General features: G+C 64.7%; 52 protein-coding genes (2 of these 52 cut by a window edge). 36 read left to right on the forward strand and 16 right to left on the reverse strand.

Annotated elements, in window-relative coordinates; genetic code table 11:
- The 6 genes from LB553_RS17030 to LB553_RS17055 form a co-directional block, all read left to right on the forward strand.
- On the forward strand, positions 1–562 hold the 3' portion of the coding sequence (locus tag LB553_RS17030) for a glutathione S-transferase family protein (RefSeq protein ID WP_224515030.1). Its footprint begins 44 nt before the window's first position; the window shows 562 of its 606 coding nt (coding positions 45–606); the start codon falls outside the window, past its left edge; the stop codon is at positions 560–562.
- Positions 559–1140, forward strand: a complete 582-nt coding sequence (ureE, locus tag LB553_RS17035) for an urease accessory protein UreE (RefSeq protein WP_224515032.1) — start codon at positions 559–561, stop codon at positions 1138–1140. The genes LB553_RS17030 and ureE overlap by 4 nt, the downstream gene beginning before the upstream one ends.
- Positions 1097–1804 (forward strand): urease accessory protein UreF, encoded by a 708-nt coding sequence (locus LB553_RS17040; protein WP_224515121.1) that lies wholly within the window; start codon positions 1097–1099, stop codon positions 1802–1804. The genes ureE and LB553_RS17040 overlap by 44 nt, the downstream gene beginning before the upstream one ends.
- Positions 1801–2241, forward strand: a complete 441-nt coding sequence (locus tag LB553_RS17045; RefSeq protein ID WP_224515034.1) for a DUF3995 domain-containing protein — start codon at positions 1801–1803, stop codon at positions 2239–2241. Before LB553_RS17040 ends, LB553_RS17045 begins: the two co-directional genes overlap by 4 nt.
- Complete coding sequence (ureG, locus tag LB553_RS17050; protein ID WP_224515035.1) at positions 2238–2870, forward strand: urease accessory protein UreG; 633 nt, start codon at positions 2238–2240, stop codon at positions 2868–2870. The genes LB553_RS17045 and ureG overlap by 4 nt, the downstream gene beginning before the upstream one ends.
- A gap of 80 nt (positions 2871–2950) precedes the next feature.
- The gene (locus tag LB553_RS17055; protein WP_224515036.1) at positions 2951–3718 is read left to right on the forward strand and encodes a class II aldolase and adducin N-terminal domain-containing protein; all 768 of its coding nucleotides are present in this window, start codon (positions 2951–2953) and stop codon (positions 3716–3718) included.
- A gap of 68 nt (positions 3719–3786) precedes the next feature.
- On the opposite strand, the gene LB553_RS17060 is transcribed toward LB553_RS17055, so the two are convergent.
- Positions 3787–4419 (reverse strand): HAD family hydrolase, encoded by a 633-nt coding sequence (locus LB553_RS17060; RefSeq protein WP_224515037.1) that lies wholly within the window; start codon positions 4417–4419, stop codon positions 3787–3789.
- Positions 4420–4628: 209 nt separating this feature from the next.
- Here LB553_RS17060 and LB553_RS17065 point away from each other — a divergent pair, with 209 nt between their 5' ends.
- A complete protein-coding gene (locus LB553_RS17065; RefSeq protein ID WP_224515038.1) occupies positions 4629–5585 on the forward strand; it encodes a sugar-binding transcriptional regulator in 957 nt (318 codons plus the stop codon).
- A 23-nt stretch (positions 5586–5608) separates the two neighbouring features.
- Here LB553_RS17065 and LB553_RS17070 read toward each other — a convergent pair whose 3' ends face one another.
- Positions 5609–5845 carry a hypothetical protein gene (locus tag LB553_RS17070; RefSeq protein WP_318011506.1) on the reverse strand — a complete coding sequence of 79 codons (237 nt, stop codon included), beginning with the start codon at positions 5843–5845 and terminating at the stop codon, positions 5609–5611.
- Between the two features lie 62 nt (positions 5846–5907).
- Between LB553_RS17070 and gcvA (LB553_RS17075) the strand changes: the two genes are divergently transcribed.
- The 9 genes from gcvA (LB553_RS17075) (at position 5908) to LB553_RS17115 (ending at position 15901) form a co-directional block, all read left to right on the forward strand.
- Positions 5908–6816, forward strand: a complete 909-nt coding sequence (gcvA, locus tag LB553_RS17075) for a transcriptional regulator GcvA (protein WP_224515039.1) — start codon at positions 5908–5910, stop codon at positions 6814–6816.
- A 173-nt stretch (positions 6817–6989) separates the two neighbouring features.
- Positions 6990–8300 (forward strand): ABC transporter substrate-binding protein, encoded by a 1311-nt coding sequence (locus LB553_RS17080; protein WP_224515040.1) that lies wholly within the window; start codon positions 6990–6992, stop codon positions 8298–8300.
- A 143-nt stretch (positions 8301–8443) separates the two neighbouring features.
- Positions 8444–9316 carry a carbohydrate ABC transporter permease gene (locus tag LB553_RS17085; RefSeq protein WP_224515041.1) on the forward strand — a complete coding sequence of 291 codons (873 nt, stop codon included), beginning with the start codon at positions 8444–8446 and terminating at the stop codon, positions 9314–9316.
- Positions 9317–9327: 11 nt separating this feature from the next.
- Positions 9328–10152 carry a carbohydrate ABC transporter permease gene (locus tag LB553_RS17090; RefSeq protein ID WP_140846390.1) on the forward strand — a complete coding sequence of 275 codons (825 nt, stop codon included), beginning with the start codon at positions 9328–9330 and terminating at the stop codon, positions 10150–10152.
- Between the two features lie 46 nt (positions 10153–10198).
- Positions 10199–11203, forward strand: a complete 1005-nt coding sequence (locus tag LB553_RS17095; protein ID WP_224515042.1) for an ABC transporter ATP-binding protein — start codon at positions 10199–10201, stop codon at positions 11201–11203.
- Entirely contained in the window at positions 11200–11970 is a 771-nt protein-coding gene (locus tag LB553_RS17100; protein WP_224515044.1) for an L-iditol 2-dehydrogenase, read from the forward strand. Before LB553_RS17095 ends, LB553_RS17100 begins: the two co-directional genes overlap by 4 nt.
- A 165-nt stretch (positions 11971–12135) precedes the next feature.
- Entirely contained in the window at positions 12136–13614 is a 1479-nt protein-coding gene (locus LB553_RS17105; RefSeq protein ID WP_224515046.1) for a mannitol dehydrogenase family protein, read from the forward strand.
- A gap of 20 nt (positions 13615–13634) precedes the next feature.
- Entirely contained in the window at positions 13635–14318 is a 684-nt protein-coding gene (locus LB553_RS17110; protein ID WP_224515047.1) for an HAD family hydrolase, read from the forward strand.
- Complete coding sequence (locus LB553_RS17115; protein WP_224515050.1) at positions 14315–15901, forward strand: FGGY-family carbohydrate kinase; 1587 nt, start codon at positions 14315–14317, stop codon at positions 15899–15901. The genes LB553_RS17110 and LB553_RS17115 overlap by 4 nt, the downstream gene beginning before the upstream one ends.
- 63 nt (positions 15902–15964) lie before the next feature.
- On the opposite strand, the gene LB553_RS17120 is transcribed toward LB553_RS17115, so the two are convergent.
- The 6 genes from LB553_RS17120 to LB553_RS17145 form a co-directional block, all read right to left on the reverse strand.
- Positions 15965–17050, reverse strand: a complete 1086-nt coding sequence (locus LB553_RS17120) for an ABC transporter ATP-binding protein (RefSeq protein WP_224515052.1) — start codon at positions 17048–17050, stop codon at positions 15965–15967.
- A gap of 2 nt (positions 17051–17052) precedes the next feature.
- Complete coding sequence (locus tag LB553_RS17125; RefSeq protein WP_224515054.1) at positions 17053–18099, reverse strand: NAD(P)-dependent alcohol dehydrogenase; 1047 nt, start codon at positions 18097–18099, stop codon at positions 17053–17055.
- Positions 18100–18113: 14 nt separating this feature from the next.
- Entirely contained in the window at positions 18114–18941 is an 828-nt protein-coding gene (locus tag LB553_RS17130; protein WP_224515056.1) for a carbohydrate ABC transporter permease, read from the reverse strand.
- Positions 18938–19804: a carbohydrate ABC transporter permease gene (locus tag LB553_RS17135; RefSeq protein WP_224515058.1), complete on the reverse strand. Its 867-nt coding sequence runs from the start codon at positions 19802–19804 to the stop codon at positions 18938–18940. Before LB553_RS17135 ends, LB553_RS17130 begins: the two co-directional genes overlap by 4 nt.
- 99 nt (positions 19805–19903) lie before the next feature.
- Positions 19904–21178: an ABC transporter substrate-binding protein gene (locus tag LB553_RS17140; protein ID WP_224515059.1), complete on the reverse strand. Its 1275-nt coding sequence runs from the start codon at positions 21176–21178 to the stop codon at positions 19904–19906.
- Between the two features lie 237 nt (positions 21179–21415).
- A complete protein-coding gene (locus tag LB553_RS17145; RefSeq protein WP_224515061.1) occupies positions 21416–22333 on the reverse strand; it encodes an AraC family transcriptional regulator in 918 nt (305 codons plus the stop codon).
- Between the two features lie 244 nt (positions 22334–22577).
- Between LB553_RS17145 and LB553_RS17150 the strand changes: the two genes are divergently transcribed.
- A complete protein-coding gene (locus LB553_RS17150; protein ID WP_224515063.1) occupies positions 22578–23981 on the forward strand; it encodes an MATE family efflux transporter in 1404 nt (467 codons plus the stop codon).
- Between the two features lie 41 nt (positions 23982–24022).
- On the opposite strand, the gene LB553_RS17155 is transcribed toward LB553_RS17150, so the two are convergent.
- The 4 genes from LB553_RS17155 to speB all read right to left on the reverse strand — a co-directional run bounded on the left by LB553_RS17155 (position 24023) and on the right by speB (position 27411).
- Entirely contained in the window at positions 24023–24670 is a 648-nt protein-coding gene (locus LB553_RS17155; protein ID WP_224515064.1) for an amino acid ABC transporter permease, read from the reverse strand.
- Positions 24667–25335, reverse strand: coding sequence for an amino acid ABC transporter permease (locus LB553_RS17160; protein WP_224515066.1), 669 nt, complete (start codon positions 25333–25335; stop codon positions 24667–24669). The genes LB553_RS17155 and LB553_RS17160 overlap by 4 nt, the downstream gene beginning before the upstream one ends.
- Before the next feature lie 76 nt (positions 25336–25411).
- Positions 25412–26215: a transporter substrate-binding domain-containing protein gene (locus LB553_RS17165; protein WP_224515067.1), complete on the reverse strand. Its 804-nt coding sequence runs from the start codon at positions 26213–26215 to the stop codon at positions 25412–25414.
- Positions 26216–26355: 140 nt separating this feature from the next.
- On the reverse strand, positions 26356–27411 hold the full coding sequence (speB, locus tag LB553_RS17170; RefSeq protein ID WP_224515069.1) for an agmatinase: 1056 nt from the start codon (positions 27409–27411) through the stop codon (positions 26356–26358).
- A gap of 217 nt (positions 27412–27628) precedes the next feature.
- Here speB and gcvA (LB553_RS17175) point away from each other — a divergent pair, with 217 nt between their 5' ends.
- The 8 genes from gcvA (LB553_RS17175) to LB553_RS17210 all read left to right on the forward strand — a co-directional run bounded on the left by gcvA (LB553_RS17175) (position 27629) and on the right by LB553_RS17210 (position 36488).
- Positions 27629–28603, forward strand: coding sequence for a transcriptional regulator GcvA (gene gcvA, locus LB553_RS17175; RefSeq protein ID WP_224515071.1), 975 nt, complete (start codon positions 27629–27631; stop codon positions 28601–28603).
- Between the two features lie 190 nt (positions 28604–28793).
- Positions 28794–30098: a nicotinate phosphoribosyltransferase gene (pncB, locus tag LB553_RS17180; protein ID WP_224515073.1), complete on the forward strand. Its 1305-nt coding sequence runs from the start codon at positions 28794–28796 to the stop codon at positions 30096–30098.
- A gap of 183 nt (positions 30099–30281) precedes the next feature.
- Positions 30282–31724: a hypothetical protein gene (locus LB553_RS17185; RefSeq protein ID WP_224515076.1), complete on the forward strand. Its 1443-nt coding sequence runs from the start codon at positions 30282–30284 to the stop codon at positions 31722–31724.
- A gap of 156 nt (positions 31725–31880) precedes the next feature.
- Complete coding sequence (locus LB553_RS17190; protein WP_224515078.1) at positions 31881–33185, forward strand: ABC transporter substrate-binding protein; 1305 nt, start codon at positions 31881–31883, stop codon at positions 33183–33185.
- A gap of 16 nt (positions 33186–33201) precedes the next feature.
- Entirely contained in the window at positions 33202–34083 is an 882-nt protein-coding gene (locus LB553_RS17195) for a branched-chain amino acid ABC transporter permease (protein WP_224515080.1), read from the forward strand.
- The gene (locus LB553_RS17200; protein WP_224515083.1) at positions 34080–35042 is read left to right on the forward strand and encodes a branched-chain amino acid ABC transporter permease; all 963 of its coding nucleotides are present in this window, start codon (positions 34080–34082) and stop codon (positions 35040–35042) included. The genes LB553_RS17195 and LB553_RS17200 overlap by 4 nt, the downstream gene beginning before the upstream one ends.
- Positions 35039–35767: an ABC transporter ATP-binding protein gene (locus LB553_RS17205; protein ID WP_224515085.1), complete on the forward strand. Its 729-nt coding sequence runs from the start codon at positions 35039–35041 to the stop codon at positions 35765–35767. Before LB553_RS17200 ends, LB553_RS17205 begins: the two co-directional genes overlap by 4 nt.
- A complete protein-coding gene (locus LB553_RS17210) occupies positions 35760–36488 on the forward strand; it encodes an ABC transporter ATP-binding protein (RefSeq protein ID WP_224515087.1) in 729 nt (242 codons plus the stop codon). The genes LB553_RS17205 and LB553_RS17210 overlap by 8 nt, the downstream gene beginning before the upstream one ends.
- A 109-nt stretch (positions 36489–36597) precedes the next feature.
- On the opposite strand, the gene LB553_RS17215 is transcribed toward LB553_RS17210, so the two are convergent.
- Together LB553_RS17215 and pncA are read right to left on the reverse strand one after the other, a co-directional pair.
- Positions 36598–38019 carry a sodium:proton antiporter gene (locus LB553_RS17215; RefSeq protein ID WP_224515088.1) on the reverse strand — a complete coding sequence of 474 codons (1422 nt, stop codon included), beginning with the start codon at positions 38017–38019 and terminating at the stop codon, positions 36598–36600.
- A 249-nt stretch (positions 38020–38268) separates the two neighbouring features.
- On the reverse strand, positions 38269–38883 hold the full coding sequence (gene pncA / locus LB553_RS17220) for a bifunctional nicotinamidase/pyrazinamidase (protein ID WP_224515090.1): 615 nt from the start codon (positions 38881–38883) through the stop codon (positions 38269–38271).
- 284 nt (positions 38884–39167) lie between these two features.
- Between pncA and LB553_RS17225 the strand changes: the two genes are divergently transcribed.
- From LB553_RS17225 to LB553_RS17250, 6 genes are read left to right on the forward strand one after another with little or no spacing between them, the layout of a single operon-like run.
- The gene (locus LB553_RS17225; protein WP_224515092.1) at positions 39168–40025 is read left to right on the forward strand and encodes an FAD binding domain-containing protein; all 858 of its coding nucleotides are present in this window, start codon (positions 39168–39170) and stop codon (positions 40023–40025) included.
- Between the two features lie 47 nt (positions 40026–40072).
- Complete coding sequence (locus LB553_RS17230; protein WP_412033351.1) at positions 40073–42820, forward strand: molybdopterin-dependent oxidoreductase; 2748 nt, start codon at positions 40073–40075, stop codon at positions 42818–42820.
- The gene (locus LB553_RS17235) at positions 42817–44358 is read left to right on the forward strand and encodes a 6-hydroxynicotinate reductase (protein ID WP_224515096.1); all 1542 of its coding nucleotides are present in this window, start codon (positions 42817–42819) and stop codon (positions 44356–44358) included. The genes LB553_RS17230 and LB553_RS17235 overlap by 4 nt, the downstream gene beginning before the upstream one ends.
- On the forward strand, positions 44358–45242 hold the full coding sequence (locus LB553_RS17240) for a UPF0280 family protein (protein ID WP_224515098.1): 885 nt from the start codon (positions 44358–44360) through the stop codon (positions 45240–45242). The genes LB553_RS17235 and LB553_RS17240 overlap by 1 nt, the downstream gene beginning before the upstream one ends.
- Entirely contained in the window at positions 45235–45819 is a 585-nt protein-coding gene (locus tag LB553_RS17245; RefSeq protein WP_224515100.1) for an amino acid synthesis family protein, read from the forward strand. Before LB553_RS17240 ends, LB553_RS17245 begins: the two co-directional genes overlap by 8 nt.
- A complete protein-coding gene (locus LB553_RS17250; RefSeq protein WP_224515124.1) occupies positions 45816–46277 on the forward strand; it encodes a MarR family winged helix-turn-helix transcriptional regulator in 462 nt (153 codons plus the stop codon). The genes LB553_RS17245 and LB553_RS17250 overlap by 4 nt, the downstream gene beginning before the upstream one ends.
- 231 nt (positions 46278–46508) lie before the next feature.
- On the opposite strand, the gene LB553_RS17255 is transcribed toward LB553_RS17250, so the two are convergent.
- Positions 46509–48197, reverse strand: coding sequence for a hydantoinase B/oxoprolinase family protein (locus LB553_RS17255; RefSeq protein WP_224515102.1), 1689 nt, complete (start codon positions 48195–48197; stop codon positions 46509–46511).
- Between the two features lies 1 nt (position 48198).
- The gene (locus tag LB553_RS17260; protein ID WP_224515104.1) at positions 48199–50271 is read right to left on the reverse strand and encodes a hydantoinase/oxoprolinase family protein; all 2073 of its coding nucleotides are present in this window, start codon (positions 50269–50271) and stop codon (positions 48199–48201) included.
- A gap of 222 nt (positions 50272–50493) precedes the next feature.
- Between LB553_RS17260 and LB553_RS17265 the strand changes: the two genes are divergently transcribed.
- The 5 genes from LB553_RS17265 to LB553_RS17285 form a co-directional block, all read left to right on the forward strand.
- The gene (locus LB553_RS17265) at positions 50494–51321 is read left to right on the forward strand and encodes a ferredoxin--NADP reductase (RefSeq protein ID WP_224515107.1); all 828 of its coding nucleotides are present in this window, start codon (positions 50494–50496) and stop codon (positions 51319–51321) included.
- A 349-nt stretch (positions 51322–51670) separates the two neighbouring features.
- The gene (gene deoC / locus LB553_RS17270) at positions 51671–52723 is read left to right on the forward strand and encodes a deoxyribose-phosphate aldolase (RefSeq protein WP_224515109.1); all 1053 of its coding nucleotides are present in this window, start codon (positions 51671–51673) and stop codon (positions 52721–52723) included.
- Between the two features lie 165 nt (positions 52724–52888).
- Positions 52889–55264, forward strand: coding sequence for an aldehyde dehydrogenase family protein (locus LB553_RS17275; protein ID WP_224515110.1), 2376 nt, complete (start codon positions 52889–52891; stop codon positions 55262–55264).
- A 241-nt stretch (positions 55265–55505) separates the two neighbouring features.
- A complete protein-coding gene (locus LB553_RS17280) occupies positions 55506–56237 on the forward strand; it encodes an SDR family oxidoreductase (RefSeq protein WP_224515111.1) in 732 nt (243 codons plus the stop codon).
- Between the two features lie 196 nt (positions 56238–56433).
- A protein-coding gene (locus LB553_RS17285) for a fumarylacetoacetate hydrolase family protein (RefSeq protein ID WP_224515112.1) crosses the window boundary here: on the forward strand, positions 56434–56533 show its start. 746 nt of this gene lie beyond the right edge of the window; the window shows 100 of its 846 coding nt (coding positions 1–100); the start codon lies at positions 56434–56436; its stop codon lies beyond the right edge, outside the window.

Here is a 56533-nt window from a genome sequence, read left to right on the forward strand (position 1 = left end):
GCTCTGGATGCTCGAGGAACTCGGGCAGCCCTACGAATTCGTCGAGGTGAAGCTACGCTCGCCGGAGGCCTATGCGCTCAACCCCTCCGGCAAGGTGCCGATCCTGATCGACGGCGAGCTCAAGGTCACGGATTCAGCGGCGATCTGCGTCTATCTGGCCGACAAACATTCTGACAAGGGCATGGGCGCCAATCCCGGTCTCGCCGGCCGCGCCGAGATGGATTCCTGGATGCATTTTGCCCAGAGCGAGCTGGAAGCGCCGCTCTGGAACAAGCTGCGCCACCGCTTCCTGCTGCCCAAGGATGTTCGGGTCGATGTCGGCCCAGCCGCGGCCTATGATTTCGCATCCGAAATAAAGGCGCTGGATCGCCGGCTTGGCGATCAGCCCTTTGCGCTGGGCGACCGGTTCTCCGCCGTCGACGTGCTGCTCGGCGATATCGGCGGCTGGGCCCGCGCCGGGCGTTTCCCGATCGATTCCGAGCGCGTCAACGCCTATTTCGACCGTGTCCTTCAGCGCCCCGCTCGTGCAAGGGCGCAAGCCAATGGCGGAGCCATGAAATGAAGCTCAACATTAACACCGATTTCACAAAATTCCCGCGTGCCGTTTCGGTGCTCGCCGCCGGCGATCCGGCTTTGACCGAACCCTACGACAAAGCCGTGCTGCCGCATGACGAGCGGCACCTGCGTCGCCGCGCCATCGAGACGGCCGGTGGCGAAAAGGTGCTGGTCGACCTGCCCGAGCCGGTGGCGCTGAACAATGGCGACCGGCTGGTGCTGGAAGACGGCCGCCAGCTCGAAATCGTCGCAGCACCCGAGGAGGTCTACGACATCCGCGCCCGCGACGCGGTTCATCTCACCGAACTCGCCTGGCACATCGGCAACCGTCACCTTGCCGCGGCGATCGAGGCGGACCGCATCCTTATCCTGCGCGATCATGTCATCAAGGCGATGCTCGAAGGCCTCGGCGCCACGGTGAACGAGGTTTCGCAACCCTTCAGCCCAGTGCGTGGCGCCTATTCCGGGCATAGCCGCGACCACGGCCATTCGCATGGTCACGATCATGACCACCACGGCCATGATGACGATCACCACGATCATGCGCACGACCACGACCACCACCACCACCACCACCATGACTGAGGAGCTTTCCAGCGTCGCGCTGCTGCGGCTGATGGCCTGGCTGTCGCCGTCCTTTCCGGTCGGCGGCTTCTCTTACAGCCACGGCCTCGAACGCGCCGTGCAGGACGGGCTGATCGCCGACCGGGAAGATCTCGCCGGCTGGCTGGAGACGCTGGTCGAGATCGGCTCGGGCTGGAACGATGCCGTGCTCTTCGCCGAAAGCTGGCGCCGCGGACGGGACGGCGGCGATCTCAGCGAGGTTGCCGCGCTGGCCGAGGCGCTTGCCGGATCGCAGGAGCGCCATCTCGAAACCATGCTGCAGGGCACGGCCTTCCTCCAGGCGGCGTCGGCCTGGTCGTCTCCGGTGCTGGAGCGTTTGCCGGCCGATTGCCCCTATTGTGTTGCGGTCGGCGCCGTTGCGGGCAGCGGCGCCATCGTCCTTTCGGATGCGCTTTCCGCCTTCCTGCAGGCTTTCTTCTCCAATCTCGTGCAGGCGGCAATCAGGTTGGGTGTTGTCGGCCAGGTCGACGCCGTCGCATTGTTAGCCGGCTTCGAATCGCTGGCGCTGGCGACTGCGTCGCGTGCCGCCGCTTCCAGCCTGGACGATCTGGGCGGCGCGGCCTTCATGTCCGACATCATGGCGATGCAGCACGAGACGCAATACTCCAGGCTGTTCCGCTCATGATCGTGCTTGCCGTCATCCTTTCCTTCGTCCTGCTCCTGATCACCACGCTGCATGTCTATTGGGGCATAGGCGGCATCTGGCCGGGCATGGACCGCGCGTCTTGCGCCCGCGCCGTCGTCGGCTTCCGCGGCGTCGATGAGATGCCGTCGTCATTCGCGAGTTTTGCTGTCGCCGCTTGCCTCGCGCTCGCGACGCTCTGGCCGCTGGCGCTCGCGGGTATCTTTGCGACGCCCTTTCCAAGAGAAGGCCTGGCTGCCACGGCGATGATGATCGGCCTCGTCTTCCTCGGCCGCGGCATTGCCGGCTTCACGCCCTGGTGGCGCCGGCTTGCGCCCGAACAGCCTTTCGCGTGGCTTGACCAAAGCCTTTATTCGCCGCTTTGCCTCTTGATCGGGGCAGGCTTCGCAATCCTTGCCATCACGGAGTTTCCGGCATGACGTCGAAAAACGGTCCTCTTCGCATCGGCATCGGCGGCCCGGTCGGCTCCGGCAAGACGACGCTTACCGAACAGCTCTGCAAGGCGCTGCGCGACGATTTCTCGATCGCCGTCGTCACCAACGACATCTACACCAAGGAGGACGCGATGATGCTCGCGCGGCTGCAGGCGCTGCCGGAAGAGCGTATCGTCGGTGTCGAGACCGGCGGTTGCCCGCACACGGCCATCCGCGAGGATGCCTCGATCAATCTGCGGGCCATTGCCGAGCTGAACAAGAAATTCCCTGATCTCGACATCATCTTCATCGAATCTGGTGGCGACAACCTCGCCGCCACCTTCTCGCCGGACCTTGCCGACTTGACCCTCTATGTCATCTCGGTCTGCCAGGGCGAGGAGATCCCGCGCAAGGGCGGCCCGGCCATCACCCGCTCGGATTTCCTGATCATCAACAAGAGCGACCTGGCGCCCTATGTGAACGTCAACCTCGAGGTCATGGAGAGCGACGCCCGCCGCATGCGCGGCAAAAGGCCGTTCGGCTTCACCGACCTGTCGCGCGGCAAGGGCTTGCAGGAAGTGATCGAGTTCATCGTCGAGCAGGGCGGGCTGCAGTCGGCGCGCCCGGCGGCTTGACCCGCTGAGCCAGCGTTTATCGGTTGCTGGCAGCCGCCATGCGCGGCATTCTCGGAACACAACCCAAGCGGAGGATTTCGATGAGCCTTGCCCGTCTGCACAAGGAACCGCTGAGCAACCTGCCTTACTATGAGGAGCGGGTCGATCTTGCCGCCGCCTTCCGCTGGACGGCGCGGCTCAACATGCATGAGGCGGTGGCAAACCACTTCTCGCTGTCCGTCAGCGAGGAGGGCACGAAGTTCCTGATGAACCCCAACCAGGTGCATTTCTCGCGCATCAAGGCGAGCGACCTGCTCCTGATCGACGCCAACGATCCCGACACGCTGTCCGGCCCCAACGCCCCCGACCCGACCGCCTGGGGGCTGCATGGCGCCATCCACCGCAACGTCCCGCATGCGCGCTGCGTCATGCATGTCCATTCGATCCACGCCACCGTGCTTGCCTCGCTGGCCGATTCGACGCTGCCGCCGGTCGACCAGAACTCGGCCATGTTCTTCAACCGCCATGTCGTCGACGCCAATTATGGCGGGCTGGCCTTCGAAGAGGAGGGCGAGCGCTGCTCGCAGCTTCTGACCGACCCCAAGGTCAAGGTGATGGTCATGGGCAATCACGGTGTGATGGTCATCGGCGACACTGTCGCCGACACCTTCAACCGCATGTTCTACTTCGAGCGCGCCGCCGAGACCTACATCAAGGCGCTGTGGACCGGACGTCCGCTGCGCACGCTCTCCGACGAGATCGCCGAGAAGACCGCGCGCGAGATGGACGACTACCCGGGCCAGGCCGAGCGCCATCTGGCCGAGCTGAAGGCGATCCTCGACGAGGAAGAGCCGGTCTACCGGAATTGATCTTCCTTCTCCCCGGTCACGGGGAGAAGGTGCCGGCAGGCGGATGAGGGCAGCGCTGACGCCGGGGCTCAGAGCCCCAGTTGCGCCCGCAACTCCTCGGCGCTGTTGATGACGATGGCGCCGGGCGGACCTTCCATCGGCGCTTCCGGCCAGAAGATCGTCTTCATCCCGGCCGCCAGTCCGGCCATGGCGCCCGTGAGGCTGTCGTCGACGGCGAATGCGTCTGCCGGCTCGACCCCGGCCAGATAGGCGGCGCGCAGGAAGGGCTCGGGCAGCGGCTTGCCGTCGATCACATCGTTGCGGCTGACCGTCAGCATACCGGGATAGACAAGGCCGACGGCGCGCAGATTGGCATCGACGATCAGCCGGTCGGAGTTGGATACCACCGCCTGCTCGACGCCGAGCGCGCGCAATTCGTTGAACACTTCGATCGCGCCGGGACGCGGCTTCAGCGTTGCTGCCAACGGCAGATAGTGATCGTATTTGCGCACGATCCAGTCATCGAAGGGCAGGGCGAGGCCGAACTCGTCGCGCAGCATCTCGTAGACCGGCCATGCCGCGATGCCCAGCACCCGCTCATGCAGGTCGGGCGGCGGGGCGATGCCGACGCTGCGCAGGGCGGCCGCGAGTGCCGCCTCGTGCAGCGGCTCGCTATCGACCAGCGTTCCGTCCATATCCCAGAAAACGGCTTTCGGCGTCATGCGCGGCTCCTCTCGCCGATCCCCTTAATCGGTTTCCCGGCGGAGATAAACCGTCCCACAGGCAAATGGTCGGAAGCGCGACGAATTCATCGTTCGGCAGCCTACGAGGCGTCCAAGCAATTGCTCTTTCGATAGACAATTGCGCGCCGAAATATTCGCGGTAAGCTATGGCGCCCGTTTCAGCATTCTTGCGGGCGGGGAGGCGAGACGTGAATTCGCGACAGGAAACCGGCAGCACCAGGTTGGACGACGCCGCGCGCGCCGGCTGGCTCTATTATGTTGCCGGCAACACGCAGGACCAGATCGCCGCCAAGCTCGGCATCTCCAGGCAAACGGCGCAGCGGCTGGTATCGCTCGCCATGTCGGAGGGCCTGATCAAGGTGCGGGTCGACCATCCGATCGCCAACTGCCTGGACCTTGCCGCGCGGTTGAAGTCGCGCTTCGCGCTCGACCTTGTCGAGGTGGTGCCGAGCGACCCGACCTCGAGCTCGACGACGATCGGCATCGCCGAGGCGGCCGCGGCCGAGATCGAACGCCGGCTGCGCTCTGAGGCTCCCATTGTCATGGCGATCGGCACCGGGCGCACGCTGAAGGCGGCGATCGAGCAGCTGCCGCCGATGGACTGCCCGCAGCACAAGGTCGTGTCCTTGACCGGCAACATCTCGCCCGACGGCTCGGCCGCCTTCTACAACGTCATCTTCACCATGGCCGACCGCGTCAAGGCACGGTCCTTCCCGATGCCGCTGCCGGTCATCGCCTCCTCGCCGGAAGAGCGCGAGATGCTGCTCAACCAACCGATGATCCAGCCGACCCTGGCGCTGGCGGCGGAAGCCGACGTCACCTTCGTCGGCATCGGCGATCTCGGGCCCAAGGCCCCGCTCTACGAGGACGGCTTCATTTCCGAAAGCGAGCTGAAGGCGCTGCAGAAGGCCGGCGGCATAGCCGAGATCGTCGGCTGGGTCTTCGACCGCGAAGGCCGCATGATCGAGGGCATCACCAACGACCGCGTGTCCTCCGCCGCGCTGCCGTCGCGGGAGAAGTCCCTGGTCATCGCCTTGGCCATGGGCGAGCGCAAGCTGCCTGGCATCCTCGCCGCCGTCAACCGCCGGCTGGTCAATGGCCTCATCACCGATGAACGGACGGCCGAAGCCCTGCTTGCCGGCTGACTGCCCATAAAAAGAGCCGCCTACTATTGCGAACGGCCTCGCGGGTCGTTGCCGTCGAGAAACCCCATGTCCCGCTGCAGATGCTCGGAAAATTCCCGGACATCGAGATAGCCGCGCCTGCGGCCGGCAAACCTTGCAAATCCCCGCACCAGCGCGAAAAACAAGCTCCGTGCCGGGGTTGAAGAAACGAGTTTTTCCTGAACCGTGACCATGATCGTCAGCCTTCGCAATGCTTGAACTGGATTGACCGTCGACCCCAAATATCGGTCTGGCCGGTTCGTGCTTCCAATCAAACCTCGATCGTGACCCATAAGGAGGCCTTATGCCCGATCTGAACTCTCCGCAGCTTGCGCCGCTGCCGCCGCTGCAGGCGATCCGGGTGTTCGAAGCGGTGGCAAGGCACCTGTCCTTCACCAAGGCGGCGCAGGAGCTGGGCATGACCCAGGCGGCTGCGAGCTACCAGATCAAGCTGCTGGAGGAACGCATCGGCGCGCCGCTGTTTCTGCGCCGTCCACGGCAGATCGAGTTGACCGAGCCCGGCCAGCGCCTGGCGCCCGCCGTCAGCGAGGCTTTTTCCATCCTGGGCCAGGCCTATGCCGCGGCGCGCGGCGGCGCCGACGGCCTGCTTTGCGTCACCACCGTGCTGACCTTCGCCTCGAACTGGCTGGCGCAGCATCTGGGCTCGTTCCAGCTTGCCCATCCCGCAATTGCCGTGCGGCTCGACACGTCCAGCCGCCTGACCGATTTCGCGCGCGAGGATGTCGATCTCGCCATCCGCTCCGGCGGCGGCAAATGGCCGGGCCTCGAGGCTCACAAGCTGCTCGACGCCGATTTCACGCCGATGCTGAGCCCCAAGCTCGCGGCGAGCATAGGCGGCGTCAAGGAGCCGGCTGACCTGCTGCGCCTGCCGATCCTCGACCCCGGCGACATCTGGTGGTCGCAATGGTTCGAGGCCGCCGGCGTGACCGGGCATGATCTCGCCAAGCGGCCGGGCTCCAGCATGGGCGCGCAGGCCTATGAGGCGAACGCGGCGATGGCCGGCCATGGCGTGGCCATCCTGACCAGAGCCCTGTTCAAGAACGAGCTCGCCGACGGCCGCCTGATCCAGCCCTTCGACCTCGTTGGAGATGACGGCCATGCCTATTGGCTGGTCTATCCGACGGCGCGCCGCAACGTGCCGAAGATCCGCGCCTTCCGCGACTGGATCCTGGCCGAGATCGCCTGCCCGTAAGCCGACCGCCGTAGCATCCTTCGCGAAGGGGACCGGCTTGTCGCCGGATCGGGTCACGTTGCGTCACTTCTGCTGCGCTGCAGCATAGATTCCCGCTTGACATAAATCACGGCAAGTGAGTAATTGCTCATAACCAAGGCAAATGCTCATCTTGGTTTATGGGAGGAATTTTGATGAAACTTCGCACGCTCACCCTGGGCCTGTTGTCGGCCAGCGCCCTCGCTTTCGCCGCGCATGCCGAATCCATCACCATCGCCACTGTCAACAATGGCGACATGGTCCGCATGCAGAAGCTGACGGACGACTTCACCAAGGCCAACCCGGACATCCAGCTCAACTGGGTTACCCTTGAAGAGAACGTGCTGCGCGAGCGCGTCACCACCGACATCGCCACCAAGGGCGGCCAGTACGACGTCATGACCATCGGCACCTATGAGGTTCCGATCTGGGCGAAGCAGAACTGGCTCCTGCCGCTCGACAAGCTCGGCGACGACTACGACGTCAAGGACATCATTCCGGCCATCGCCGGCGGCCTTTCCGTTGACGGCAAGCTCTATGCCGCGCCCTTCTACGGCGAGAGCTCCTTCGTCATGTACCGCAAGGACCTGATGGAGAAGGCTGGCTTGAAGATGCCCGACGCGCCGACCTGGGACTTCATCAAGCAGGCCGCCGACAAGATGACCGACCGCGCCAACGGCGTGAATGGCGTGTGCCTGCGCGGCAAGGCCGGCTGGGGCGAGAACATGGCCTTCCTCACCGCCATGTCGAACTCCTTCGGCGCCCGCTGGTTCGACGAGAACTGGAAGCCGCAGTTCGATCAGCCGGAATGGAAGAACACGCTGCAGTTCTATGTCGACCTGATGAAGGCCGACGGTCCGGAAGGCGCTTCCTCCAACGGCTTCAACGAGAACCTGGCCCTCTTCCAGCAGGGCAAGTGCGGCATGTGGATCGACGCCACCGTCGCGGCGTCCTTCGTCTCCGATCCGAAGGCCTCGAAGGTTGCGGACAAGGTCGGCTATGCGCTAGCGCCCGACAACGGGCTCGGCAAGCGCGGCAACTGGCTGTGGGCATGGTCGCTCGCCATTCCCGCCGGCACCCAGAAGGCCGATGCCGCCGAGAAATTCGTCTCATGGGCGACCTCGAAGCACTATCTCGAGCTCGTCGCCTCGAAGGAGGGCTGGGCCAATGTTCCTCCTGGAACGCGCTCCTCGCTCTACGCCAATCCTGAGTACCAGAAGGCGGCGCCCTTCGCGAAGATGACGCTGGACTCCATCAACGCCGCCGATCCGACGCATCCGACCGTCAAGCCGGTGCCCTATGTCGGCGTGCAGTTCGTCGCCATCCCTGAATTCCAGGGCCTCGGCACCACCGTCGGCCAGCTCTTCTCGGCAGCCCTTGCCGGCCAGTCGAGCGTCGACGACGCGCTGAAGCAGGCTCAGGACGCCGCCACCGCGGCGATGACCGAAGGCGGCTACATCAAGTAAGGCTCCTCCCGGTGCCGAACGCCGGTAGCGCATCATGACCGGCAAGGGGCCGCCCGAAACCCAGTTCGGGCGGCCACCCTTCAAAATCGGGAAAATTCTGGCACGACTCTGAAAATCCGGCTGACCTTGGGAGGGTGACCGTCATGGCTACTCAGCAAACCCGTTCGCTTGCCCGTTTCATGATCGCGCCATCGGTGATCCTGCTGTTCGTCTGGATGATCGTGCCGCTGCTGTTCACGCTGTGGTTCTCGTTCCAGCAATACAATCCGCTGAACCCGATCCGTAACGGTTTTGTCGGCTTCTCCAACTACGCGCTGTTCTATTCCAACCCGGCCTTCCTCTCCTCGATCCTCAACACGCTGATCATCGTCGTCAGCGTGCTGGTCATCACGGTCGTCGGGGGCATCCTTTTGGCGTTGTTGCTCGACCAGCCGATCTGGGGCCAGGGCATCGTGCGCATCCTGGTCATCTCGCCGTTCTTCGTCATGCCGCCGGTCGCGGCGCTTGTCTGGAAGAACATGATCATGCATCCGCAATACGGCGTCTTTGCCGATATAGCGCGCTTTTTCGGCGCCGAGCCGATCGACTGGTTCGGCCAGCATCCGCTGACCGCTATCATCCTCATCGTCGCCTGGCAGTGGCTGCCCTTCGCCACGCTGATCCTGCTGACGTCGCTGCAATCGCTCGACGGCGAGCAGAAGGAAGCGGCCGAGATGGACGGCGCCGGCTTCCTCAGCCGGTTCATCTATCTGACGCTGCCGCATATGTCGCGCGCCATCACCGTCGTCATTCTGATCCAGACGATCTTCCTACTGTCGGTCTATGCCGAGATCCTGGTCACCACCAATGGCGGCCCGGGCTACGCCTCCACCAACCTGCCCTTCCTCGTCTACCAGAAGGCGCTCCTGGAATTCAAAATCGGCCAGGCATCCGCCGGCGGCGTGATCGCCGTCATTCTCGCCAACATCGTTGCCTTCTTCGCCATGCGCGCCGTCGGCAAGAACCTGGACAAATAAGGGAGGATAAGATGGCACGCGCAGTCACCACCCAGCACAAGACCATCGCCACGGCCGCGGCCTGGATCGTCGCCCTGCTGATCTTCTTTCCGATCCTCTACACGATCATCACCTCGTTCAAGTCCGAGCAGGAGGCGATACAGGGCTTTGCACTGATCCCGTCCGGCACCATGGAGAGCTATGCCGAGGTGCAGGCGCAGAGCGGCTATTTCAAGTTCTTCCTGAACTCGGTGATCCTGTCGGTCGGCTCGACGCTGCTTGCGATCCTGATCGCGGTTCCGGCAGCCTGGTCGATGGCGTTCTCACCGACCAAGCGCACCAAGGACATCCTGATGTGGATGCTGTCCACCAAGATGATGCCGGCCGTCGCGGTGCTGTTCCCGATCTACCTGATCTTCCGCGACACCGGCCTGCTCGACAGCCGCATCGGCCTTACCGTCATGCTGATGCTGATCAACCTGCCGATCGTGGTCTGGATGCTCTACACCTATTTCCGCGAAATCCCGGGCGAGATCCTGGAAGCGGCGCGCATGGACGGCGCCTCGCTGTGGAACGAGATCATCTATGTGCTGACGCCGATGGCGGTTCCCGGCATCGCCTCGACCATGCTCTTGAACATCATCCTGGCCTGGAACGAGGCGTTCTGGACCATCCGGCTCACCACCACCAATGCTGCGCCGCTGACGGCCTTCATCAGCTCCTTCTCCAGTCCGCAAGGCCTGTTCTGGGCAAAGCTGTCGGCGGCCTCGACGCTGGCGATCGCGCCGATCCTGATCATGGGCTGGTTCAGCCAGAAGCAGCTGGTGCGCGGCCTCACCTTTGGCGCTGTGAAGTAGCAACGCCCAAGCGGCGGACGACGAAGACCATCCCCGGGAGGAAACCATGGGAAACATCGCGCTCAAGAACGTCTCCAAGTCCTTCGGGTCGACAACGATCATTCCGAACATCGATCTCAATATCGAGGACGGCGAGTTCGTGGTGTTCGTCGGCCCCTCGGGTTGCGGCAAGTCCACGCTGCTCAGGCTGATCGCCGGGCTCGAGGACACAAGCGGCGGCATCATCAGCATCGATGGCCGCGACGTCACCCGCGAGGCGCCGGCCAAGCGCAAGCTTGCCATGGTGTTCCAGTCTTACGCGCTCTATCCGCATATGACGGTCGCCAAGAACATCGCTTTCCCGCTGAAGATGGCCGGCGAGGACCAGGCGACCATCGACAAGAAGGTGAAGGACGCCGCGCGCGTCTTGAACCTCACCAACTATCTCGAGCGGCGCCCAGGCCAGCTGTCCGGCGGCCAGCGCCAGCGCGTCGCCATCGGCCGCGCCATCGTGCGCCAGCCCTCGGCCTTCCTGTTCGACGAGCCGCTGTCCAACCTCGACGCCGCGCTTCGCGGCACCATGCGGCTCGAAATCAGCGAGCTGCATCATCAGCTGAAGACGACGATGGTCTACGTCACCCACGACCAGGTCGAAGCCATGACCATGGCCGACAAGATCGTCGTGCTCAATGCCGGCAACATCGAGCAGGTCGGCTCGCCGATGGAGCTCTACAAGACGCCGAAGAACCTCTTCGTCGCCGGCTTCATCGGCTCGCCCAAGATGAACATGCTCGAAGGCGCGCCGGCGCAGAAATACGGCGCCAAGACCATCGGCATCCGGCCCGAGCATCTCAACATCTCGACCTCGGCCGGCGACTGGAAGGCGACAGTGGGCGTCGCCGAGCATCTCGGCTCCGACACCTTCCTCCACGTCCAGGCGGACGGCATCGGCACCATCAATGTCCGCGCCGACGGCGAGGTCGCGGTCAAGCATGGCGACACCGTCTATCTGACGCCCGACAAGACCAAGCTCCATCGCTTCGGCGCCGACGGCAAGGCGCTGGTGCAGTGAGGTTGAAAGGCAAATCGGCGCTGATCACCGGATCGGCGCGCGGCATCGGCAAGGCCTTCGCCGAGGCCTATGCGCGCGAAGGCGCGACGGTGGCGATTGCCGACATCGACGTGGAAGCGGCGGAAGCGACGGCGAAAGCGATCGGTTCTGCGGCTTACGCAGTCCGGCTCGACGTCACGGACCAGTCTTCGATCGAGGCAGCGGTGAAAGCGGTCGAGGCGAAGACCGGCGGGCTCGACGTGCTGATCAACAACGCGGCGGTCTTCGACCTCGCGCCGATCGTCGAGATAACGAGGGCGAGCTACGAAAAACTGTTCTCCGTCAATGTCGCCGGCACGCTGTTCATGCTGCAGGCGGCGGCCCGCTCGATGATCGCGCGTGGCAAGGGCGGCAGGATCATAAACATGGCAAGCCAGGCGGGCCGGCGCGGGGAGCCGCTAGTCGCGGTCTATTGCGCCACCAAGGCCGCCGTCATCTCGCTGACGCAGTCGGCCGGGCTCGACCTCATCAAGCATCGGATCAACGTCAACGGCATCGCGCCGGGCGTTGTCGACAGCGACATGTGGGACCAGGTCGATGCGCTCTTTGCCAAATATGAGAACCGGCCCAAGGGCGAGAAGAAGCGGCTGGTCGGCGAAGGCGTTCCCTACGGCCGCATGGGCAAGCCTGAGGATCTCGCCGGCATGGCCGTTTTCCTCGCTAGCGACGAGGCCGAATACATTGTCGCCCAGACCTACAATGTCGATGGCGGTCAATGGATGAGCTGACGGGATGAGTTGAGGGGGGAAGGCGCTTCTCTCTTTCCTCCGGAGAGGGCGCCGCGGGGCAGGTGAGGGGCAGCATACTGGAACACAGGATGTTGCCCCTCATCCTCGCTCCTCCCGAAGGAGGCGTAATCAGTCGGGCTGCAGATCGGCCAAAGGGTAAATGAGATGACCGTGAAACTCTCTTCCTCGAACCTCGCCAGGCTGCCGGCCAAGGTCGCCGGCCCCAAATATGACCGCTCCGCCTTGAAGGCCGGCATCGTCCATTTCGGCGTCGGCAATTTCCACCGCTCGCACCAGGCGGTCTATCTCGACGATCTGTTCGGCACCGGCGAGGCCCATGACTGGGCGCTGATCGGCGCCGGCGTGTTCGAAGGCGAGAAGATCGGCCGCTCCAAGCTCGAAGAGCAGGATTGGCTGACCACGGTGGTCGAGCAGGATCAGGGCCATATGAGCGCCCGCGTCACCGGCGCGATGATCGATTTCCTGACGCCCGGCGACGCGGCCGCGATCATCGAGCGGCTCGCCGATCCGGCGATCAAGATCGTCTCGCTGACCATCACCGAAGGCGGCTATTTCATCGACCCGGCTTCGGGCAAGTTCAACCCCGCCCATCCCGACATCGTCGCCGATGCGCAGCCGGGTGCTGTGCCCAAGACCGTTTTCGGCATCATCCTGGCCGGCCTGCTGCGCCGGCGCGCCGACCGCATCGTGCCGTTCACCGTCATGTCCTGCGACAACATCCCTCACAACGGCCACGTCACCTCCGACGGCGTCATCGGCCTTGCCCGGTTGATCAACGAGGATCTCGCCAAATGGGTCGGCGATCATGTCGCCTTCCCGAATGGCATGGTCGATCGCATCACCCCGGCCACCACCGACCGCGAGCGCAAGATACTCGCCGACGATTTCGGGCTTGAGGACAACTGGCCGGTGTTCTGTGAGCCGTTCAAGCAATGGGTGCTGGAGGACCATTTCACCGCCGGCCGCCCGGCGTTGGAAAAGGTCGGCGTGCAATTCGTCAAGGACGTCTCGCCTTACGAGCTGATGAAGATACGTATCCTCAATGGCGGCCACGCCACCATCGCTTACCCGGCCGGCCTGATGGACATCCATTTCGTCCATGAAGCAATGCAGGAGCCGTTGGTGCGCGCCTTCCTGTCGAAGCTCGAGCATGACGAGATCATCCCCACCGTGCCGCCGGTGCCGGATACGGATCTGGAGGACTACTACCAGCTCATCGAGCGGCGCTTCTCCAATCCCAAGATCGGCGACACCATCCGCCGGCTTTGCCTCGACGGCTCCAACCGTCAGCCGAAATTCATCATCCCGACGATCGCCGACCGGCTGAAGGCGGGCGAGGGCATCGCTGGTCTCGCGCTGGAATCCGCGCTGTGGTGCCGCTACTGCTTCGGCACCACCGACAGCGGCGCCGTCATCGAGCCGAACGACCCGAGCTGGGACCGCATGCAGGCGACCGCGAAGGCGGCGAAGGACGATCCGCAGGCCTGGCTGGCGATGGAAGACATCTACGGCGATGTCGGCCGCTCGCCCGTCTTCGCCGGGGCCTTCGCCCATGCCTTGAAGGTGCTGTGGGCACACGGCGCGCGCGAAACCCTGACGCGTTATCCCGCCGGCAAGCTCTGAAAGCACCGGAAACCACCAGCATGATGCCCGAGCTGGTCATCTTCGACTGTGACGGCGTGCTGGTCGATAGCGAGGCGCTTTCGGTCTCGGCGCTGCTCGGCATGATTGAGCTCGCCGGCGGCACGATCAGCGAGGACGCCGCCTACGAGCATTTCCTCGGCAAGAGCATGAAAAGCGTGCGCGAGATCCTCGGCCGCGATTTCGGGCTCGACATCAGCGACCGGCATTTGACCGCTATGCGCGTCGACTTGATGCGCAAATTCCGCGAGGAATTGAAGCCTATCCCCGGCATCAAGGAGGTGCTGCCGGAGCTCGGCCGGCCGTGCTGCGTCGCCTCGTCCGGCACGCTGGAGCGCATCCGCTATGCGCTCGACGTCACCGGCCTGCTCCCCTTGCTGGAGCCGCATCTGTTCAGCGCCACCATGGTCAAGCGCGGAAAGCCGGCGCCCGACCTTTTCCTCCACGCCGCCGCCAGCATGCGGGCGCATCCGCGCGAGTGCCTGGTGATCGAGGACAGCCCCGCCGGGGTCGCCGCCGCCCGGGCGGCGGGGATGCGCGTCTTCGCCTTCAACGGCGGCTCCCATGCGTCCAACCCCGCCCTCAAGGCGCGGCTTGCGTCGACGGAACCGGACTTTATATTCGCTGACATGCTGCAATTGCCCGATCTGATTGCAGGCTTGGGAGCGAGAGAAAAAGCATCTTGACGAAGAGTTTCGTTTGCGCGGTCGATGTCGGCACCGGGAGCGCTCGCGCGGGCATTCTCGACGCGCGGGGCAACCTGCTCGGCCGCGCCGACCATCAGATCGCCATGCATCAGCCCAAGCCCGATCACGCCGAGCATGATTCGGAAGACATCTGGTCGGCGGTGTGCCAATCCGTACGGTCCGCGCTCCAAAAATCCGGCGTCGCCGCCGGCGATGTCGCTGGCATCTCCTTCGACGCGACCTGCTCGCTGGTCGCGCGCGACAGGCAGGGCGATCAGATCAGCGTCTCGGTCACCGGCGAGAAACGCTGGGACACGATGGTCTGGCTCGACCATCGCGCCATCACCGAGGCCGATGAATGCACGACGAGCGGCCACGCCGTTCTTGACTACATTGGCGGTGTGATGTCGCCGGAGATGGAAACGCCGAAGCTGATGTGGCTGAAGCGCCATTTGCCGAAGACATGGAACGAAGCCGGCTATCTATTCGACCTCGCCGATTTCCTGACCTGGAAGGCATCGGGCTCGCTCGCCCGCTCGCAATGCACGCTGACGGCAAAATGGACCTATCTCGCGCATGAGGAAAAGAGCTGGCGGCGCGATTTCTTCGAGCTTGTCGGGCTCGGCGACCTGTTCGAGCACGGCAATCTGCCGGAAAAGGCAAGCCCGGTCGGCGCCGATATCGGTCCGCTGACGGTGAAGGCCGCGGCCGAGCTTGGTCTGACCGAGAAATGCCGGGTCGGCGCAGGCGTTATCGATGCCTATGCCGGTGCGCTTGGCGTTCTCGGCGGCTTTGCCGGCGATGAGAAGAACATCAGCCGGCACCTGGCGCTGATTGCCGGCACATCGTCCTGCGTCATGGCGATGTCGCCCGACCCACAGCCCTTTGCCGGCGTCTGGGGTCCGTATTTCGGCGCGGCATTGCCGAAACTCTGGCTGTCGGAAGGCGGCCAGTCGGCCACCGGCGCGCTGCTCGATCACATCATTCGCTGGCATGGCGCCGGCGGCGAGCCGGACGCGGCCATGCATATGAAGATCGCCAGGCGCGTCGCCGAGCTGCGCGCCGAGGATGGCGAGGCGCTGGCGGCAAGGCTGCATGTGCTGCCGGATTTCCACGGCAACCGTTCGCCGCTCGCCGACCCGCATGCGGTCGGCGTCATCAGCGGCCTAACGCTCGATTCCTCCTTCGACAGCCTGTGCAAGCTCTACTGGCGCACCGCCGTCGCCATCGCGCTCGGCGTGCGCCATGTGCTCGAGGCGCTGAACGAGAACGGCTATCTGATCGACACGCTGCATGTCACCGGCGGCCACACCAAGAACCCGCTTTTGATGGAGCTCTACGCCGACGCCACGGGCTGCACGGTGGTCGAGCCGCTGGCCGACGAGGCGGTGCTGCTCGGCACCGGCATGGTGGCGGCGACCGCCGCCGGGATCTACCCTGACCTCAACGCGGCCTGCGTCGCCATGCAGCAGGGCGGCAGGACGCGCGCGCCCAAAAAGGAAGCCGGCGCCCGCTTCGACCGAGACTACCGCATCTTCCTCGAAATGCACCGCCAGCGGCAGGCGCTCGACGCGATCGGATAAAGCAATTCCAGGAAAAGTGCGTAGCGGTTTTCCGTTCGGAATTGCGCAGAAATCCGATCCCTCTTACTGCTTGCGCAGCGACTTGCCGGTCTCGGCGTCGAACAGATGGATGCTCTCTTCGTCGAACGTGTAGCGCACGGCCGCGCGCAACTCGGGGCATTCGCGGGCCGGCACCAGCGCGCTGATCTCCTTGCCGCCCGAGCCGAATGTCACCAGCGCGTCATTGCCGTGGAACTCAATGAGATCGGCGGTGCCTTGCAAAAGGTTGCCCATGCCGGCTTGCGCCGTCTTCAGGTCCGGTGGCCGGATGCCGAGCACCACGCGATCGCCGTGCCGCAGGTCGAAGTCGCCGCCTTGCAGCGACAGCACCGTCCCGGCGCCGGTCAGCGTCCAGCCATCCCCCTTCCGGCCGACCATGGCCTCGATGAAATTCATGTTCGGCGTGCCGATGAAGCCGGCCACGAACAGATTGCCGGGACGCCGATAGATCTCCGCCGGCGAGCCGATCTGCTCGATCACGCCATCCTTCAAGAGCACGATGCGGTCGGCCAGCGTCATGGCCTCCAGCTGGTCATGCGTGACATAGACGGTGGTGGTCTTCAGCGACTGGTGCAGCCTGGCGATCTCGACGCGCATATGCGTGCGCAGCTTGGCGTCGAGATTGGAGAGCGGCTCGTCGAACAGGAACACTTTCGGCGTCTTGATCATGGCGCGTGCGATCGCCACGCGCTGCTGCTGGCCACCGGAAAGCTCGGTCGGCTTGCGGCCGAGATAGGGTTCCAGCCCGAGCGTTCGGGAGACCGCCTCGACCCGCTTCTTGATCTCGGCTGCCGGCACCTTCTGCCGCTTCAGCCCGAAGGCGATGTTGTCGAAGATCGTCATGTGCGGATAGAGCGCATAATTCTGGAACACCATGGCGATGCCGCGATCGCCCGGCTCGAGATCGTTCACCACCATGCCGCCGATCGACACCTCGCCGCCGCTGATATCCTCCAGCCCCGCCAGCATCCTGAGCAAGGTCGACTTGCCGCAGCCGGACGGACCGAGGAACACGACGAACTCATGCTCCTCGATCGAGAGGTTGAGGTCGCGGATGACGGTCGTGGCGCCGTAGGCCTTGTCGACATGGGAGCAAACGATCGCGGACATCTTTATCCCTTCTCGCCGGTCAGCAGGATCTGCAGCTTGACGTCCTGCGGCTTGCCTTGCGCCGCGCGCTCGAACGCCTCGATGCTTTCGGAGAAATCATAGGTGCCGGTGATCAGCGGCTTGAGGTCGACCTTGCCGGAGGCGATGAGCTGCAGGGCGCGGTCGAAGATGTTGGCATAGCGGAACACGGTCTCGATGCGCACTTCCTTGGAAATTGCCGCCGGCACGTTGAGCTCGACCGTCTCCACCGGAAGCCCGACCAGCACCACCGCGCCGCCCGGCCGCACCACGTCGAACAGGTTGGCGAAGGCCTTCGGGCTGCCGCTCGCCTCGAACACGATATCGGCGCCCCAATTGTCGGTCGCCGCCCGCACCGCATCGACCAGCGACTGCTTGCCGATATCGACCGGCACGATGCCGGGATACTGGGCGGCGATCGCAAGCTTCGGCGCTGAGAAGTCCGAGATCAGCACTTTTGCGCAGCCGCCCGCCAGCGCGGCGAGCGCGATCATGATGCCGATCGGGCCGCAGCCGACGACGACGGCGACATCGCCGGGTACGATGCGGGCGCGCGCCGCCGCCTGCATGCCGATGGCGAAGGGCTCGACCATCGCGCCTTCGGCGAAGGAGACATTGTCCGGAAGCTTGTAGGTAAAGGCCGCCGGATGAACGGCGTAGGGCGCGAGCACGCCATGCACCGGCGGCGTTGCCCAGAAGCGGACGTCCGGGTCGACATTGTAGATGCCGAGCTTCGTCGCGCGCGAGGAAAGGTTCGGCACGCCCGGCTCCATGCAGACGCGGTCGCCGACCTTCAGGCGCGTGACATTGGCGCCGATCTCGACGATCGTTCCCGAGGCCTCATGGCCGAGCACCATGGGCTCGCGAACTATGTAGCTGCCGATGGCGCCATGCGTGTAGTAATGCACGTCGCTGCCGCAGACGCCCACCGTGTGGATGGCGATCCTGACATCGTCCGGTCCGACATCGAGCGGCAGCGCGATCTCGCGCAGCGACAATTCGCCTTTTTTCTCAAGCACCAGTGCCCGCATCGGGTATCCTCACATCAACTTTTCTTTTGCCGGAAAACGGAATTCAGGAAGCCGCTGAGCACTCCGAGGAAGAGCAGCGGCGGCAGCGACAAGAGCACGACCGAGGCGTTGAGGATGCCCCACGGCACGTTCATGCCTTGCTGCGAGAGCTCGGAAGCCACGATCGGCAGCGTCTTGGCGTTGGAGCTCGACAGCATCAGCGCGATCAGGAACTCGTTCCAGACCAGCACGAAGCTGAAGGCGATGGCGCCTATGAGCGAGCGCGCCGCCACGGGAAGCGCGATCCGCCAGAAGACGGCATAAGCGCCGTAACCATCGACCAAAGCCGCCTCCTCGATCTCCTTCGGCACCCCCTGGAAGGCAGGGATGGCCAGCCACATGATGACCGAGATGGTCAGCAGCGAATAGGTGACGATCAGCGCCGGCAAAGTGTCGTAGAGCCCGAGCTGCAGCCAGATCACCATCAGCGGGATCGCCACCGCCACCGGCGGCAGGAAGCGCAGCGACAAGACGAAGAACTGGATGTCGCCGGCGAAACGGTTGGGATAGCGCGCCACCGCATAGGCCGCCGGCAGGCCGAGCACGATGCCGATCAGCACCGCCGCGCCGCAGGCGACCGCGGAGTTGTAGAGCCCGGTCAGCACGCTGTCGCGTCCGAGGATGTAGCTGATATTGGCGAGCGTCGGCGTGAATATCACCTTCGGCTCGCGCGTGATGATGTCGACATTGTTCTTCAGTGCGTTGAGCGCCGTCCAGACAAGCGGGAACACGGCCAGGAATCCGGCCAGCGCCAGAATGGCCTTGGCGATCAGGCGGCCCGGTCTTATCGGATATGGCCTCATGCCTGCACCCGCTTCCACAGCATGGTGAAGGTGATGACGGTCGCGATCATCATCAGCACCGCCATGGCCGAGGCGTAGGAGACCTTGCCGGATTCGATGAAGCCTTGCGAGAAGGCGTACATGTCGAGCGTCTCGGTCGCGACGCCGGGCCCGCCGCGCGTCATCACATAGATCAGGTCGAAGGAGCGCAGCGACTCGATCATCTTGACGAACATCAGGCTGATCAGCGGCGCCTTCAGCATCGGCAAGGTGACATAGGCATGGATCTGCCAGCGCTTGGCGTGGTCGAGCCTGGCCGCCTCGATCGGCTGCGGCGGCAAGGTTTCAAGCAGCTTCAGCACGATGACGGCGAAGAACAGCCCCCACTGCCAGACGTCCACCGAAGCGACGGCGAACAACGCAGTGCCGGGCTTGGACAGCGGATCGAAGATCAGCCCGCCGGTGATCAGCCGGTAGGGATAGGTGGCGATGCCGTAGAGCGGGTGATAGGCGAACTTCCAGACGAAGGCGGCGGACACGCGCGGCAAAAGCACCGGGATAATGAACAGGAGGCAATAGAAATTGCGCAGGCGTGGGCCGGCGGCCTCGAATATCAAGACGCCCAGTCCGATCGCCACCACCATCGTCGCGACGACGGTGACGATCTCCCATTTCACCGAAACCCAGACGGCGTTGAGGAAGCGGCGGTCGAGGAAGAGATCGGCGAAGTTCGAGAACCAGACCCAGGAATAGCCGGTCGTGCTCAGCTCGCGATTCTGCAAGGCGATGACGATGGCATAGAGCGTCGGCACCATCGACAGCACCAGAAGGATGGCTAAAGTCGGAACCAGAAATGTGACCGGCAGGGAAGAGCGTCGGCGCATGGCCTCCTCGGATGTTTACTGCTGTCTGGCGAAGGTCCCGCGGCGCACGGTCCCGGCATTCCTTCGAATGCCGTGCACCGCGCGCCGCGGACGGGAGGATTACTTCTTCTTCACCAGCTCATTGGCATAGGCCTCGAGCTCGTTGAGGCCGCCCTTGATATCGGTGCGCGTGCCGGTGACCAGTTCCTCGAGGATGATGCCCCAGCGGTCGCCGAGATCGGGCCAGCGTGGATCCTGCCAGAAGTTCACCGCCGTGACCTTGCCGGTGTCGGCCAGCGCCTTGCCGAGATCGGCGCCGTAGATGTCGGCGAATTCCTTGCTGGAGAGGACGCTGGTGCGGTTCAATTCGCCAAACTGGTGCGCGTCGAGCCGGCGCTTCTCATTCTCCTTCGACGTCGCCCAGGCGATGAACAGGCCGGCGCATTTCTTCGCGGCGTCATCGGCATTGGCCTTGGTGCCGATGGCAAGCCCATGGCCGTAACCGCCGCCCGGCAGCGGCGAGGGCGGCGGCAGGAAGCCGACCTTGCCGACCACCTGCGAGGTCTTCGGGTCCACCGCCATGCCCGACAGCGGCGTCGATTCGACGAGGATGGCGACCTGGCCGGAGAGGAAGGCGCCGGTCGATTCATCCCAGCTGCCGGTCTGCGTGCCCGGGGCCGAATCCTTGAACAGCTTCAAATAGGTCTCCGTCGCCTTCACGGCGGCGTCCGAATTGAAAGCCGGCTTGTCGCCGTCGAACCACTTGCCGCCATAGGCCTTGAAGAACGGCATCCAGCGCCAGACATTGGCGCCCGAGCCGCGCGCGCCGCGCAGCGCGATGCCGTACATGCCCTTGTCGGCATTGGTCAGTTTCGGCACGTCGGCGATCAGCTCGTCCAGCGTCTTCGGCGGCTGAATGCCGGCGGCCTCCAGCACGTCCTTGCGATAGACCATCAGGTCGCCGCCGCCGGTCAGCGGCGCGAACCACACCTTGCCGTCATAAGTAGCGACCTTCTGGCGGCCCGGATCGAAGTCGGCATAGTCATAGTCAGCCGGGTAATAGTCGGTCAGCGGCACGATCCAGCCCGAGGAGGCGAACAGCGCCACATTGGCCTCGTCGACATAATAGACGTTGTAGTTGCCGACGGTCGAAGCGTCGGCGCGCGATTTGGCGCGGCGGTCGTTCTCGTTGAGGTAATCGATCTGGAATGAGGCGCCGGAGAGTTTTTTGAACTCGTCCTTGGAGTCCTCCAGAAGCGTTAGCCCATCGCGCGGCTGCGCCAGCACCTTGACCGGCGCCGAGCAGACCGGCGCCTGGGCAAGCGCCGCGGTTGATACGGAAGCGGTAAGCACGAACGCTGCGCCGAGGCTGGCAGCGAGCCGGTTTGAATTCATTGGTTTTTCTCCTCCAGGAACACTCGCGAAAGCGGCAGGTCCTCGGGCTAAGCGACCCTCACCGTCGCCTTTTGACCTTCCACCCGTCGCCAAAATGAGCAGTTGGAGAGAGCGAGGCTAGAAGCCCCGTTGCAGCAGACCTGTACTTTTATGCATTGTGCGGCGCAAAATATGGCGCAGGCAGAGTCTGCCCGTCACACGAATATCAGTACCATCGAAGTGGGCGTATCGGCTGTCTTACGCTCTCAGCGTCAGCCGCTGCCGAGACAGCTTGCGATAGGATGACGGCGTCATCTTGTGCTTGCGCAGGAAGGCGCGGTTGAAGTTCGAGATGTTCATGTAGCCGACCTGGAAGCAGATGTCGGTGATCGGGATATCAGTGTCGGCGAGCAGCTTGCAGGCCTGCCAGAGTCTGAGCTTGGCGAGGTGGTCGCTGAAGGAATTGCCGGTGTTCTTCTGGAAGAAGCGGGAAAAACTGCTTTCGCTCATGCCGGCCAATGCGGCCACGTCCGGCAGCTTCAAATCCTCGGCGAAATGCTGGAACAGGTAGGTCAGCGAGCGCTGGACGATATCCAGCGACTCCGCGTCCAGAAGCGGGGAGAAGTCCGGCGACGACAGAAGCGCGTATTCGTCGGTGGTGGCCAGAAGGTCGAGCAATTCGAGGAACATGCGGAACCTTGCCAGCCCATGCACCTCACCCATTCGTTCCATCAGCCCGGCGCCGTCGAGCGCGGTCTGGCCATGGAAGACCATGCCGCGCAGCGAGCGTTCCAGGAACGGTTCCAGCTCGCGCAGCTCCGGCAGCAGCCCCGAGGAGCCGCGCAGCCGCTCGGCATCGAATTGCAGCACGATATCGCGGCCTTCGATCAGTTCGCCGGGCTGCACCGCCGTCACCCAATCATGCGGCAGCCCGCCGCCGACGATGGTCAGATAGCCCGGCCCGAATTCGCCGATATGGTCGCCGACCAGCACAACGCCTGACGATTTCCTGAGCAGATGGATTTCGTATTCCGGATGGAAATTCCAGACATTGCGCTCCCATGGATAGTCGTCCAGCCGCCACAGGAAGCTTTCGCTCGCCTCGGTCACGATGTGCTCGAAAGCGGGCGCCGTGCGCGGAATCGCGGCCGTGTTCTTTCTGCGCTTGAACGGCATCCATTCCTCCCGGCATGGCGCGCCGGCTGCACATGCCAAGGCCACCCCTAGCAGCCGACGGCCGGCAAATGAAAGAGGCGTTGCGGAATTCTGGCTCCGCCTGGATCAATCGCTAGCCGGGCCTCCGCCCTTGCCAACATGTCGCGTTTCGTTCACAAGGCGACGCAAATGGCGCCATTTTGCGCCATTGTTGTACGGCTTCCGGCCCTTTGGCCGACGCGCCGTGTTCTGAAAGAGCGGAACAATGTCTGCGATCGAAGCCGGCGCTCGCGCGCCGGAAAACCTTTGGCGTCAGGAAATCAGGGCGACGATCGCGCTCGCCTGGCCGATGGTGCTGACCAATCTCGGCCAGACCGCCATGACCGCGACCGACGTCATGATGATGGGCCGCCTCGGGCCCGATACGCTCGCCGCTGGCGCGCTCGGCTCCAACCTCTATTTCATGCCGCTGATCTTCGGCCTCGGCCTGATGCTGGCGACCTCGCCGATGATGGCGACCGAGCTCGGCCGTCGTCGCCATTCGGTGCGCGATCTTCGCCGCACCGTGCGCCAGGGCCTTTGGCTGGCGATCCTGATCTCGATCCCGATCTGGATGTTTCTCTCGCACGGCGAAGAGGTGCTTCTGGCCATGGGCCAGAAGCCGGAACTCGCGCATGAGGCCGGCATCTATCTGCACTGGCTGCAATGGGCGGTGCTGCCCTTCTATGGCTATATCGTGCTGCGCTCCTTCATCTCGGCGCTGGAGCGGCCGGGCTGGGCGCTGATCATCGTTTTCGTCGCAGTCGCCTGCAATGCTTTCTTCAACTGGGTATTCATGTTCGGCAATCTCGGCGTCAGGTCGATGGGCATTGCCGGCTCCGGGCTCGCCACCACTCTGTCAAGCGCGCTGATGTTCGTCGGCCTGGCGGCGGTGGTGATCAAGGAAAAGAAGTTCCGCCGCTATCGTCTGTTCGGCCGCTTCTGGCGCGCCGACTGGCCGCGTTTCCGTGGCCTGCTCAGGCTCGGCCTGCCGATCGCCGGCATCCTTGCCTTCGAGGTGACGATCTTCAACGCGGCGGCCCTGCTGATGGGCCTGATCGATGCGGATTCGCTGGCCGCGCACGCGATTGCCATCCAGATCGCCTCGATCTCCTTCATGGTGCCGCTCGGCCTCAACCAGGCGGTCACGGTCCGGGTCGGCCTGGCGCATGGCGCCGGCAATCCGGAAGGCGTTTCGCGCGCCGGCTGGACCGCCTTCGTCATCGGCGTCTCCTTCATGGCGCTGATGGGTCTGGTGATGATTCTCTGGCCGCATGCGCTGATCAGCGCCTTCATCGATCTCACCGATCCGGCCAATGCCAGGGTGATCACGCTCGCCGTGTCGTTCCTGGTGTTTGCAGCGCTTTTCCAGATTTTCGATGGCGCCCAGGCGGTCGCCGCCGGCATGCTCCGCGGCTTGCACGACACCAAGGTGCCGATGATCTACGCCGCGATCGGCTATTGGGGCGTCGGCCTGCCGCTCGGCGTGCTGCTTGCCTTCCATTTCGGCCTGAACGGCGTCGGCATCTGGATCGGCCTGGCGTCGGGACTGGCCGTGGTGGCGGCGCTGCTCCTGGCGCGCTGGCTCAGGCGCGACCGCATCGCGCCGCAGCTCGCCTTCGGGCATTGATCGACAGAGGCTGCGGGTCCAGTCGGCAGCCTTTCGTCGGCTCAGCGCGCCCCTGCGCGTTGCTCCAGCCGCCGTGCGTATTGCGTCAGCGGGAAGCACATGACGAAAAAGATCAGCGCCACCAGCCCGTAGACCTTGAACGGCTCGAAGGTCGCGTTGTTGATGGCGTTGGAGGTCCTGACCAGTTCCTCGAAGCCGATGATCGAGGTCAGCGCCGTCGATTTGATGAGCTGCACCAGGAAGCCGACGGTCGGCGCACGGGTGATGGCGAAGGCCTGCGGCAGGATGATCAGCCTGAGCTCCTGCAGATAGTGCAGCCCGAGGCTGGCGCCGGCGTCCCATTGCCCGCGCGGCAGCGCGTCGACGCCGCCGCGCCAGATCTCGGCCAGATAGGCGCTGGCGAAGAAGGTCAGCCCGAGCGCCGCTGCCGTCCATGGTTCTATGCGCAGCCCCAGCATCGGCAGCCCGAAGAACATCAAAAAGAGCTGCATCAAAAGCGGCGTGCCCTGGAAGAGCGCGATATAGCCCGAGGCTATCCGTTTGACCCATTTGTTCTTGGCGATGCGGAAGAACAGCACCACCAGCCCGACCAGCGCGCCGCCGATGAAGGCGGCGAGCGACAACAGCACCGTCCAGCGCGCGGCGAGCAGCAGGTTGCGCACGATGTCCCAGAAGGTGAACTCGATCATGACACGCCCGCCCCCAGAACACGGCGGCCGCCGCCGACCAGCAGCCGGCGCAGCCCCATAGACAGGCCGAGATAGACAATCGTCACCACGAAATAGGTCTCGAAGGCGCGAAAAGTGCGCGCCTGCAGCATGTCGGCCTCATAGGTCAATTCGCGCACCGCGATCTGCGAGACCACGGCCGATTCCAACATCATGATGACGATCTGGCTGGTCAGCGCCGGGTAGATCACCTTCAGCGCCTGCGGCAGCACGATCTTGACGAACACCTGCCGGGGCCTGAGGCCGAGCGCCAGCGCGGCTTCACTCTGGCCGCGCGGCACGGCGTCGAGCCCGGCGCCGACGATCTCGATCGTATAGGCTGCCATGTTGAGCGTCATCGCCAGCATCGCGGCCAGGATCGGGTCGAGCCTGATCCCGAGCGTGGGCAGCCCGAAGAAGATGAAGAACAGCTGCACCAGGAATGGCGTGTTGCGCATCACCTCGACATAGATGCCGATCGCCAGCTGAAGCGGCTTGGGGCCGTTTCTCTTGCCGACGGCGCCGAGGATGCTGAGGAATGTGCCCGCCAGCGTCGTGACGGCGATCAAAAGCAGCGTCATCGCCGCGCCGCGCGCGATCACGCCCGCCGCACCCGCAAGCCAGCCGAAGTCGAGGCTGTAGCCCATGGCGATTGACCTTGTTGGAGGTGCCTGACCGAAGAGGGGGTTCGGCGCCCCTTACGGCGCCGAACCGGTAGGCAGATCAATCCTTGAGGTTGGCGGGATTGAGCGGCGTTTTCAGCCAGGCCTTCGAGCTCTCGTCCAGCTTGCCGTCGGCCAGCATCTTGGCGACCGCGTCGTTCACCGCCTTCTTCAGCCGGTCCTCGTTCTTGTTGAGGCCGATATGCGAGGGCGAGGTCAAAAGCTGGAATTTCTGCTCCGGCTTCAGCGCATCCTGCTTGGCGAGCACCTGGGCGCCGACATCGTTGCCGACGACCATCAGCTGTGTCTGGCCGGAGATGAAGGCCTGGATGACGGAATTGTAGTTGTCGAAGCGGCGGATGTCGGCGGAAGCGGGAGCGGCCCGGGTCAGCGAGGTGTCCTCCAGCGTGCCGCGATTGACGGCGATCGACTTCTCGGCGAGGTCTTCCTTGCCTTTGACGGCAAGCTCGGCCGGGCCGATGACGGCGATGTAGTAGGGTGCGTAGGCGGCGGCGAAATCGATCACCTGCTCGCGCTCCTTGGAGTAGCCGACGCTCATCAAAATATCGACGCGCTTGTCGGTGAGATAAGGAATGCGGTTCTGGCCGGTGACGCTGACCAGGTTGAGCTTCACCTTGAGTGAATCGGCGATCGCCTGCGCGACGTCGATGTCATAGCCCTTGATGCTCATGTCGGCGCTGGCCGAGGAGAAGGGCGGGAAGTCCGAGAAGATGCCGACATTGATGGCGCCGGCCTTGGTGATGTCGTCGACGGCGTCGGCTTTCGCGGCCTGGGTGGAGAGACCGGCGGCGCCGAGCATTACAGCCGCCGTGATGGCGGATTTCAGTGCGTTGCGAAGAGTCATTGTTATTCCCCTGCTGGAAGCTTGTTGTTGAAACCGGCCGCCGGCTCCAGCGCGGCGGCCGTGTTGGCAGAGCAATTCCAGGAGACGCGGTTTAGGCTTGGCGACTTCGCCATAGCTTCCGTCTGGAATTGCGTGAGGCATCAGTCCTTCTTGATCGCCGGGCTGAACACCATCAGGCTCAGAATCTCGAACAGCACCTGGGCGCCGACATGGGCGGTGTTGGTGGTCGCGTCATATTGCGGCGCCACCTCGACCACGTCGCCGCCGACGATGTTGAGGCCCTTCAGCCCGCGCAGCAGCTCGAGCACCTCGCGCGTCGTCAGCCCGCCGACTTCCGGCGTGCCGGTGCCAGGCGCGAAGGCCGGATCGATGCTGTCCACGTCGAAGGAGATGTAGGTCGGGCCGTCGCCGACGATTTTGCGCGCCTTCTCGATGATTGCCGGGATGCCGAGCCCGGTCACCTCCTCGGCATGCACGACGGTCATGCCGGACTCGTAGGTGAATTCCCACAGATATTCGGCCGAGCCGCGGATGCCGATCTGGATCGTGCGCGAGGGATCGAGCACGCCATCCAGCACCGCGTTGCGGAACGGTCCACCATGGTGGAACTTGGTCATGTCGAACAGCCCGCTGGTATCGCAATGGGCGTCGATATGGATCAGGCCGACCGGCGCCTTTTTGCCGACCGCCTTCAGGATCGGATGGCTGATCGAATGATCGCCGCCGACGGAGAGCGGCAGCACGCCGGCGTCGACGATCTGGTTGGTGCGCTTTTCGATGTCCTCATGGCTGATCTCCAGCCTGTAGCGGCTGCGGAACGGCGTGTCGCCGATATCGGCGACGCGCAGCTCATGAGTCGGCGCGCATTCCAGCACATGATTGTAGGGGCCGATGCGCTCGATGGCGCGCAACGCGCGCGGCCCGAAGCGCGAGCCGGGACGGTTGGTGACGCCGAGATCCATCGGCACGCCGATCATCGCCACCTGCAGGTCGCCGAAATCCGGGTTCTCGGCGGCGATTTCGCGGTAGGGCGCGGCGAGGAAAGTCGGGATGCCGGAATAGGGGGCGAGGCGTGTGCCCGACTTGTTGAAGATCTTGTCGGCCACCTTGCGGAATTTCGGGTCGAACATCTCGCCGCCATGGCTCTCGCCATATTTGCGGCGCAACGCTTCGAGCTTGCCGCGATCGTAACCCATGTCCGGTCCTCCTCTTGCCTGCCTGTAGCGCTGCACGCATGGACGAGTTGCCAAGCCAGCCTGCTGTCCGGCTGGATCGTTGCCCGCCGGCTGCGCTGCGGATTCCACGTCTCTTGAAGCTGTTCCGGACAAAAGTGTCGGGCAGCCGCATTGAAAAATCAATTGATATTGTTAGGGTCCTGCCTGTGAGAAAATCTCACAAAGTAGGAGCCCTTCCATGGCCAAGCGCCTGCCGCCGCTGAATCCCCTGCGCGCCTTCGAAGCCGCGGCGCGGCATGCTTCGCTGACCAAGGCCGCGGGTGAGCTCAACGTCACCCATGGCGCCGTCAGCCACCAGATCAGGGCGCTCGAGCAGTCGCTCGGCGTAAAGCTCTTCGAGCGCAGCGGGCAGCGCGTGAAGCTGACGCCGCATGGCGCCGAATTCCTGCCGGCGGTATCGGCCGCCTTCGACGGCATCGCCGCCGCCACCCAGCGCATGACGCGGCCGGCAAGTGCCGGCGCGCTGTCGGTCTCCTGCGTCCCGGCGCTGCTCTTGCTCTGGATGACACCGCGGCTCGGCTCCTTCACGGCGCAATATCCGGACATCCAGCTGACGCTGATCCCGTCCAACGATCCCAAAGACATCCGCGCCGCGGATATCGACGTCTGCGTGCATTATGGCGACGGGAGCTGGACCGATTGCTGGATACGCAAATGGTCCGGGCTGGAGCTCTTCCCGGTGGTCAGCCCGACGCTGATCAACAACCGCCCGATCCGCAGCGTCCGCGACCTCGCCGACCACGTCTTCCTGCATGGCGACGATGGCCGTGAATGGCACACCTGGCTGGCCGCCGCCGACGCGCTCGATCTGGAACGCGGCCGCCGCCATCGTCTGGGCGATGCGCGCATGGCGACGGAGGCCGCCGTTCACGGCCACGGCGTGGCGCTGGGCGATTCCGTCACCGCGCGCGCCTTGCTCGCCAGGGGCATGCTCGTCGCGCCCTTCAGTTTGTCGGTGCCGGCGGTCGATGATTTTTACGTCGTCTGCCGCAACGAGATGCGCTCGGCGCCGATCGTGCAGCTCTTCATCGACTGGCTGTTCGCCGAGAAGGAGCAGGACGAGGCCCGCGCCGACGCGCCGGTGGCCGGCCGTGTGCTCAGCCGCAGGAAACGTCCGTCCCTCAAGGTCATAGGCGCCAGGACCGCGTCCTGATGGCTGGACTTGCATAGCTGCTTTTTGTCGGGCCAGCTTGCAAAGCAGCAAGCGCGTTCGGAAATACGGTGCTAAGAGGCAGTTGGCTAAAGCAATTCCGTGCAACGGGGTTCCGTCCGGAATCGATCGAACAAGGATTTGAAGCGTGACGCCCCCGTTTCCGTGCGTTGTGCTTTATGGATGAGCGAGCATGGCAAAGACCGATATAGCGCGGCGCGTCTACAACCACACCTGGAAGCTCGACCCGATCGTCCGCAGCCTGCTGGATACCGACTTCTACAAGCTTTTGATGCTGCAGATGATCTGGGGCATGTATCCCAAGGTCGATGCCACCTTCACGCTGATCAATCGCACCACTTCGGTGCGGCTGGCCGACGAGATCGACGAGAGCGAGTTGCGTGAGCAGCTCGACCATGCCCGCACCTTGCGCTTTTCTAAGAAGGAGATGATCTGGCTGGGCGGCAACACTTTTTACGGCCGCAAGCAGATCTTCGAGCCGGAATTCCTCGCCTGGCTCGAGGATTTCCGCCTGCCCGAATACGAGTTGTCCAGGCGCGACGGCCAGTTCGAGCTCTCTTTTGCCGGGCCCTGGATGTACACGACGCTCTGGGAAATCCCGGCACTTGCGATTATCAACGAGCTGCGCTCGCGCGCGGCGATGCGCTCTTTCGGCCCGTTCGCGCTCGACGTGCTCTACGCCCGCGCCAAGGCCAAGATGTGGGACAAGACCGAGCGGCTGAAGGCGCTGCCCGGCATCCGCATTTCCGATTTCGGCACGCGCCGCCGCCATTCCTTCCTGTGGCAGCGCTGGTGCGTCGAGGCGCTGAAGGAAGGCATCGGCGATGCCTTCACCGGCACCTCCAACGTGCTTCTGGCCATGGACAACGATCTCGAGGCTTTGGGCACCAACGCGCATGAATTGCCGATGGTCTTCGCCGCACTCGCCAATTCCGAGAAGGAAATCAGAGAGGCGCCTTATAAGGTGCTGCAGGACTGGCAGCGCTACTATGGCGGCAATCTGCTGATCGTGCTGCCCGACGCCTTCGGCACCGATTCCTTCCTGCGCGACGCGCCCGACTGGGTCGCCGACTGGACCGGCTTCCGCCCCGACAGCGCGCCGCCGATCGAAGGCGGCGAGAAGATCATCGACTGGTGGCGCAAGAAGGGCAAGGACCCCAAGCAGAAGCTGCTGATCTTCTCCGACGGCCTGGAGGTCGAGACCATCGAGGAGACCTACAAGCACTTCCGCGGCAAGGTGCGCATGTCCTTCGGCTGGGGCACCAACCTCACCAACGATTTCGAGGGCTGCGCCCCGACCGAAACCGACAGCCTCGATGCGATTTCGCTGGTCTGCAAAGTCACCGAAACCAATGGCAGGCCGGCGGTGAAGCTGTCGGACAACCCCGCCAAGGCGACTGGGGACGAGAAGGAGATCAAGCGGTATCTGAGGATATTTGGCGAGAAGGGACGGGTGGAGCAGCTGGTGAAGGTGTGAGGCTTAAGGCCCGGACGAATGGAATTCCCGGATAAGCCGAGTTCCTTCGCGCCCCCCTCTGTCCTGCCGGACATGTCCCCCTCTAGGGGGGAGATTACGCTATCATCTCCGCTTTCGCCAATCTCCGACGTTGCAGGAGGAGAGCTGGCGCCGAAACTGCTAATCTCCCCCCAAGAGGGGGAGATGCCCGGCAGGGCAGAGGGGGGCGCCGTAGAGCGCCAACGTTGGAGGTTGGCCTTTCTCGCAACTGCCTTGGCGGCCACTCTCCCCACGCCCGCCTTCGCCCATGCCTCCGACCGCGGCCACGTCCTGCTTCTCCCGACCGGTTACTACATCGCAGGTGGCGCGCTGGCGGTGGCCGTCAGCTTCCTCGTGCTGGGGCTGCTGCCGCCTGCTTCCCTCGATCGCTTCTGGCGCCGACGCCTGCCCCTGTTCACCTTCGGCGACGCTCCACGGACCGTCGTCAGCCTCATTTCCTTTGCCAGCTTCGCGCTTCTGATCGCCGCTGGCCTCGTCGGCAGTCGCGACCCGCTCTCCAATCCACTGCCTCTGGTGATCTGGACCCTGCTTTGGGCCGGCTTGACCCTGCTGCAGGGCGTCTTCGGCGACCTTTGGTCGTGGCTCAACCCATGGTACGGGCCATGGCGCGTATTAAGTCGGCTTGTCGGCAGCCGACGGGCCGAAGCCCCGCCATCGCGCCTGCCGCCATGGCTCGGCTACTGGCCGGCATTCGCGCTGTTCTTCGCCTTCGCCTGGTTCGAGCTGATCGATCCGGCGCCCGACGATCCGGCCCGCCTGGCCTTTGCCGCCAGCACCTACTGGCTGGCGAGCTTCGTCGCGATGCTCGTCTTCGGCTACGAGGCTTGGAGCCGGCGCGGCGAATTCCTCACCGTTTTTTTCACAATGGTCGCCCGCTTCGCGTCTGTCGAGCGCCTCGATGGCCGACTCTCGCTCTGCTGGCCCGGCGCCAAGCTGCTGGCGGCTGGGCCACTGCCGCTGAGCGGCACGGCTTTCCTCTTGCTGGCGCTGTCTTCCGTGTCCTTCGACGGCCTGTCGAAAACCTTCTTCTGGCTCGGTCTGTTCGGCGTCAATCCGCTGGAATATCCAGGCCGCACCGCGCTGATCGGCGTCGGCAGCTTTGGCCTCGTCCTGACTTTCGTCCTCCTGGCAGCGGTATTCGCGTTGGCCGTCTTTCTTGGACAGCGCCTCGCAGGCGATGCGCAGTCGTTCGCAAAAGACGCCGGCCTGCTGGTCTGGTCGATCGTGCCGATTGCGCTCGCCTATCACATCACGCATTACCTCACCGTGCTTTTGGTCGACGGCCAGTATGCGCTGGTCGCGCTCTCCGATCCTTTCGCGCTCGGCTGGAACCTGTTCGGCACCGCCGACAGGATGGTCGAGGCCGGCGTTGTCGCCGGCGCCCAGTCGGCCTGGTGGCTGTGGAATATCCAGGCCGGCGTCATCATCGCCGGCCATGTGCTGGCGGTTCTGGTCGCGCACGGCCTTGCCTGGCGCCTCCATCCTCAGCCTTCGCGTGCGGCGCTCAGCCAGCTTCTGCTCACATTTCTGATGATCGCCTACACGATATTCGGCCTCTGGCTGCTTGCCACGCCGACCGCCGGATGACACAAGGGCGCCCCTCCGATGCCGTCGGGTAAACCTCGCTTGCCAGGCCAGGGCTTTGGTGATTTAGTTTGTACACATGCAATTTTTCCATCCTTCGCAAGAGGATGGTCTAGCCGCCTTATCGCTGGTCAAAACTGAAAAAACAGGGGAACCGACATGGCTGACAAGAACGGATTTTTCGACCTCTCCAAGATGACGCTGTCACGCCGCACCGCGCTGAAGGGCATGGCCGCCGGGGCCGGCCTGGCGCTGGCGCCGGGCTTCGTCCGTTACAGCCAGGCGCAGAGCTCGGCGCCGATCAGAATAGGCTTCCAGTCGCACCGCACCGGCATAGGCGCCGCCTATGGCCGCTGGTATGAGAAGACGAGTGCGGCCGCTGTTAAGGCGATAAACGATGCTGGCGGCATCGGCGGCCGCAAGGTCGAGCTGGTCATCGAGGACGACGGCACCGATCCGGCGCGCGGCGCCGAGGTGGTCAACAAATTCGCCAAGCAGCACAAGACCGACATCGTCTTCGGCACTTTGTTCTCGCATGTGGTGATCGGCTCGGCGCCCGCCGCCGGCGAAAACAAGATCCCTTATTTCGTCGTCAGCGAAGGTCATCACGTCGCCTCCACCAAGCTCAACCGCTACGTCTTCCAGCCCGGCATCACCGACGTGAAGAGCCAGATCCAGTCGATGGCGCCGTGGATCGCGGCAAACGCCGGCAAGAAGGTGACGCAGATCTTCCCCGATTTCGCCTTCGGCTACGACCACCGCGACTACCTGCCGCCGGCGCTGAAGGCGCAAGGCGCTGACGTGATCGCCCAGATCGCCATCCCGCCGACGGAAAGCTCCTTCACAAAGTACTTTCCCCAGATCCCGGCCGAGACCGAGGTGATCTACCATGTCATGGTCGGCCCTGCCGTGCTTACCTTCGTCAAGGAGCTCGGCGAATTCTACGGTTCGCAACGGCCGCAGCTCTTCGGCTTCATCGACTCGCTCGAAGCCGTCGACATCAACAGCCCCGGCCTCGAATTCCTCGACGGCAGCCATTTCTGGGAAGGCTCGCCGCGCTATGCGCAGCCTGACGATTCCGCCGCGCAGAAAGCCTACCGCGCCGCGGTCGGCATCGACGACAATGGCGCCGCCGTCGGCGACCCCAAGGACGTCTCCACCGCCGCCCACATGTTCGGCTGCTGGGAAACGCTCTATGTCGTCAAGAAGGCGATGGAGGATGCCGGCTACAAAGGCCCGGAGGATCGCGCCAAGCTGGTCGAGGCGACCGAGGCGCTGAAGGAATTCGCCGAGGGGCCGGAGCATCCGCAGGGTCCGAAAACCTTCAACGGCAAGATCCACCAGTGCTTCGGCATCCAGAACATCTCCAAGGTCGAAGGCGGCAAGCTCAAGGTCGTCCACAAGACCAAGCTCGAGGACGGCCTCTACGAGCCGGAAGGGGATTACACGACGCAGGCGCTGTGAGCTTGGCTCATAGCTGATGCATTTCGGACCCCATCTCCTCCTCGCCGCGCTCGAAGGCCTCGTCACCTCCGCGGTGCTGGCGCTGACGGCGCTTGGGCTGTCGCTGGTGTTCGGCGTCATGCGCGTCGTCAATGTCGCGCATGGCGAGTTCTTCATGCTAGGCGCGGTGCTCGCCTGGGCGGTCTCGACGGCGATTTCCGGCCACCCGGCGGTCGGCTTTGTCGCCGCGCTGGTGATCGCGCCCTTGCTGGTCGGACTGGTCGCGCTCGTCGCCGAGCGCCTGGTGCTGCGCCGGCTGAACTACAATCCCGAAGGCACCATCGTCGCCACCATCGGCATGCTTTACATCATCCAGCAGCTGGCGCTGACCTTCTACGGTCCCGAGGCGCGCCCGGTCGAGCCGCCCTTCAGCTACCGCATCCTTTTGCCGTGGTTCGGCTATTCCGGCTACAAGCTCTCGGTGGTCGCCGCCTCCGCCATTCTGCTGGTGATCACCTGGTTGGTGCTGACGCGCACCAGGATCGGCCTGATCATGCGCGCCACGCAATATGACCGCGAGACGGCGCAGGCCTTCGGCATCCCGGTCGAGCGCGTCTATGCCGGTGTCTTCGCCGTCGGTGCCATGCTGGCGGCGATCGCCGCCGTGCTGATCGTGCCGATCAGCCAGGCGCATTACCTGATGGGGCAGGACCCGCTGCTCTTATCCTTCATCGTCGTCATCATCGGCGGCCTGGGGTCACTCCGCGGCACCGTGGTCGCCGCCATCCTGATCGGCCTCTCCGACGGCATCATCTCGATGTTCTTCTCGCCGACCCTGGCCAAGATCATCGCCACGCTGGTCGTCGCCATGGTGCTGGTGTTCCGCCCGCAAGGCCTGTTCGGGACGACGCCGCGATGAGGAATGCTTCGCCGGCAAAGACCTATGCCCTGCATATCAGCGTGATCGCGCTTCTCTTCGCACTGAACTTCGTCCTGCCGGATTATCACCAAGGTCTGTTCGCTCGCATCATGGCGCTGGCCGTCTTCGCCATGGGCTACAATCTGCTCTTCGGCTATGTCGGCCTGCTCAGCCTCGGCCATGCCATGTTCTTCTCGGCCGGCCTCTACGGTGCGGGCCTGACCGTCTATCACCTCGGCTGGGGCGTACCGGAAGCTTTTGTCGCCGGTGTCGCCTGTGGCGCGCTGCTCGCCTTGGTCATCGGCCTGCTGGCGCTGCGCACCTCGGGCGTGGCGTTCATGATCGTCACCATGATGTTTGCCCAAGTCTTCTATCTGCTGATCCTCTATTTCGCCGCCTGGACCGGCGGCGACCAGGGCTTGGTCATCCAGCAGGCATCGCGGGTGATCGCGATCGGCGGCGCATCCTTCGACCTGACCGATCCGACCGTGCGCTACATGAGCGCTCTGGCGCTTTTCTCGATCATTCTGCTCGTCACCTTAGCCGTCGTCTGCTCCCGCTTCGGCCGCGTGCTGGTCGCCATTCGCGAGAATGAGGAGCGCACCAAGATGCTCGGCTACGACACGGTCGCCAACAAGCTCACCGCCGTCGTCGCCTCCGGCGCCATCTGCGCCGCCTCGGGCGCGGCCTATGCCTTGCTCTTCGGCTATGTCGGCTCGAGCTTCGCTTCCGTGCAATATTCCATCCTGCCGCTGCTCTGGGTGCTGCTCGGGGGTGCCGCAACCACGCTCGGGCCGCTCATCGGCACGCTGTTCATGTACTATGTCACCGACATCACCAGCGGCTTCACCTCCGCCTATCTGCTGATCGTCGGCGTGGCGCTCATCCTGTTGGTGCTGTTCTTCCCGAAAGGCATTCTGGGCAGCATCCGCGAGCGCTGGCTGCGGTGGCTGCCATGACGCCGCTTCTCACCACCAAGGGCCTGTCGCGCCATTTCGGCGGCCTGCGCGCCGTCGACGGCGTCGACTTCACGCTGATGCCGGGCGAGATCCGCGCCATCATCGGTCCCAACGGCGCCGGCAAGACCACTTTCGTCAGCCTGCTCTCAGGCCGCATCCGGCCGTCCTCCGGCATGGTCGTCTTCGACGGCGCCGACATCACCGCCATGCCGGCTTACAAAAGGGTTCGCCTCGGCGTTGCCTACACCTTCCAGATCACCAGCGTCTTCGCCAACCTCACGGCCTTCGACAATGTCGCGCTGCCGGTGCAGCGCACGCTGACCGACGGCCGCACGAAGGGCCAGGTGAGAAGCGGCGTCATGGCGGCGCTGGAGCGCACCGGCCTTGCCGAGCGCGCGGGCACGCTTGCCGGGCAACTCTCCTACGGCCACCAGCGACTGCTCGAAGTGGCGATGGGCCTGGCGCTGAAGCCGCGTCTGCTGATCCTCGACGAGCCCACCCAGGGTCTCGCCGACAGCGAGATCGACAATTTCATCACTCTGGTGCGCGAGATCGCCAGGGACGCAGCGGTCCTTTTGATCGAGCACAACATGCCGGTGGTCATGCAGCTTGCCGGCCGCATCACCGTCTTCAATTCGGGAAAGATCCTCGCCGAAGGAACGCCGGGTGAGATCCGCGCCAACGCCGAGGTGCAGGACGCCTATCTCGGAGCGGCCCATGGCTGACTCCGTTAGAACCAATGGCGGATTGCTCACCCTTTCCGGCCTCGATTGCTTCTATGGCGAGGTGCAGGTGCTCTACGGCCTCGACCTCACGCTGAACAAGGGCGAGGTGCTTTGCCTCTTCGGCCGCAACGGCGCCGGCAAGACGACGACGCTGAAGGCGATCATGGGTCTGGTGCCCGCGGCTGCGGGCTCGATCAGGCTGGACGGCAAGGAACTGACCGGGCTCGCCGCGCATGATGTGCCGAAGGCCGGCGTCGCCTATGTGCCGCAGGGCAGGCGGCTGTTCGCCGAGATGACGGTGGCGGAAAACATCGAGATCGGCCTGATGGCGCGCGGCAAGGGCAAGCAAACCCGCGAGAGCGTGCTCGATCTCTTCCCGTTGCTCAGCGAGCGGCTGAGGCAACGCTCCGGTACGCTCTCCGGCGGCGAGCAGCAGATGCTGGCGATGGCCCGCGCGCTCTGCCTCGAGCCGCAAGTACTGCTGCTGGACGAGCCGACCGAAGGGCTGATGCCGTCGATGATCGCCAAAATCCGCGAGACGGTGGCGAAGCTGCGCGAACTCGGCGTCTCGACGATCCTGGTCGAGCAGCGCGTCGAAGCCGTGCTCTCGGTCGCCGACCGCGTCGCATTCATCGAGAACGGCCGCAACCGCGAGACGGTCGATGTCGAGGCCCTGCGCGCCGACCCGTCGGCGGTGCGGCGCTATGTCGGCGTGGGCTGAGGATTACCTCCCCCTTTGTGGGGAGGGTCGCCGCGAAGCAGCGGGGGGCAGCGCCGCCCCCCCGGACCTTCGGTCCGACCTCCCCACAGGGGGGAGGTAAGGCGCCGTCTCACTCGAAAAACAAAAACCCCGCAACCAAAAACGTCGGGATCAGCACCGCACCCGACCACGCCATATAGCCGAAGAAGCCGGGCATCTTCACGCCGCGATGCCGGGCGATGGCATAGACCATGAAATTCGGCGCATTGCCGATGTAGGTGTTGGCGCCCATGAACACCGCGCCGGCCGAGATCGCCGCGAGCGTCGAGGCGGCCTCCGTCATCAAATGGCGCGCGTCGCCGCCGCCAAGCTCGAAGAAGACGAGATAGGTCGGCGCATTGTCGAGGAACGACGACAACGCCCCCGTCAGCCAGAAATAGGCGAGGTCGTTCGGCTGGCCGTCGGCAGACGTGACCAGTGCCACCAGCGGCGCCAGCGCGCCGTCATGGCCGGCCCGCAGGATGGCGATGACCGGCACGATGCAGATGAAGATCCCGGCAAAGAGTTTCGCCACCTCGGCGATTGGCTCCCAGGTGAAGCCGTTCGCCTCGCGGTGGCTCTTGTACGAGACTTGGAGAGACAGCAAGGCAAGCGCCAGGATGAGAGCGTCGCGCACCAGGTTCTGCAGCTCGAGACCGACGCCGAGGATTGGGATGCTGATGCCCGGCTTCCAGCTCGCCGAAAGCAGGATCGCGCCGATCACGCCTGCGAGCAGCGGCAGGTTGGCCAGGCCGCGCAGCCGCACCTTCTTGTCCGGCGTCGGATCCTTGATCTTCGGCATGCCGCCCTCGCGGCGATGCAGCACGATATCCAGCGCCAGGAAGACGATGAGCACCAGCCCGCCGCTGAACAGCGTCTCTCGCCACAGATTCGCGGTCGTCCAGAAGAAATCGACGCCGCGCAGGAAGCCGACGAACAGAGGCGGATCGCCAAGCGGCGTCAGCGAGCCGCCGATGTTGGAGACCAGGAAGATGAAGAAGATCACCACATGCGCGTTGAACGGCCGATTGTCGTTGGCGCGCAGCATCGGCCGGATCAGGATCATCGAGGCGCCGGTGGTGCCGATCACCGAGGCAAGCAGCGCGCCCATGAGCAGCAGGCCGGCATTGGTAAGCGGCGTGCCGTGGATGTTGCCGGCAAGCAGGATGCCGCCCGAGATGGTGTAGAGCGCGAACAAGAGGATGATGAAGGACAGATATTCGGTGAGCAGTGTATGCAGCACCGCTTCGCCTGCGGTCGGAATGCCGAAGGCGACCGCCAGCGGCACGACCGCCAGCGCCGCCCACCCAGTGGCGATCTTGCCGTAATGATGTTCCCAAATATGCGGGAAAAGCAGGGGCCCCGTCGCGATTGACAACAGCAGGCCGGCAAAGGGCAATGCCCACCACAGCGACATCGCGGCGCCCGGCAGCCCGTGGATTTCGGCGGCGAGAGCCTGGACCGGAAGCAGCACTGCGATGGCGAGCGCGGCGAATGAGAAAAGCCCCCTCATCCGGCCGCTCCGCGCTCTCCCTTCTCCCCTTGTGGGAGAAGGTGGATCGGCGCGCAGCGCCGAGACGGATGAGGGGTGCTCCAGCGGAGTGAGACGCTGGCGTCCCCTGGAACACCCCTCGTCCGTCGCCTTCGGCGACACCTTCTCCCGCAAGGGGAGAAGGGGGAACCCGCATCTTGGCTCCGCAAACTGGTGGCCCCTCCCCACCAGGAAGATACGAAAGGAACCGTCGCTTGCCCCACGATCCGGTCAGTCCGCCGAATGGTCTTCGAGCGTTACGCCGGCGTCACGCATGCGCTTCAGCATCGCCTCGACCGAGCCGTTAAGGTCGATGCCGCGGCAGGCGTCGAGCCGCACCGTCGCCTTGAACCCCTGCTTCACCGCGTCGAGCGCCGAGAACGCGACGCAGAAATCGGTGGCGAGGCCGACCAGCGTGATCGTGTCGATGCCGCGTTCCTTGAGATAGCCGGCAAGGCCGGTCGGCGTCTTGTGGTCGTTCTCGAAGAAGGCGGAATAGGAATCGATCGCGGTACGAAATCCCTTGCGAATCACCAGTTCCGCCTTGGTCCAGGCGAGCCCGGAATGGAAGTCGGAACCGAGGCTGCCCTGGATGCAATGATCCGGCCACAGCGTCTGCGGCCCATAGGGCATCTCGATCGTCTCGAAGGCCTGCTTGCCGGGATGGCTGGAGGCGAAGCTCGAATGTCCAGCGGGGTGCCAGTCCTGCGTCAGGATCACATGCTCGGTCCGCCGGATCAGGTCGTTGACCAAAGGCACGATCTCGTCGCCGCCGGCAACCGCCAGCGCGCCGCCGGGGCAAAAATCATTCTGCAGGTCGATGACGATGAGCGCTTCTTCGGCCATGCGGTTCCCTCTCGTTTCAGCTTGGGGTTCCAGTCCAAAAGCCGCTGACGCGACCGGACAGCGAACCTTGACCAGATGGCCGGCGGCGTCAACCTCCGGGGCCATAACAATCGCGTTCAGGTTCTTCGCGGCGCCTACTCCGGCCCAACTCCGGCTTTGACAATTCCGGCCGGCCTGATATCATTTGCATACGAATGAATTTGCCCGGTCCGGAGATCGGCAAGAAGACCCGGGGCAGGCACCTCGGGAGGCCAGGGAAGGCCCAATTGTCTGGAAGGCAGAGCGTGATCCGTTACGCGAAACCCACCACGGTCGAAGAGGCGCTCGCTCTGCTCGGCGAGGATCGTTGGCGCATTCTCGCCGGCGGCACGGATTTCTATCCGGCGCAGGGCGCGAAGCCGTTCCGCGACAACGTCCTCGACATCAACGCTCTCGCCGAACTGCGCGGCATCGCCGAGACGGACGATCATTGGCGGGTTGGCGCCCGCACGACCTGGACCGACATCGTGCGCCAGCCGCTCCCGCCCGCCTTCGACGCGCTGAAGGCGGGCGCGCGCGAGGTTGGCTCGGTCCAGATCCAGAATGTCGCATCAATTGCCGGCAATCTCTGCAATGCCTCGCCGGCAGCGGATGGCGTGCCGGCTCTTTTGGCCCTCGACGCCGATGTCGAATTGCGGTCGCTGAAAGCTGTCCGTCATCTTCCGCTTAGTGAATTCATCCTCGGCAATCGCCGCACGGCGCTGCAGCCGGACGAGATGGTCACCGCCATCCGTGTACCGAAGCGATCCGCTGCCGGCAGCTCGGCTTTCGTCAAGCTCGGCGCCCGGCGTTATCTCGTCATATCGATCGCCATGGCGGCGGCGCGGCTGGTGGTCGAGAACGGCGTGATTGCCGAAGCGGCGATCGCCGTCGGCTCCTGCTCGGCGGTTGCCCGCCGCCTCGCCGGCGTCGAGGCGACCCTGCGCGGGCGTCCGATCGATGAGGCGCTTGTCGATGCGGTGCTGTCGGCGGCGTACGATGAATTGTCGCCGATCGCCGATGTGCGCGGCAGCGCCGAGTACCGAGAGCAGGCGGCGCGCGAGATCGTCGTCCGTGCCGTGCGCGCGGCGGTCGGGCTTAATCAAGGCAAGGTGGCCGCATGAGCATGGTCCAATCCGGCATGGCCCAGTCCGGCATGGCCCAGTCTGGCATGGAACGCGCCGACATCGCCTTCGAGGTCAACGGCACGACTGTCAGCGTATCCGTGCCGCCGGTCAGGCGGTTGTCGCAGGTGTTGCGCGACGAGTTGCGGCTGACCGGCACCAAGGTCGGTTGCGATGCCGGCGATTGCGGCGCCTGCACGGTACTGGTCGATGGCGATCCGGTCTGCGCCTGCGTGATGCCGGCAGCCTCGGTGTCCGGCGCTTCCGTCACCACTGTCGAAGGCTTGGCCAATGGCCGGCTGTCTGCCCTGCAGGCGTCGTTCCTGGAACATGGCGCCGCGCAATGCGGCATCTGCACGCCCGGCTTGCTGGTCGCGGCCACCGCGCTGCTGGACCGCAACCCTATGCCGAGCGAAGCCGAGACGCAGGATGCGCTTGGCGGCGTGCTCTGCCGCTGCACGGGATACCGAAAGATCGTCGCGGCGGTGATGCAGGCCTCGCAGCACATGCACGACCTCGATCTTCGCCTGCCGGAAGTGGGCCGCGCGGTCGGCGCCTCGCCGATCCGCCTCGACGGCGTGCCGAAGGTCACCGGCGACGAGAAGTTCGGCGGCGACTCTTTTCCGGACGATGCGCTGTCCGTGCTGGTGGTCCGCTCGCCGCATTATCATGCCCGCTTCAGCTTCGGCGATCTCGCCGCCTGGACCAAGGCGCATCCTGGCCTCACCGGCGTCTTCACCGCCGGCGACATTCCGGGAAAGAATTGCTTTGGCGTCATCGGCCCCTTCGCAGACCAGCCGGCGCTGGCCGAGGGTTTTGTCCGCATGCGCGGCGAGGCGGTGGCGCTGGTGGCTGGCGAGCGCGAGGCGATCCTCGATCTCGACCTGACGGATTTTCCGATCACCTGGACCGAGCTGCCGCATGTGCTGCAGCCGCGCGAGGCGAAAGCTGACGGCGCGGCACTGATCCATCCGTACCGGCCAGCCAACTTGCTCACCTCCGGCCATGTCGGGCGCGGCGATCCGGAAGGAGCGTTCGCCAGCGCGGCCGCCACTGTCTCCGGCACCATCGAGACCTCTTTTGTCGAGCACGCCTATATCGAGCCGGAAGCCGGCTACGCCTATATGGACGGCGACACGCTGGTCGTCGTCGCCTGCACCCAGGCACCCTACATGGACCGCGACGACACGGCGAAGGTGCTGGGCCTTCCTGTGGAGAAGGTCCGTATCGTGCCGACCGCCACCGGCGGCGGCTTCGGCTCCAAGCTCGATGTCTCGCTGCAGCCGCTGATCGGCTTAGTGGCGATGAAGACGGGCCGGCCGGCGGCACTTGTCTACACTCGCAACGAATCGATGATGTCGACCACCAAGCGCCATCCCGCTGAGATGAAGGCGACCATCGGCGCCGATGCCGAGGGACGAGTCACCGGCATGGTCTTCGAGGGCGATTTCAACACCGGCGCCTATGCCAGTTGGGGCCCGACCGTCGCCAACCGCGTGCCGGTGCATGCCTCTGGCCCTTACCTCACGCCGAATTACCGGGCGACGGGCTACGCCATCCACACCAATGGCCCGATCGCCGGCGCCTTCCGAGGCTTCGGTGTGCCGCAAGCTACCATCATGCAGGAGACGCTCTATGACGAGCTCGCCGCCAAGCTCGGCATGGATCGTCTCGACTTCCGGCTAAAAAACTGCCTTCGTAACGGGTTCGAAACGGTCACGGGTCAGCGCCTGGAATCCGGTGTCGGTATCGGCGAGTGCCTGGAACAGCTCAAGCCGCACTGGGCGCGTGCGCTGGGGGACGCGGAGACGTTCAATGCCACCCATACCGCAAGCAAGCGCGGCGTCGGCGTCGCCTCCTGCTGGTATGGCTGCGGCAACACTTCCTTGCCAAATCCGTCCACCATCAAGGTCGGCATCTCGGCCGCGGGTGACGTCGTCCTGCACCAAGGCGCCGTCGATATCGGCCAGGGCTCCAACACGGTCATCGCTCAGATCTGTGCCGACGCGCTCGGCCTGCCGCTGGAAAGATTCCGGTTGAAGAGCGCCGATACCGCAATCACGCCCGACGCCGGCAAGACATCCGCCTCGCGCCAGACCTTTGTCACCGGCAAAGCCGCCGAGAAGGCCGGCCGGGCGCTGCGCGAGAAAATCCTGCGTTTTGCCAATGTCTCCGGTCAGGCGACGATCGCGCTCGACGGCGACAGCATCTCCATCCGCGAGGGCGATGCCGCGCGGCGCATCGATCTTGCTGCGCTGAAGGCCGATGCCGACGGCTTCGTCTTCGTAGCGGAAGAAACTTACGACCCGCCGACGCTGCCGCTTGACGCCAAGGGCCAGGGCAAGCCTTACGCGGTCTACGGCTATGGCGCGCAGATCGCCGAGCTCGAGGTCGATCTCAAGCTCGGCACCGTCAAGCTGATCAAGATCACCGCAGCGCACGATGTCGGCAAGGCGATCAATCCGGTGCTGGTCGAAGGCCAGATCGAGGGCGGCATCGCGCAAGGCATCGGCATGGCGCTGATGGAGGAATACATCCCCGGCCGTACCGAGAACCTGCACGACTATCTCATCCCGACCATCGGCGACGTGCCGCCGGTCGAGCATATTCTCGTCGAGGTTCCGGATCCTGAAGGCCCCTTCGGCGCCAAGGGGCTGGGCGAGCATGTGCTGATCCCGACGGCGCCGGCGATCCTCAACGCCATCCGTCATGCCACCGGCGTCCTGGTTACCAAGGTGCCGGCGACGCCGAGCCGCATCCTGGCGGCGATCCGCGAGAAGGAGGCGCGCCGATGAGCGAGCTTGCCGAACGTTTCGAAACCCACGCTCCCGGCGAGAAGCAGGTGGCGGAAAAGATCCGCTGCGATGCCTGTCCGGTCATGTGCTACATCGCCGACGGCCGCGCCGGCGCTTGCGACCGCTACGGCAATGTCGGCGGCCGCATCGTGCGCACGGATCCGCTGACCATCCTCGACCACGCGGCCGAGACCGGCGGCGCGGTCGTGCCGTTCATTGCCGAGGGCGAGGCCTGGAACGGTGAGCTGGTCAACACCGGCCGCCGCTTCGTCACCGCGATCGGCGCCGGCACCACCTATCCGGACTATAAGCCCGCGCCTTTCATCGTCAGCCAGGAAGTCGAAGGCGTCGATCTCGTCACCGTCGTCACCGAAGGCATCTTCTCCTATTGCGGCGTCAAGGTGAAGATCGACACCGACCGCCATATCGGCGACGAGACGGCGACCGTGCGCTCCGAAGGCGAGGCGATCGGCCATGTCACGACCGGCGAATACGGCTCGCAAATGCTGTCGCTTGGCGGCGTCCATCATTTGACCGGCGGTTCCAAGGCGGAAGGCCGCGCCACCTGCGACGCGCTGCTCAACCTCTGCAACCGCAAGCCGGTCGAACTCACCATCGATGGCGGCGCGACGGTCATCGTCGAGGCCGGCAAGGCGCCGGTCATCGACGGCAAGGTCGAGCATCGCATGCGCGTCGGCTGCGGCTCGGCCACCATCGGCATGTTCGCCACGCAATGGCGCGGCCTCGTCGACGAGGTGGTGGTGGTCGACGACCACATCACCGGCGTCGTTTCCGAGCATCAGGCCGGCAAGGTGCTGGGCTGGGAAGATACCGGGATAAAGATCATCGGCCGCCGTTCGACCCCCGGCCGCTATTTCAAGGTGTCCGAGCCCGGCCTCGGCTGGGGCGGCACCACGATTTCCGATCCGCTGTCGATCCTCGGCGACTGGAACGCCAAGAAGGGCGCGCGTCCCGGCTTGTCGTTGCTGATGGTGTCGACCACCGGCGAGCAGTTCGCCTATTACGAGCTGGACGACCAGCTGAAGCCGGTCCAGAAGCCATTTCCCGAGCGGCTGCAAAAGTCCGTCGGCCTGATCGAGGACAATTGCGAGCCGGCGCTGTGCACGGTTCTGTTCATCGGCGGCGCCGGCGGCTCGCTGCGCGCCGGCGTCACCGAAAACCCGGTCAACCTCACCCGCTCGGTGCAAGGCCTGAAGACCTATGTGACGGTGGGCGGCGCGCCGGTCTATGTCTGGCCGGGCGGCGGCATCACGCTGATGGTCGACGTCACCCGCGTGCCGGAAGGCGCCTTCGGCTATGTGCCGACGCCGGCGCTGGTGGCGCCGATCGAGTTCACCATGCGCCGTGACGACTATGTCCGGCTGGGCGGTTACGAGAACGAGATCCGCAGCATCGAGGACATCCTCGCCAAGGGCGGCGAGTATCTCAATCCGCGCAGCAACACCGGCGCGCCGGCCGGCAATCCCTGGCCGCCGTTGGCGCAGTTGCGGCGTTCGGCGGCGAACGGGGCCGGGTGATGAACGGCCCGCAGGCGCATTGGCTTGCCGACGGGAGGCGGCTCCATCTCAACCATGGGCCGATCGACCTTATCGTCGAGGCTTCTGGCGAGCCGGGTGAACGCCGCGCCGCTTACGAACAGGCAGTCGCGCGCTTTCAGACGATCCTGATCGAGGTGGTTGAAGAGCTTCCCGAATTGCGCCTGCCGGCCTTCTTCCTGGCGCCGCGTGACTTCGCGGGTCCGACCGCGCGCCGCATGGAGGCTGCCGTCATGCCGTTGGCAGAATGCTTCATCACGCCGATGGCCGCCGTTGCCGGTTCGGTAGCCGACGAAATTCTCAGCGCAATGCTCGCCGGCCGCCAGCTCGACCGCGCTTACGTCAACAATGGCGGCGACTGCGCTCTCCATCTTGGCATCGGCCAGACGATGACGGTGGCGATCGCCGGCACCGGGAATGGCATGGCCGACCGCGTCGCTATCCGCAGCGAAGACGGCGTGCGCGGCGTCGCCACCAGCGGCTGGCGCGGCCGGTCGTTTTCACTGGGCATAGCCGATGCCGTCACGGTGCTGGCGCCGACGGGCGCAGAGGCCGACGCGGCGGCGACGCTGATTGCTAACGCCGTCGATCTGCCCGGACATCCCGCCATTGCACGCGCCGCGGCGCGCGATCTGGCGCCAGACAGCGATCTCGGCGAGATGCTGGTGACGCAAAGCGTCGGCCTGCTTGACGCCGCCGAGATTGCGCGCGCGCTGGACAACGGCCTTGCCGTCGCCGAAGATTTTCGCCGGCGCGGCCTGGTCGCCGCATCGGCTTTGTTTCTGGCGGGCGAGGCCCGCATCAGTGGCTCGGTGACGCTCGCTGCGCCCAACGAGCATGCACAGGAGGAATTTGCCGATGCCTGAGTTTCCGATCCGCAAGGTTGCGGTCCTGACCGAGGAGATTTTTCACGACGGTGGCCCCGTGGCGAAAGAACCCCGCCTGCGCGCGGCGGCTCTTGCCGTGGTCAAGAACCCTTTCGCCGGGCGCTATGTCGAGGATTTGCAGGGCGCGATGGAGGACCTGAAACCGCTCGGGCTTCTGCTCTCGGACAGGCTGATCGCGGCGCTCGGCGGCGACGTGAAGAAGATCGACGGCTACGGCAAGGGCGCCATCGTCGGCACGGCAGGGGAGCTGGAGCACGGCGCGCTGTGGCATGTGCCGGGGGGCTACGCCATGCGCGAGCGTCTGGGCGACGCCAAGGCGATCGTGCCCTCGGCCAAGAAGGTCGGCGCCTTCGGGTCAAGGCTCGATGTGCCGCTCGGCCACATCAACGCCGCCTATGTGCGCAGCCATTTCGACGCCATGGAGGTCGGCATCAGCGACGGCCCGCGTCCGGACGAGATCCTGTTCTGCCTCGCCATGACCTGCGGTCCGCGCATCCACAACCGCATGGGTGGCCTGGCGGCAGAGGACATCAAGGCATGGGACGGCCTCAGATGAGCGGCGAGGACAATCTGCTGCGGCTGGTCGAGGCCGAGGACGGTGACGAGAACGACTACCACCTGCAGGACCAGGTCGGCTTCATCCTGCGCAAGGCGCATCAGCGCCATGTCTCGATCTTCGCCTCGCATATCGGCGACCTGACGCCGCCGCAATTCGCCGCTTTGGCCAAGCTTTACGATATCGGCGAAACCTCGCAGAACCAGCTCGGAACGCTGATCGCCATGGACGCCGCAACCGTGAAGGGCGTCATCGACCGGCTGAAGGCGCGCGGGCTGGTCGAAGTCTCCAAGCACGAGGTCGACAAGAGGCGGCTGCTGGTCAATCTGACGTCCGAGGGCCGCGAGGCGATCGAGCGGCTGATCCCGCTCGCCCGCGCCATCACCGAGGAGACGCTGGCGCCGCTGACCGCCAAGGAGACCGCGACGTTCCTGCGGCTGCTGGCGAAGCTGGCGTGAAAGGTTGCTTTCGACGCTGGAGGGACAGCACCCCCCTCTGGCCTGCCGGCCATCTCCCCCGCAAGGGGGGAGATTAGCAGTTCGGACGCTCGCGCTCGTCCTGCAGCGTTGGCGATTGGCGAAAGCGAAGGTGACGGCTGATCTCCCCCCTTGCGGGGGAGATGCCCGGCAGGGCAGAGGGGGGTGGCGGGAACTCGAGCTGGGCATTTAGCCTATGCCAGGCCCGTCCGCCTACAAGTCCACCCCGAACATCTCCCTGGCCTGCTCCGGCGTATAGTAGCCAAGCCTGACATCCTCGGCGACCAGCTTCGGGTCGCGCTCGCGCGGATCGCCGTAACCGCCGCCGCCGGGCGTGCCGACACGCACGCGATCCCCGGCTTTGAGCGCGATGTCCTGTTCTTTGGAAAGATGCGGCGGTACATGCGCTTCGCCGCCCCGGAACACCGTCACGCTGTTCGGCGCGCCGTCCTTGCCGCCGAGCGCGCCCTGCGGCCCGAAACGGCCGTGATCCATGACGAAGGACGCTCGGGCTTCACCGCGCAATATCTCGACCTCATAGGCGAGCCCGAAGCCGCCACGATGTTTTCCCGCGCCGCCGGAGCCTTCGCGCAGCGCGTAATGCCGGTAGAGCACCGGAAAAGCCTGCTCCATGATCTCGACCGGCGGCGATTTCGAAATGCCGATGGTCGAACAGCCATTGCTCAAGCCGTCGTGGCTGGCATTGCCGCCATAACCGCCACCCGAGATCTGGTACATGACATAGTCGCGCCCGCGCGCCGGATCATTGCCGCCGAGCGCGAAATTGCCGCTGGAGCCGGCGGGCGCCGCCGTCACCTTTTCCGGCAGCGCCTGCACCATGGCCGCGAACACCGCTTCGGCGATGCGCTGCGAAACCTCCGCCGCGCAGCCCGACACCGGGCGCGGATATCTGGCGTCTAGGAAGGTGCCTTCCGGCCGCTTGACGTTCAGCGGCTCGAAAGCGCCGGCGCTGATCGGCACTTCTGGAAAAATATGCCGCATGGCCAGATAGACCGATGATAAGGTCGTGGCCAGCACGCTGTTCATCGGTCCGGCGCAGGGTTTCGATGAGCCGGCAAAGTCGAAGGTCAGCGTGTCGCCTTGCTTCTCGACGGCGAGATTGATGGTCAGCGGCTCATTCACCACGCCGTCGGAATCGACAAAGGCCTGCGAGCGGTAGATCCCGTCAGGGATCACGGCGATCGAGGCGCGCATCTGCTCGGCGGCGCGGCGGCGCAGTTCCGCGATCGCCTCGACAACCGTTTCGTCACTGTAACGATCCAAGATCTCATTGAGCCTGTCCTGACCGATCAGCAGCGCGGCGGCCTGCGCGCGGATATCGCCGATGCGTTGGTCAGCGACCCGGATGTTGGAACAGATGATGGCGTAGATTTCCGGATCGAGCGCGCCCTTCTTGAACAGTTTCACCGGCGGCAGGCGCAGGCCTTCCTGTTCGACCGCCGTGGCCGAAGCGGAGAAGCCGCCCGGCACCGAGCCGCCTATATCCGGCCAGTGGCCGGTGTTGGAAAGCCAGCAGAAGATCTTGCCGCCGCGATAGACGGGCATGACGAAGCGCACATCCATCAGATGCGTGCCGCCGAGATAGGGATCGTTGACGATGTAGATGTCGCCGGGCTCCGGCGGCAGGCATCGTCCGTCGGCGATCATCTCAATCACCGTCTTTGTCGAATATTGCATGACGCCGACGAAGACCGGCAGGCCCTGGCTGCCTTGCGCGATCAGCGAGCCGTCGACGGCCGAATAGATGCCGTCCGAGCGGTCATTGGCTTCCGCGATGACCGGCGAGAAGGCCGCGCGTGAGAAGGTCAGGTCCATCTCGTCGCAGACCTGCTGCAGCGCCGCCTGCAGCACCGAAAGGGTGATCGTGTCGAGCTTTGCCATCTTAGGCCTCGCCGATGTCGATAATGATGTTGCCGTCCTCATCCGAGCGCGCCCGGTCGCCTGGTTCGAGCACGGTCGTGGCATCCATCTGCTCGAGGATCGCCGGCCCGACAATTGTTGCGTCGAGCGGCAGCTTTTCGCGCGCATAAACCGGCGTGTCGTGCCAGCGCCCGCTGTACCAGACCGGCCGGATTTCGCGCCGCGCCTCCTCGAGCGTGGCGGCACGTCCTGCGGGGTCGATCAGCCGCGACAGGTCGATCTGCGGCCGCACGCCGGTGACTGAGGTGTTGAGGTTGACGAGGTTGGCGCGGATCTCCGGCAACTCGACCTTGAAGCGGGCGAAATAGGCTTTTTCGAACAGAAGCTGCAGTGTTTCTCGTGAAACCGACGAGGAGGGCAGCGGCACGTTGATGATGTGCGTCTGGCCGACGAACTGCATGTCGGCCGAATGGGTGACGCGGATCACCTCGGGTTTAACCGCTTCCTTGCCGATCAGCGCCTCGCCTTCGTTACGATGCCGTTCCAACACCTCGCGAAGCGCAGCTTCGTCGAGGCCGCCGACCGGCTGGTTGATTGTGTTGACGAAGTCATGCCTGAGATCGGCGACGACACAGCCGAGCGCGTTGGTGATGCCCGGGCGCGCCGGCACCAGCACCCGGGGCAGGCCGAGCTCGCGGGCGAGCGCCGTCGCATGCAGCGGCCCGGCGCCGCCGAAGGCGAACAGCGCGAAATCGCGCGGATCGTGGCCGCGCGAGACCGACACCATGCGGATCGCGCCCGCCATCTTCATATTGCCGAGCCTCAGCACAGCACCCGCCGCTTCGACACCGGAGAGGCCTGTGCGCTTGCCGATCTTCTCCTCGAAAATGCCGGTGACGCGCTCGACGGTAACCGGATTGTCGACCGCCAGCAATTTCTTCGGCGCCAAGCGGCCGAGCACCAGATTGGCGTCGGTGATGGTCGGCTCGATGCCGCCCCGCCCGTAGCAGATCGGGCCTGGGTTGGCGCCCGCGCTTTCCGGGCCGATCTGGATCAGCCCGGCCGCATCGACGCGCGCGATCGAGCCGCCGCCGGCGCCGACGGTGTGCACCGCCACCATCGGCACATGGATCGGCATCGCATATTCGATCTCGATCTCGTTCGACACGGCAGGCTCGGCGTTGCGGATCAGCGCCACGTCGGTCGAGGTGCCGCCCATGTCGTAGGTGACGAGGTTGCCGAAGCCGGCGCGCTTTCCCGTATAGGCAGCGGCAATCACGCCCGAAGCCGGGCCGGACATCACGGTCTTGGCCGATTCCTGCGTGACGAAGCGGGCCGAGATCATGCCGCCATTGCCGTTCATGATCAGGAAGTCGCGGGCGTAGCCCTTCGCCGCCAGCTCCTTGCGCAGCCGTTCGACATAGCGCTCCAGGATCGGCTGAACCGAGGCATTGACCGCCGCCGTCACGCCGCGTTCGAACTCGCGCGCTTCCGAAAGCAGCGCATGGCCGGTGGTGATGTGGCCGTTCGGCCAGAGCTCCGCCGCGATCTCGGCGGCGCGCCGCTCATGCGACGGGTTGGCGTAGGAGTGCAGGAAATGGATGACCAGCGACTCGCAGCCGGCGTCGAGGAGCTTCTTCACCGCATCGCGCATCTCGGCTTCGTCGAGTTGAATGCGCACGGCGCCCGACGCCTCGACCCGCTCCGACACTTCGAGCCGAAGGTCGCGAGGAATGACGGGGACAAAAGTGCCCGTCATGCCATAGGCCTGCGGCCTCGTGCGGCGCCCAAGCTCGATCACGTCGCGAAATCCGCGTGTGGTGATCATGCCGGTCCGCGCCAGCCGCCGTTCCAGCACGGCGTTGGTCGTGGTCGTCGTGCCATGCACGATGAGGTCGATGCCGTCGATCGGAAAGCCGGTGGCGCCAAGCGCTGCGACCACGCCGAAGGCCTGGTTTTCCACCGTGGTCGGGGTCTTGGCGATATGGACCTTTCCACCCGCCTTGCCGTCGATCAAAAGCAGATCGGTGAAAGTCCCGCCGACATCGATGCCAGCCACGACGCTTCCCGCCGACGCCGAAAATTTCTCATTCATTGCCGAAACCCGAAATGCCAGGACTACGGATATGCCTCGGTTTGGAAAGGCGTTTTACGTCGCCATCTTGACCTCAAGATCATTTGTATACTAATAAGTTTCGGACACAAGAGCTTACCGCTTGTCAATGTGCAGCGAGCACGCCGGGACCTGACCGTTCGGGCGCGCAGGAGAAAGTTTGGCGCCCAGTGCGTTCCATCTGGGCCGGAAAGTTGGGTTGGAATGAACACGACATCCGCGTTGAACGTCGCCGGCGCGAGGCCGCTGCAGTTCCCGATCCCGGCCAATGTCTATGCCGAGACCGTGGTGTCGGTGAAGCATTACACCGACCGGCTGTTCTCCTTCCGCATCACCCGGCCGCAGTCGCTGCGCTTCCGCTCCGGCGAGTTCGTCATGATCGGCCTGCCCAATGCCGAGAAGCCGATCTTCCGCGCCTATTCGGTCGCCAGCCCCGCCTGGGATGATGAACTCGAATTCTTCTCGATCAAGGTGCCGGACGGTCCGCTGACCTCCGAGCTGCAGAAGATTGAGGTCGGCGACACCGTCATCATGCGCCAGAAGTCGACCGGCACGCTGGTGCTCGACGCGCTGACGCCCGCCAAGCGCGTGATCATGATCTCGACCGGCACCGGCATCGCGCCCTTCGCCAGCTTGCTGCGCGACCCTGACACCTACGAGAAGTTCGACGAGGTCATCCTCACCCACACCTGCCGCGACAATGCCGAGCTCACCTATGGCCAGGAACTGGCGGCCGGGCTCGAGAGTGACCCGCTGATCGGCGAGCTGACCGGCGGCCGCGTCACGCTCTACAATTCGACGACCCGCGAGGAATCGGCGCGCATGGGCCGCATCACCGCTCTGATCGGCTCGGGCAAGTTCTATTCGGACCTCGGCATCGACAAGCTCAATCCCGAGACGGACCGCATCATGATATGCGGCTCGATGCACATGCTGAAGGACGTCAAGGAACTTGCCGAAAGCCTCGGCTTCCAGGAAGGCTCCTTGAGCCATCCGGCCAGCTTCGTCGTCGAGCGCGCCTTCGTCGGCTGAGGCATATCGCAGTCCGCCAGCTCTGTTGGAGGCGTCTGAGATTAGCGACGACATTCGCGCTTCGTCATTCCAGGGCGGAGCAAGGAGCGGAGCGACGCGCGCAGACCCTAGAATCCAGCCGTTATGCTAAGGCGTTGCGGCGGTTACAGAATTCTCCACCGTTGCACTCTGCGGCAGAGGTCACGGCATGGATACTCGGGTCAAGCCCGAGTATGACGAAGCGGCCTTTTTGCGCTATGACCCTTTGAAAGACTCGTGAAGCATCGCTTCACGGGCTATCTTCGTGCGTGCCACCCAATGACACGCACGAAGGCATAAAGCGCAAAGGCGCTGAATGAAAGGGCAGGAGATGAGCACGATCCGCGAGGCCGGCGCAGGCGCAGGCGCGTCCAAGGTGATGCCGCTGCCGGCGCGCGCCGCCGCCAACACGCCAGTGCCGCTGGAACATGGCATTGCCCGCAACCCCGGCATGAAGCTCGATCTCGGCTTCCTGGAATCGGTGCGCAGCGTCAACCGTTCGGCGCTGGAGCGCCGCGTCGCGACGCTGACCAAGCGCCGCTCGATCAAGGCCGACAACCAGGCCGCCTGGCTCCTGCGCGCCATTGCCTGCATGGATCTCACCACGCTGAACTCCAACGATACCGACGAGCGCGTGCGCCGGCTTTGCGCCAAGGCGATCAACCCGCTGCGCCGCGATATCATCGAGGGCCTCGGCATATCAGGCGAAACCATCCGCCCGGCGGCGGTCTGCGTCTATCATCCTTTCGTGGCCACGGCAGTCGACGCCGTGCGCGGCACCGGCATCCATGTCGCCGCCGTCTCGACCGCCTTCCCGCATGGCCTTGCGCCGCTCTCGACGCGCCTGCAGGAGATCGAGGCTTCGGTGAAGGACGGCGCCGACGAGATCGACGTCGTCATTCCGCGCGGCCTGGTCTATGGCGCCAAATGGCGCGAGCTGTTCAACGAGATCGTCGCGATGCGCGCGGCCTGCGGCGATGCGCATCTCAAGGTCATCCTCGGCACCGGCGATCTCGCCACTTTGCGCAACGTCATGCTCGCCTCGATGGTGGCGATGATGGCGGGCGCCGATTTCATAAAAACCTCGACCGGCAAGGAAAGCGTCAACGCCACACTTCCCGTCGGCCTTGCCATGGTGCGCGCCATCCGCGCCTATTTCGAGGAGACCGGCTATCTCATCGGCTTCAAGCCGGCCGGCGGCATTTCCACCGCCAAGGTTTCCCTCGATTGGCTGGTGCTGATGAAGGAAGAGCTCGGCCGTCCCTGGCTCGAGCCGGACCTGTTCCGCTTCGGCGCGTCCAGCCTGCTCACCGACATCGAACGCCAGCTCGAACATCATTTGACCGGCCACTATTCGGCCAACCACCGCCACGCGATGGCGTGAGCTTCCACCCTCCCCCTTGTGGGGAGGGTCGCCGCGCAGCGGCGGGGTGGGGTCGTAAAAACCAGATCAGCCAGTCCAATGAACGAAACCATCAGCCATTTACCCCCACCCCGATCGGCTCTGCCGATCGACCCTCCCCACAAGGGAGGGTAAAAGAGGCATCCCATGAACATCCTCGAACGCTATCATGCCATGGAATACGGCCCGGCGCCGGAAGCTCGTAACGAGGCCGACGCCTGGCTCGCCGCACGCGATTTCTCCAAGGCCCTTTTCATCGACGGCGCCTGGAAAGCGGCGGCCAGAGGCACGACTTTCGAGACCAGCGAACCCTCCTCCGGCAAGCTGCTTGCCAAGGTCTCGGATGCGGCCGCCGCCGATATCGACGTAGCGGTTGCCGCGGCCGCCAAGGCGCTGCCGAAATGGTCGGCGTCTTCCGGCTACGCCAGAGCAAAAGTGCTCTATGCCATCGGCCGCGCCATGCAGCGCCACCAGCGCCTGTTCGCGGTGCTGGAATCGATCGACAACGGCAAGCCGATCCGCGAGAGCCGTGACATCGACGTGCCGCTGGCGATCCGCCACTTCATCCATCATGCCGGCTGGGCACAGGCGCTGGACAAGGATTTTCCCGACCACAAGCCGGTCGGCGTCGTCGGCCAGGTCATCCCGTGGAATTTTCCGCTGCTGATGCTGGCCTGGAAGATCGCGCCGGCTTTGGCCGCCGGCTGCACGGTGGTGCTGAAGCCGGCCGAATTCACGCCGCTCACCGCCATATTGTTCGCCGAGATCTGCGAGCGGGCCGGCGTGCCGAAAGGCGTCGTCAATATCGTCCAGGGCGGACCGGAGGCGGGTGCGGCCATCGTCAATCATCCCGGGGTCCAGAAGATCGCCTTCACCGGGTCGTCGGAAGTCGGCAAGATCATCCGCAAGGCCACCGCCGGGTCGGGCAAGAAGCTTTCACTGGAGCTCGGCGGCAAGTCGGCCTTCGTCGTCTTCGAGGATGCCGACCTCGACAGCGCCGTCGAGGGTCTGGTCGACGGCATCTGGTTCAACCAGGGCCAGGTCTGCTGCGCCGGCTCGCGTCTCCTGGTGCAGGAAGGCGTTGCGGAAGCCTTGATCGCCAAGATCAAGGTCAGGATGAGCCGGCTGCGCGTCGGCAGCCCGCTCGACAAGAATACCGATATCGGCCCGCTTGTCGACCGCACCCAGCTCGACCGCGTCAAGGGTCTCATTGCCGAGGGCGCGAAACAGGGCGCCGTCTGCTGGCAGCCGGACGCCGCTTTGCCGTCCTCCGGCTATTATCACCTGCCGACGCTGGCGACGGGTGTTTCGCCGGCTAATATCCTGGCGCAGGAAGAGGTGTTCGGGCCGGTGCTGGCGACGATGAGCTTCCGCAACACCGAAGAAGCGATCGAGCTTGCCAACAACACGCGCTACGGCCTGGCTGCTTCGGTGTGGAGCGAGAACATCAATCTGGCCCTGCATGTCGCGCCGCAATTGAAGGCGGGCGTGGTGTGGGTCAACGGCACCAACATGTTCGACGCCGCCTGCGGCTTTGGCGGCTATCGCGAAAGCGGTTTTGGCCGCGAGGGCGGCCGCGAGGGCATGTTCGAGTATCTGGCGGTGAAGCTGCCGATTGGCCCGGCCATCAAGCCGGCCGCCGCCGGCTCGGCCCAGCCGGTCGAACAGGCCGACGGCACGGCGATCGACCGCACGGCAAAGCTGTTCATCGGCGGCAAGCAGGTGCGCCCGGATGGCAACTATTCGCTCGCCGTCGCGACCGCCAAGGGCAAGCTTGCCGGCGAAGTCGGCCTCGGCAACCGCAAGGACATCCGCGATGCCGTCGCTGCCGCCCGTGGGTGCAAGGCTTGGCCGGAAGCGACCGCCTATAACCGCAGCCAGGTGCTTTATTATTTCGCCGAGAATCTGTCGGGCCGCGCCGATGAATTCGCTGCGCGCCTTGTCCAGTTGACCGGCGTGGCGGCGAAGGCCGCGCGCGAAGAGGTTGAGCAGTCGATCGAGCGCTTGTTCCTCTATGCCGGCCTCACCGACAAGTTCGAGGGCCGCGTCCACCAGCCGCCGGCCCGCGTCGTCACGCTCGCCCTGCACGAGCCGGTTGGCGTCGTCGGCATTGTCGCGCCGGACAACCAGCCGCTGCTCAACTTCATTTCGCTGGTCGCGCCGGCGCTTGCCATGGGCAACACCGTCGTCGCCGTCCCTTCGGAGCGTCATCCGCTGCTTGCGACCGACCTCTATCAGGTGATCGAATATTCCGACTTGCCCCCCGGCGCCATCAACATCGTCACCGGCCGCAGCGCCGAGCTCGCCGGCGTGCTGGCCAAGCATGACGATGTCGACGGGCTCTGGGTGTTCGCCGATGCCGACATCTGCGCCAAGGCAGAGGCCGACTCCATCGGCAACTTGAAGCGGGTCTGGACCGGCAACGGCCGCACGCTCGACTGGACCTCGAGCGAGGCCGCCGGCGAACCGTTCCTGCGCCGCGCCATCGAGGTCAAAAACGTCTGGGTGCCTTACGGCGACTGATGCCCTTCGCGCGAGGCGCGCCCGCACCCTCGCGGCAATGATATCCGCGTGCCGGAGCCGTTTGGCTGCTGTCGCGAAGGTGGGCGTTCGGGCTTGACGCTTGTGCGGGTGTTCTTTAACCAGAAAAAACATCTTTATCTATGGGCAAGAACTTAGGCCGTACGGTGCTGACGGTCTGGCGCATGACGCCCGGACTGGCCATCGATAGACGCGGACGCACCAGGCAGGTGAGGAGAAAAACATGGCGGATCTGGCAGGTAAAGTGGTCGTCGTCACCGCGGCGGCGCAAGGCATCGGCCGGGCGAGCGCGCTGGCCTTCGCCAAGGCGCGCGCGACCGTTCACGCCACCGATATCAACGAGCCGCTGCTGGCCGAGTTGGGCAAGACATCAGGCATCAAGACCCGGAAGCTCGATGTGCTGAACGACGCGGCCGTCGCTTCTGCCTTCGCCGAGATCGGCCGCGTCGACGTGCTGTTCAACTGCGCCGGCTTCGTCCATGGGGGCTCCATCCTCGAGATGAAGGACGAGGATCTCGACTTCGCGCTCAACCTCAACGTCCGTTCGATGATCCGCACCATCCGCGCCGTGCTGCCCGGCATGCTGGAGCGCGGCGACGGCTCGATCATCAACATGGCCTCCCTGGCAAGCTCGCAGAAGGGTGTGCCGAACCGCTTCGTCTACGGGCTGACCAAAGCAGCCGTGGTCGGCCTGACCAAAGCGGTCGCCGCCGATTATGTCGCCAAGGGCATTCGCTGCAACGCCATCTGCCCGGGCACGGTCGAAAGCCCGTCGCTGCAGGACCGCATGCATGCGCAGGGCGACTATGAGGCAGCGCGCGCCGCCTTCATCGCCCGCCAGCCCATGGGCCGGCTTGGCACGCCGGAGGAGATCGCCGATCTCGCGGTCTACCTTGCTGGTGCCACCTACACGTCGGGGCAGGCCTACAACATCGACGGCGGCTGGTCGATCTGAGGGATCGGAAAGGGCTTGGCAGGAGATCGGGGTCCTGCATCGATCAGTCTGAAAATCCCTTTCGCCGGATCGCCCGATGCGGCGTTCGCGCTTGCCGGGGATCAGATCGATGGCTACGGTCCGCCCGGCTTTCGCAACGTCCCCAATCGAAACGAATTTTGCAAATGGCTTCAGGCCGCACCTTAGGAGAAGAATGATGAAGTTGTTGCGCTATGGCGAAGCTGGTAGCGAGAAGCCCGGCCTGCTCGATGCGGATGGGACGATCCGCGACCTTTCGGCTCATGTCGCCGATATCG

Origin of the sequence: Mesorhizobium sp. CA8 (genome assembly GCF_020164955.1) — a bacterium.
In the GTDB taxonomy this organism is placed as follows: domain Bacteria; phylum Pseudomonadota; class Alphaproteobacteria; order Rhizobiales; family Rhizobiaceae; genus Mesorhizobium.

What these genes read in the sequence shown, in the direction of transcription:
- ureE (WP_224515032.1), top strand. Translation starts at nt 559, where the DNA reads ATGAAGCTCAACATTAACACCGATTTCACAAAATTCCCGCGTGCCGTT.
- LB553_RS17040 (WP_224515121.1), top strand. Translation starts at nt 1,097, where the DNA reads ATGCGCACGACCACGACCACCACCACCACCACCACCATGACTGAGGAG.
- LB553_RS17045 (WP_224515034.1), top strand. Translation starts at nt 1,801, where the DNA reads ATGATCGTGCTTGCCGTCATCCTTTCCTTCGTCCTGCTCCTGATCACC.
- ureG (WP_224515035.1), top strand. Translation starts at nt 2,238, where the DNA reads ATGACGTCGAAAAACGGTCCTCTTCGCATCGGCATCGGCGGCCCGGTC.
- LB553_RS17055 (WP_224515036.1), top strand. Translation starts at nt 2,951, where the DNA reads ATGAGCCTTGCCCGTCTGCACAAGGAACCGCTGAGCAACCTGCCTTAC.
- LB553_RS17060 (WP_224515037.1), bottom strand. Translation starts at nt 4,419, where the DNA reads ATGACGCCGAAAGCCGTTTTCTGGGATATGGACGGAACGCTGGTCGAT.
- gcvA (WP_224515039.1), top strand. Translation starts at nt 5,908, where the DNA reads ATGCCCGATCTGAACTCTCCGCAGCTTGCGCCGCTGCCGCCGCTGCAG.
- LB553_RS17080 (WP_224515040.1), top strand. Translation starts at nt 6,990, where the DNA reads ATGAAACTTCGCACGCTCACCCTGGGCCTGTTGTCGGCCAGCGCCCTC.
- LB553_RS17085 (WP_224515041.1), top strand. Translation starts at nt 8,444, where the DNA reads ATGGCTACTCAGCAAACCCGTTCGCTTGCCCGTTTCATGATCGCGCCA.
- LB553_RS17090 (WP_140846390.1), top strand. Translation starts at nt 9,328, where the DNA reads ATGGCACGCGCAGTCACCACCCAGCACAAGACCATCGCCACGGCCGCG.
- LB553_RS17095 (WP_224515042.1), top strand. Translation starts at nt 10,199, where the DNA reads ATGGGAAACATCGCGCTCAAGAACGTCTCCAAGTCCTTCGGGTCGACA.
- LB553_RS17105 (WP_224515046.1), top strand. Translation starts at nt 12,136, where the DNA reads ATGACCGTGAAACTCTCTTCCTCGAACCTCGCCAGGCTGCCGGCCAAG.
- LB553_RS17110 (WP_224515047.1), top strand. Translation starts at nt 13,635, where the DNA reads ATGATGCCCGAGCTGGTCATCTTCGACTGTGACGGCGTGCTGGTCGAT.
- LB553_RS17120 (WP_224515052.1), bottom strand. Translation starts at nt 17,050, where the DNA reads ATGTCCGCGATCGTTTGCTCCCATGTCGACAAGGCCTACGGCGCCACG.
- LB553_RS17125 (WP_224515054.1), bottom strand. Translation starts at nt 18,099, where the DNA reads ATGCGGGCACTGGTGCTTGAGAAAAAAGGCGAATTGTCGCTGCGCGAG.
- LB553_RS17130 (WP_224515056.1), bottom strand. Translation starts at nt 18,941, where the DNA reads ATGAGGCCATATCCGATAAGACCGGGCCGCCTGATCGCCAAGGCCATT.
- LB553_RS17135 (WP_224515058.1), bottom strand. Translation starts at nt 19,804, where the DNA reads ATGCGCCGACGCTCTTCCCTGCCGGTCACATTTCTGGTTCCGACTTTA.
- LB553_RS17140 (WP_224515059.1), bottom strand. Translation starts at nt 21,178, where the DNA reads ATGAATTCAAACCGGCTCGCTGCCAGCCTCGGCGCAGCGTTCGTGCTT.
- LB553_RS17145 (WP_224515061.1), bottom strand. Translation starts at nt 22,333, where the DNA reads ATGCCGTTCAAGCGCAGAAAGAACACGGCCGCGATTCCGCGCACGGCG.
- LB553_RS17150 (WP_224515063.1), top strand. Translation starts at nt 22,578, where the DNA reads ATGTCTGCGATCGAAGCCGGCGCTCGCGCGCCGGAAAACCTTTGGCGT.
- LB553_RS17155 (WP_224515064.1), bottom strand. Translation starts at nt 24,670, where the DNA reads ATGATCGAGTTCACCTTCTGGGACATCGTGCGCAACCTGCTGCTCGCC.
- LB553_RS17160 (WP_224515066.1), bottom strand. Translation starts at nt 25,335, where the DNA reads ATGGGCTACAGCCTCGACTTCGGCTGGCTTGCGGGTGCGGCGGGCGTG.
- LB553_RS17165 (WP_224515067.1), bottom strand. Translation starts at nt 26,215, where the DNA reads ATGACTCTTCGCAACGCACTGAAATCCGCCATCACGGCGGCTGTAATG.
- speB (WP_224515069.1), bottom strand. Translation starts at nt 27,411, where the DNA reads ATGGGTTACGATCGCGGCAAGCTCGAAGCGTTGCGCCGCAAATATGGC.
- gcvA (WP_224515071.1), top strand. Translation starts at nt 27,629, where the DNA reads ATGGCCAAGCGCCTGCCGCCGCTGAATCCCCTGCGCGCCTTCGAAGCC.
- pncB (WP_224515073.1), top strand. Translation starts at nt 28,794, where the DNA reads ATGGCAAAGACCGATATAGCGCGGCGCGTCTACAACCACACCTGGAAG.
- LB553_RS17185 (WP_224515076.1), top strand. Translation starts at nt 30,282, where the DNA reads ATGCCCGGCAGGGCAGAGGGGGGCGCCGTAGAGCGCCAACGTTGGAGG.
- LB553_RS17190 (WP_224515078.1), top strand. Translation starts at nt 31,881, where the DNA reads ATGGCTGACAAGAACGGATTTTTCGACCTCTCCAAGATGACGCTGTCA.
- LB553_RS17195 (WP_224515080.1), top strand. Translation starts at nt 33,202, where the DNA reads ATGCATTTCGGACCCCATCTCCTCCTCGCCGCGCTCGAAGGCCTCGTC.
- LB553_RS17200 (WP_224515083.1), top strand. Translation starts at nt 34,080, where the DNA reads ATGAGGAATGCTTCGCCGGCAAAGACCTATGCCCTGCATATCAGCGTG.
- LB553_RS17205 (WP_224515085.1), top strand. Translation starts at nt 35,039, where the DNA reads ATGACGCCGCTTCTCACCACCAAGGGCCTGTCGCGCCATTTCGGCGGC.
- LB553_RS17210 (WP_224515087.1), top strand. Translation starts at nt 35,760, where the DNA reads ATGGCTGACTCCGTTAGAACCAATGGCGGATTGCTCACCCTTTCCGGC.
- LB553_RS17215 (WP_224515088.1), bottom strand. Translation starts at nt 38,019, where the DNA reads ATGAGGGGGCTTTTCTCATTCGCCGCGCTCGCCATCGCAGTGCTGCTT.
- pncA (WP_224515090.1), bottom strand. Translation starts at nt 38,883, where the DNA reads ATGGCCGAAGAAGCGCTCATCGTCATCGACCTGCAGAATGATTTTTGC.
- LB553_RS17230 (WP_412033351.1), top strand. Translation starts at nt 40,073, where the DNA reads ATGGAACGCGCCGACATCGCCTTCGAGGTCAACGGCACGACTGTCAGC.
- LB553_RS17235 (WP_224515096.1), top strand. Translation starts at nt 42,817, where the DNA reads ATGAGCGAGCTTGCCGAACGTTTCGAAACCCACGCTCCCGGCGAGAAG.
- LB553_RS17240 (WP_224515098.1), top strand. Translation starts at nt 44,358, where the DNA reads ATGAACGGCCCGCAGGCGCATTGGCTTGCCGACGGGAGGCGGCTCCAT.
- LB553_RS17245 (WP_224515100.1), top strand. Translation starts at nt 45,235, where the DNA reads ATGCCTGAGTTTCCGATCCGCAAGGTTGCGGTCCTGACCGAGGAGATT.
- LB553_RS17250 (WP_224515124.1), top strand. Translation starts at nt 45,816, where the DNA reads ATGAGCGGCGAGGACAATCTGCTGCGGCTGGTCGAGGCCGAGGACGGT.
- LB553_RS17255 (WP_224515102.1), bottom strand. Translation starts at nt 48,197, where the DNA reads ATGGCAAAGCTCGACACGATCACCCTTTCGGTGCTGCAGGCGGCGCTG.
- LB553_RS17260 (WP_224515104.1), bottom strand. Translation starts at nt 50,271, where the DNA reads ATGAATGAGAAATTTTCGGCGTCGGCGGGAAGCGTCGTGGCTGGCATC.
- LB553_RS17265 (WP_224515107.1), top strand. Translation starts at nt 50,494, where the DNA reads ATGAACACGACATCCGCGTTGAACGTCGCCGGCGCGAGGCCGCTGCAG.
- deoC (WP_224515109.1), top strand. Translation starts at nt 51,671, where the DNA reads ATGAGCACGATCCGCGAGGCCGGCGCAGGCGCAGGCGCGTCCAAGGTG.
- LB553_RS17275 (WP_224515110.1), top strand. Translation starts at nt 52,889, where the DNA reads ATGAACATCCTCGAACGCTATCATGCCATGGAATACGGCCCGGCGCCG.
- LB553_RS17280 (WP_224515111.1), top strand. Translation starts at nt 55,506, where the DNA reads ATGGCGGATCTGGCAGGTAAAGTGGTCGTCGTCACCGCGGCGGCGCAA.